Raw genomic sequence first — 57,671 nt, 5'->3', positions numbered from 1 at the left:
TTGCCTAAACGGGCTTCAAGATTAGCGATGCGTTTGCTGACTGCAGACTGACTGATATAGAGGCGACTGCCGGTTTTACCCATGGTGCCTTCCTGAGCCAGTACATACAGGGTTTCCAAGCCTTCCAGTAACATCGCTAATCCTTTTTTCTGCCGCTTATGTGATCGTAATGCCAAACCAGATAAGTCGTTGTAGGTCGGAAAAGCCGCAAGGCGCCTTCCGACAATCATCCGGTACCAGAGAAAGTGTCGGATGGCGCTTCGCTGATCCAACCTACTCAGATATCAAAAACTTATCGGGAATGGTATAACTTTTTAGGTTGTCTAAGACTCAGGCCGGGCCTTCTTTAAGCGCTTGCTTAGTGCTGGTTGAGAAATTCCCAACAAACGAGCGGCCAGGGACTGGTTATTGTCTGCCCTGCGCAGGGCTTCTTCTACTAACAGACTATCCATCATCGCCAGTGTGGGTAGTGGCGTATCAGGGTTAAACTGCACCGGAGCCTGATTTGCAGCCGATCCGCTATCTTGTGACCCTTCATCCTGAAGCAGATGACTGTTCTGATCTTGTTCCAGCAGATGACGGAAACCTTCCATCGATAACAGATGGGATTTATGGCGACTCAGCGCATCAAAAACCAAAGCTCTTAGCTCGCGGATATTGCCGGGAAAATGGTAGTTACTGAGTAGTAGCGGTAACTCAGAAGGGTAACCGGGTACGGATTTCTCCATCTCTGCAGCGGCTTGAGCGAGGAAATGATCCAGCAACAGTGGAAGATCCTCTTTGCGCTGACGCAGGGCGGGAATCTCTACCTGATGGATACACAAACGGTAGTAGAGGTCTTTACGAAAACGGCCTTCGCTTTGGCGCTGCTGCAGATCCTGATGGGTCGCAACAATCACTCTGGCCTGACTACGTTTTGGCCTGTCACTGCCCAGAGGGTAGTATTCGCCTTCTTGCAGTAAACGCAGCAGTTTAACCTGAGAGGCCATGCTGAGATCACCGATCTCATCCAGAAACAGGGTGCCACCAGCGGCCTCTTCAATTAAGCCCGGACGGGCGCGATCAGCTCCGGTAAAGGCGCCCCGTTGATGACCGAATAGGGTATCGGCAAAAACGTTATCATCTAACCCTGCAACATTAACAGTGACCAGAGCGCCTGAGCGTTGGCTTAGCTTATGGGCGGCCTGGGCGATTAGCTCTTTACCCGTGCCGCTTTCACCACAAATCAGTAGCGGTTGGCTGCTTCTGGCAACGGATTCCAGGTATTGGAAAATAGCGCGCATCTGGGGGCTGCGGGTGACGATATTATCAAAGGCTTCCGGGTGTTCCAGGCTGTTGCTCATCATACGTCGGGTTAGCGCCTGGTTTTCCAGTTGCATCTCCTGCATACGAATAGCCCGTTTGATACCTTCCAGTAGCCGCCCTTCTTCCGTGGTTTTTACAAAGTAATCAAACGCGCCGAGCTTCAGACATTCAACGGCGGATTCCACCTGGTTGAGGCCAGAGATAATAATCACTGTAATCTCAGGATGTTGCTCATTGATCATCTGTAGCAGCTGCTGCCCGGAGAGGTGGGGCATGGTCAGATCCAGCAGTACAAGGCCAATGGGGTGTTGCTCAAGTTGCTGCTGTGTCAGCAGATCCATCACCTGACGGCTATCGTCGCAGCGATGTAGGTTGTTGATACCGCCGTTACGCTCCAGCGTCATACTCAGGCTGCGTAGAAAGGAGGCTTCATCATCCACCAGTAAAACACCAAATTCAGGGAAGAGGCTCTGTTTGATCATTATGGATTATCTTATTTTTAGTGTAGTTACAGGTTTTAATGCGTTTTTAGCCGACTGTTAATGAGTTTTTAGATCGGATAGTGTACCTATGGAAATAAGCTTTAGGTTGGCAGCAGCAGAGTAACCCGTGTGCCCTCACCGGGCGTAGAAGCAAATTGCAGCAGCCCTCCATGGGCCTGAATAATACCACTGGAGACCGACAATCCCAGTCCTGTACCACCCTGTTCCCGTTTGGTGGTAAAGAAGGGGTCAATCAGACGATTGAGGTTCTCCTGCTCGATACCACAGCCCTGGTCGATCACTTCCAGACCGATTTTCTGATCTGAAGGGTCATAGAAGGTACGCACACTGACACCTTTGTCACGGTTTTCCAGAGCCTGGCAGGCATTCAGAATCAGATTGATCACCACCTGCTCAATCCGTTGGGCGTTGCCTCTTACCTGAGGCAGAGGTTTAAAGTACTCAACAGTGAAGTGATCCGTATGCTTGCGGATGGAGTTATCTACCAGACGAATAGCGATCTCTGCGACCTCATTAAGATCAAACGCGACGATCTCATCATCATGCTGCTGACGGGCAAAATCTTTCAGATCTTCGACGATACGTTTGATGCGCTGGGTACCGTCCTGCATATCCTCCAGTAGTTGAGGCAGCTCGTTACGCATACGGGAATAGGGCAGGCCCGCAAGCAGAAAACCCCCTTGCTCCTGATAATACTGCTCCAGAATCTCTTCGGCGTCCTGCCAGGCATCTTGCAACGTGGGTATATTCAGTAGCAGCAGACCGGCAGGGTTATTAATCTCATGGGCGACGCCGGATACCAGGACTCCTAATGAGGTCATTTTATCCGCCTGAATCAGTTGCTGTTGCTGGATATGCAGCTCGGCACTGCGTCGATTGACTTCCCGTCTGAGCATACGGTTCCAGATCACGGTGCCACCGAGTACCACCAGTAATAGTGCAGAGATAATAGCAGCGGCTTTACCAATATTTTGCCAATGGAAGCCTTTGTCTTGCAGTGGGCTTAGCCATTTATTGTAGATCTGTTGCTGGCGACCGGTATTTTTCAGAATAGCCAAGCCTTCACTGAATTGTGCCAATAACGCTTCCCGCCCCTTGAGAACCGCATAACCGTAGCGTTGTGCCTGAAAAGTTTGCCCTACAGGCACGATATTGGACAGCCCCAGCTCTTTACCCAGATACAGGCCTGGTAGGTTGGCTACCAAAGCATAATCGTGTTTACCTGCGGCCAGACTACGCAGGGCATCGGCATGGGTTTGTACAGTGATCAATTTGGCCCCGACATCATTATCCAGCAGATAGTCATGCATAATGCCGTTTTCCTGTACGACGACCTCTTTGCCGGTCAGCTGGTGAAGATAAGAGATCCGAGGCATGCCTTTACGGGCAAAGACTGACTGATGAATGATGGCGTGGGCCGGGGTGAAATCAAACTGCTTTTTACGCTCATCCGAGCTGATCATACCCTGAAGGGCATCAATCTTACCCTGTTCCAGTGCTTTTCTGACTTCTGACCAGGGGCCCATCTGAAAGGCCACCTTCATACCCATCACTTCAGCGATCGCTTTAGTCAGATCAACGTTATAACCGGCGGGTTCACCGTTATCGTCGATAAACTCATAGGGTGGGTAGTTATAGTCTCCGCCGATAAGGATCACGCCCTCAGAGTTTTGAGACACACTGTCACTTACTTCTATTACAGAATGCTCATTGGCCCAAACAGGAAGTGATAATGTCAGTAAAATTGACAGGAAAGGTAGTATCAGGCATGGGAAAGAGAGGAGATATCGCCTTTGGCTTTTGCTTTGAGCATCAGACCGTAATCTGGCTTCAAATGGAAAAAACAGAAACATAGCAGATAGCCACCAGCCTTGGCATAGAACAGGAATTCAGATGGAGTATCATACCCCTATCGCGACTTTAGTTGAATGCTCTCGTTGCAAGCTGTCGCGGTTAGCTTGAATGGCTTAATCTGAAAAAGTTTAAGCAACTGCAGTTCTCTCCGGTGTTCATTAAGGGGTTGTATAGCCTTGGCTCTGAATCAATTGTTTGATTTCAGGGCTTTTCACAAAGCGAAAAAACTGCTGAGCGGCAGGTTTGTCGTTCAGTAATACGGCCTGTTGCTCAATCGGTGAATACAGACTCTGGTCTGGTAGCCAGTAAGAGCCGGAATATTCTGAATATCCGCTCTTTTGCTTGAGTTGTTGCAGTTGAGAGAGTGCGATAAAACCCAGTTGTGCATTTCCGGTTTTTACATACTGATAAGCCTGGGCGATATTCTCCCCTCGTACCAATTTTCCCTGTAGTGATTGCCAAACTCCCTTGGCTTCCATCACCTGTTGCGCAGCCTGGCCATAAGGTGCCAGTTTAGGGTTTGCAATAGCCAGATAATGAAAATGATCCTGTCGTAATATGTCACTGGAGTCATCAAAGAAGCGAGCCTTGGGACTCCATAGCACCACCCGACCAATAGCATAAGTAAAACGGCTATTCGCTAAAGTGTTACCTTCCTGTTCCAGGCGCTTTGGACTTTGGCTGTCTGCAGCAAAAAAAGCATCGAAGGGCGCACCATTTCTAATTTGAGCGTAGTGCTTACCGGTAGAACCGGAAATTAAACTGATCTGATGCCCGGTTTTTTGTTCAAATCGTTGTGCTATCTGTTTTAGTGTCGGCGTAAAGTTACTGGCGACTGCAATACGTACGTTATCTGCCTGAGCAATTTGTACTATGGGGGGCAGGGCTGGTGACAGGAGTATCAGGCTTAATGACAGTAGAGAAATCTTGGGCATGCAGGGGTCTTTTGTTTTGGGTTATGCAAGTGTATCTTACATATGGCTTTTTTGCTCTAGTTCTGGCCGTGTTTGTTCCCTCTTGTGGTGCAGACTATGCACGAACGCAAAGCAATGATGCCATGAATCATCTACTGGACAAGGCTGAGCAAGAGGGCTTTTTGAGGGCTGAAGACCAAGGACTGCTTTTGCGTGCGGACACGCCAGCGAAAATGCTGGATCAAATGAACGATTTTTACGCCTTGAAACAATAGCTTCAGTTGTAATCAACCTGAATAGCCTGCTCTTTTGACGGATTGACATTAGAGTATTAGAAAGCCCCATCGGTTTTAAACAATGAGGCTTTTTGTGTTACAGCTCGGTTTGTGCAAGATGATACGGAATACAAAGACCTTGTCTTGCGTTTAGTATTCTACGCCGAAATTTTAATCACTTCCGTGACAAATTTCTCCAACGCACCCTCTCGAATCAATGTAGCTGCGGCTTCAATATCCGGTGAGAAATAGCGGTCTTTGTCGTAGAAGGCTACACGGCTGCGCAGCTCTGCTTTAGCCTGCTCCAGAATATCCGATGTCTTCAGTGGGCTGCGGAAGTCGATCCCCTGACAAGCCGCCAGCAGTTCTACCGCCAGAATACCCGTGGTGTTTTCATGCATATCCTGTAGACGGCGGGCGGCCCAGGTCGCCATGGAGACATGGTCTTCCTGGTTAGCTGAGGTTGGCAGGCTATCGACGGAGGCTGGGTGTGCCAGGCCTTTGTTCTCGCTGGCTAGGGCAGCCGAGGTCACCTGGGCGATCATAAAGCCGGAGTTAACACCGCCGTTATCCACCAGGAAGGGTGGTAGGCCGCTCAGGTTGGAGTCGATCAGCAGGGCCATACGACGCTCAGACAGAGAGCCGATTTCGGCAATAGCCAGAGCCAGATTATCCGCAGCAAAGGCGATTGGCTCGGCGTGGAAGTTACCGCCGGAGATAATATCGCCATCTTCCGGGAACACCAGTGGGTTGTCGGATACGGCGTTACACTCGGTCAGAATCACCTCACTGGCCTGACGGATCTGAGTCAAACAAGCGCCCATCACCTGAGGCTGACAACGCAGGGAGTAAGGGTCCTGCACTTTTTCACAGCTACGGTGCGAGTCTTCAATCTGAGAGTGATCCAGCAGGGCGCGATAGGCTGTTGCCATATCGATCTGGCCTTTATGACCGCGTACCTGGTGGATACGATCATCAAATGGGCGACGGGAACCAGTGGCTGCTTCCACACATAGCGCGCCAATAACCGTCGCAGACAGTAGCGCATTTTCTGCTGCGAACAGACCTTGCAGAGCGAATGCCGTAGAGGCCTGAGTACCGTTTAGCAGTGCCAGCCCTTCTTTGGGTGCCAGTTCTATTGGCTGTAAACCGGCCAGCTCCAGTGCCACTTTGGCGGAGATGGTTTCACCTTTGTAGATCGCCTGACCTTCCCCCAACAGTACCGCCGACATATGCGCCAGTGGCGCCAGATCACCGGAAGCACCCACAGAGCCTTTCTTAGGAATACACGGGTAGATCTCACGATTCAGCAGGGTAATCAGGGCTTCAATGACCGACAGGCGAATACCGGAAAAACCACGGGCCAGAGAGTTAATCTTCAGCACCATCAGCAGACGCACGGTGTTTATCGCCATCATGTCACCGATACCGGCGGCATGTGACAGTACGATACTGCGCTGCAGGGTTTCCAGCTCTTCCGGTTCGATCCGGGTATTGGCCAGCAGACCAAAACCCGTATTGATACCGTAAACGGTGCGGCCTTCGCTGATTACATTGGCGACGGTTTGGGCGGAGGCATGAATGGCGTCGTGGCAGCCTGCATCCAGAGAGAGTTTAACCGGGTTGTCGTTGATCTGACGCAGTTGTGCCAGTGTCAGTTGACCAGGAACCAGGTGTAGTTCATAAGCGTTCATTGTTGTCATCTCCGGTTGGTTCCTTATTCGCTATCCGTGTTGTTATCTGTATCGCTATTTGTATTGTTATTTGTGTCGCCTTGAGCCTGTTGACGCGCTTTGTTGATCATAGGTAGATTGAGGCCATTACGCTCAGCGCTATTACGGGCGATCTCGTAACCGGCATCGGCGTGACGCATCACACCTGTGGCGGGATCGTTCCACAACACACGACCCACACGGGCGGCAGCTTCATCTGTACCGTCACAGCAGATCACGACACCAGAGTGCTGGCTAAAGCCCATACCTACGCCACCACCATGGTGCAGACTGACCCAGGTGGCACCGCCTGCGGTGTTCAGCAGGGCATTCAGCAGCGGCCAGTCGGATACGGCATCGGAACCGTCCATCATGGCCTCGGTTTCACGGTTAGGGGAGGCTACGGAGCCGGAGTCCAGATGGTCACGACCAATGACAACCGGGGCTTTCAGCTCGCCGTTTTTAACCATCTCATTAAAGGCCTGACCCAGACGGGCACGGTCTTCCAGACCCACCCAGCAGATACGGGCAGGCAGTCCCTGGAACTGAATACGCTCGCGAGCCATATCCAACCAGTTGTGTAAGTGTGGATTATCCGGGATCAGCTCTTTCACTTTCTGATCGGTTTTGTAGATATCTTCCGGGTCACCAGACAGCGCCACCCAGCGGAAAGGGCCGATGCCTTCACAGAACAGTGGGCGGATATAAGCGGGTACAAAACCTGGGAAATCAAAGGCGTTTTCGACACCTTCTTCCAGTGCCATCTGGCGGATATTGTTACCGTAATCCAGTGTCGCTGCGCCCTGGCTTTGCAGGTCCAGCATGGCTTGAACCTGTACCGCCATGGATTGTTTCGCCGCTTTTACCACTGCGGCTTCATCTTGCTGGCGCATCGCTTTGGCGTGATCCATGGTCCAGCCCTGTGGCAGGTAACCGTTTAATGGATCGTGAGCAGAGGTTTGGTCGGTGACCACATCAGGTGTGATGCCACGTTTTACCAGCTCAGGGAAGATATCTGCTGCGTTGGCGAGTAGGCCGATAGAGGTGGGTTGGCCGCTGTCCAGAGATTCCTGCAGCATCTGCATCGCTTCATCCAGAGAGGTGGCTTTTTTATCCACATAACCGGTACGCAGACGGTAGTCGATACGGCTCTCATCGCACTCAACAGCGATCATAGAGAAGCCCGCCATAGTGCCTGCCAGTGGCTGAGCGCCGCCCATACCACCCAGACCACCGGTCAGAACCCAGCGGCCTTTGGCATCACCATTAAAGTGCTGTTTTGCGACGGCGACAAAGGTTTCGTAAGTGCCCTGAACGATACCCTGAGAGCCGATATAGATCCAGGAACCTGCTGTCATCTGGCCGTACATCATCAGGCCTTTTTTATCCAGCTCGTTAAAGTGCTCCCAGTTGGCCCAGTGCGGCACGATATTGGAGTTGGCGATCAGAACACGCGGTGCGTTTTCGTGGGTTTTAAATACGCCCACAGGCTTGCCGCTTTGTGCCAGCAGCGTCTCGTCTGTTTCCAGCTGCTTCAGGGTTTCAACAATGGTGTCGTAACACTCCCAGTCACGAGCCGCGCGACCGATACCGCCGTAAACCACCAGCTCGTGGGGGTGTTCGGCAACATCCGGGTCCAGGTTGTTCATCAACATACGCAGTGGTGCCTCTGTCAGCCAGCTTTTGGCGCTGAGTTCGGTGCCGTGTGGCGCACGGATCACGCGCGAAGTATCAAGACGCTTGTTCATAACAAAACCCTTTATCTTTCTCTGTCTGTTCGGCTTAGGCCGATTTGTTTTTATTCCGTCCCGTACCAATCCATCAAATGATGGTCAGAGCGTGGACTTTAGTTCATTTACCGGGTGTTGTTGTGACGCAGCTTATTCCAGGTTTATGCCCTGTTGTGCTCTTAAGGCAGCAGACGCCTGTCACAACGGAGTATTAAACTGAATATGCCCACCCAGTCGGTAGCGGTTTCCGGGATGAATCAGCCTTGCCAGACTGATCATGCCGTTTCGGGAGTAGGTGTGCCGGATCACCTGTAAGCAGGGTGCGGTTTCCACCATATCCAGCAGTTGAGCCTGATCATGGCTTGGCAACACCGCTTCCACCATATGGTCGGCCTCTGTCAGTGGTGCCACCTGTGATAAATAGGCATTAGGCGTTTGCTGACTGAAGTCCTGCTGTAGATAATCGGGCACCCGTTCGGCACTGACCCAGCGCTCTTCCAGCTGCAAGGGTGTACCGTTATCACAATGCACAATACGGCTGAAAAACAGCGTACTGCCTTCCTGAACACCGAAACGGGCCGCTTCATAACCACTGGCCGGGCGTGCTTCCAGATTCAGAATCCGGCTGGAGTAGCTGTGGCCCCGTTCACTGATCTCATCGGCAATATTGCGAATCTCCAGCATGGAGCCACTGGCTTTCTGATCCGCGACAAAGGTTCCCAGTCCCTGGGTGCGAATCAATACACCTTCATCCTGTAACTCCGTCAGCGCACGGCGTGCCGTCATACGGCTTACACTAAACTGATTAACCAGCGTATTTTCTGATGCGACTTTATCGCCGGGTTTTAACTCCCCGGTTTCGATCTGATGCAGCAGATGGTTTTTGATGTTGGCGTAAGCCGGTGCATTGGCTGTACTGGTTTTCAAAAGATTCGTCCCCCGAATTTGTAATCAGTCTAGCTTGTATATACTTGTCTATACAAGTAGTCTTGTGAAAAAAGTTTTCTGCCTGATGGATTACGCTCAGGCTTTAAAAGATATATTTTAAAAGCGATAATAAAGAGATGACCCCATGACAGTGTCAGATTCCTTGGTAAATCATAGCAGTACAGCACCTCATAAGTGTGATCTGTTAATAGAAAATATCTCCCTGGCGACAATGCAGGGCTATAGTGAGGGTATACCGGCTTTGCCTGAAGCAGAGGCTTATGGCCGGATTGAGCAAGGCGTGTTAGCCGTCACTGATGGTCGTATCAGTTGGCTGGGTGCAGCTGTTGATGCTCCAGCGTTTGAAGCACAGCAGTGTGTGGACGGCCAAGGCGGTTGGTTAACGCCGGGTTTGATCGATTGCCATACTCATCTGATCTATGGCGGCAGCCGTGCCCGTGAGTTTGAGTGGCGCTTGCAGGGTATCTCCTATGAGGAGATTGCTTGCAAAGGTGGCGGTATTGTCAGTACGGTCACCGCGACACGGGCCGCGTCTGAAGATGAGCTGTTTGCTTCAGGCTTAAAGCGTCTTAAGCGTTTGATGGCCGAAGGTGTCACGACGGTTGAGATCAAATCCGGTTATGGTTTGGATACCGAAACGGAACTTCGGATGCTCAAAGTTGCCGGGCGACTGGCGGAGCATACCGGGTTAACGGTAAAGCGTACTTTTCTCGGTGCCCATGCTGTTCCCGTTGAATACAAAGAGGACCCTGATGCTTATCTGGATATTGTCATCAATGAGATGCTGCCTCAGGTCGCAGAGCAAAAGCTGGCCGATGCGGTGGATGTGTTCTGTGAAGGTATCGGTTTTTCACCGGCTCAGACCCGGCGTTTATTTGAGGCAGCAGTGAAACATGGTTTACCGGTAAAAGGCCATGTGGAGCAGCTGAGTGATCTAAAAGGTGCCGTACTGGCAGCAGAGTTTAATGCGTTGTCGGTGGATCATCTTGAGTACCTGGCAGAAGAGGATCTACCGGTTTTAAAACAAGCGGGCACTGTGGCGGTGATGCTGCCGGGAGCGTTTTATTGTTTGAAAGAAACAAAGCTGCCACCCATAAAAGGGCTGTTTGAACACCAGATTCCGGTAGCGGTATCGACGGATTTAAACCCCGGTACTTCTCCGATAGCGTCTTTGTTGTTGGCGATGAATCAAAGCTGTGTGCTGTTTGGACTGACGCCGGAACAAGCGTTAGCCGGTACCACCTGCCATGGGGCTAAAGCGCTGGGGCTGGAAGATCGTAAAGGCATGCTGCAGGTGGGCTATGATGCGGATCTGTTGTTGTGGTCTATCGACCATCCCAGTGAACTCAGCTACGGTATTAATATGCACCGTCCGGCAAAAATCTGGCTGGCGGGGTGTGAAGTACAATGAATCGGAGTGAATAAATGACCTACAATCCTGCAGATATGACCCTGTGGACAGGGCGGGTGGACAGTGAAGAAGCAGGTATCAGCAGCCGCTGGCATCAGGAGGTCAGCTCTTTGCCTGCTCAGGGTGCTGAAGCAGGCAATATTGCGCTCTTAGGCTTTGCCTGCGATGAAGGTGTGCGTCGTAATAAAGGTCGTCGTGGGGCCAAATTGGGGCCTATGGCAATCCGTCAGGCGCTGGCCAATACGGCCTGGCATCTGGAGGGGGTGGTTTATGATGCCGGAGATGTCAGTTGTGATGATTCAGCCCTGGAAGTGGCGCAAAACCAATTAACAGCCAAGGTGGCTCTCTTACTGGATCAGGGATTAAAACCGATTGTGCTGGGCGGTGGGCATGAGGTTGCCTGGGGCAGCTATAAAGGCATCGCCCGCCATGTGTTTGAGCGGCAGCCTGATGCCCATGTGGGGATTATCAATCTGGATGCTCATCTGGATTTGCGCAATCCAGAACTACAATCTAGTTCCGGTACGCCGTTCCGTCAGATAGCAGAATGGTGTCAGGCGAAGCATAAGCCTTTTCATTACTACTGCCTGGGAGTGAATGAAACGGCTAACACTCAGGCACTGTTTGATTTCGCCCGAGAGCAGGGTGTGCTATGGCGTTTGGATAAGGACTGCAAGCTGACGGATCTTGAGACAATTCGTCAGGATGTGGCGGACTATCTGGCACAACTGGATTATCTTTATCTGACTATCTGTCTGGATGTATTTGCCGCTTCTGCAGCGCCCGGCGTGAGTGCGCCTTCGGTGATGGGATTGGAGCCTGTGACCGGTATGCAACTCATGTTGATTGTTCTGGAGGAGGCTCAAAAGGCTGATGTGTCTGTGGTATTGGCAGATATCGCCGAGTGTAATCCGACGCTGGATGAGGAAGGTCGCACGGCTAAGCTGGCAGCACGTTTGGTAGCGGAGCTGGCGCAACGTTTGTAATAACAGAACCGCCTTGAAATCGTTGAAATAACAGCCTCTTATCTTCTGATTTGTTAAATGAAGATAAGCGGCTGCACTGATCTCAGGCCGGTTTATAGGAGCAGCTTTGTCTTATCAGGTTTTAAACGTACTGACCCGGCTTTTCAGTTCCTGGGTTTGTTGCAGCATATGCTGACACGCATTCACGGTATCATTTGCACCTGACGCCGTATCACTCGCCGCTTGGAAGATACTGTGGATATTCCGTTCGATCTCGTTCGACACCATGGTCTGCTCTTCACTGGCAGACGCGATCTGGCTGTTAAAATCCACAATCTGTTCGATATGCTCTGAGATCAGGTTCAGGGTTTCAGATACCGCAGAGGAGTTGCTCACCGTCTGACTGGCTTTTTGGTGGCTCACCTGCATCGCCTCAACAGCGCCATTAACCCCTTCCTGCAGTTGAATGATCATATGCTCAATCTCGGATGCGGAGTTCTGGGTGCGCTGAGCCAGAGTTCTGACTTCATCGGCCACCACGGCAAATCCCCGGCCTTGTTCACCGGCACGAGCGGCTTCAATAGCTGCGTTAAGTGCCAGTAGGTTGGTTTGTTCCGCGATGCCTTTGATCACATCCAGTACCTGAGTGATATTGCTGCTATCTTGCTCCAGTTTATGGATGACATGTACGGCCTGATTAATATCCGATGACAGACGGTTAATATCTGTCAGGGTATTTTGTACCAGCGATTGTCCCTGATGACTTTTGCTACCCACTTCACGGGATTGCTGAGAAGCGGTTTGGGTCTGGTTGGCAATTTCCTGAGCACTGCGGGTCATCTGATTAAATGCACTGGCCACTCGTTCAATCTGCTTATGTTGCTCGTCCACTGAACTATGGCTTTGACTGGCGATATGGCTGACGGATTCCGCTTGTTCTGCCACCGATGCAACAGTGGTGTTCACCATGGCAAGCAGATTGCGCATACGTTCCGCCATCCGGTTAAATTCGCTGGCAAATTGTCCCAGCTCATCACGGCTATTGAGTTGTACCTGGCAGGTCAGATCTCCCTGAGCCACTTTCTCTGTTGCGGTTAAGATCTCCTGCAAACCATGGCGTACGGAAAGATTAAAGCCCAGCATCAGGTAATTAGTGATCAGGATGGTGGCAACCACACCGATCAAGACCATATAAAAATTCTGATTTTGTTCATCAAAACGCTGCTGCAGGTTTTGCTCAACAAAGGTGACTGCCTGTTCAATAAACAGATAGATCGCCTGATGAGCCCCGGATTCCTGCTCAAAATAGGTCTGCCAATCGTGATCTAATTGTTCTTCCAACAGCAGGTCATTCTCAAAGCGGTTTAATCTTTGCTCTAACTGTTCGGGAATTGCATTAACAAAACCCAATAAATGACGGCCATAATGCGCTTGATCTGATTGGATTGGCGACATAATGATAGCCAGACGATTTTGATCGGTAATTAATGCGTCCAGCAAACTGTTTAGTGCATTAGCGAGAGCCGAGTTGATAGCCCCCGCCCGTATTGCTTTTGCAGAGTAGCTACGTACCTGCCCTTGATGCTTTAAGATAGGTTCAAGCTGATCCAACGTCAGCTTCATCAGTAAAAAGTTAGCATTGTCACTATCTCTGGATAGCCCCGTCAGTTGGCTGAACTGCCTGGTGAGGCTCCAGCTGCCTTCTACTAAGCGTTGATACTTATTAAACACGACATTGATGCTGGTGCTTTGGTAGCTGCTGCGCTCCTGTAACTGCTCGCGCAGTTTCTGAATATTGCTTTGAACCTTTCCATCCTGATCCAGTCGTTGGCTGTTGTCACTGAGTCGATCCAGTAGCTGACTGAACTGCTGTTTTTGCTGCGTGATCTCTTGCGTGAGAGATTCATCATTGCCTTGAATCAGCTGCAGGTCGCGAATTTCCGCCGCGACCTCGGTTAACTTCAATGATTGACGCAGAATCTGAATACCATCCAGCTCTTTATGGGTGACATTTTGCTGCTTAGACAATTCTGCCAACTGCAGATAAGCCAGTGCGATTAAAGGCAGCACAAACAGGATATTAATCAGAAGAAATTTATAGCCATAACTCAGCCGATTCATCAGCTTAATGGCGGGATAAACTAGGTTTGCTAGCATAAAAAAGCCCTGCGTATTTTTTATCTTATTGTTAAGTGACTGGCGGGGGCTCTGAATGGACTTCAGATCATGCTCTTTGTTGTTATTATCCGCTCAATTAAGAGACGGTGAGTGAGCGGTTTATTGACGGCCAGACATTGGTTAAGGGCGCGGATTCAGCTTTATGCACTGATTTAAAGCGCACTCAAATAATCGACTTTAGTCTTGCGTACAGGGCAAATAAGGACAATTACCAATGCAGCCGCTTTATTAACATATTCGGACAAGGGGCAAAGATAGCTAAGGGTTGGGTCAATTCCATTAGATGATAAAGAATAACCTGGCATGTGGCAGGCGTGTAGAAAGAGGTCGTCAATAGTGACGATGAGCACTTCTGTCCCGAATAACTTTTGACAGCAAGCCTATACTGTCGACAACAAGCCTGTACTGTTTATGCACTGTAGTGGTGCTTAACCCTTTTGTCTGATGCACGATAAAAAGGCATCTATACCCGTGCTGACTACATTGACGTCTCCTTTCTTGCTACAAAACGACACATTTTGTTGTCTTTTCTTACAAGGCTGGCTATCTGGCATATCCCTTGCTCTATCGAAGTGTCTTGATAGATATACAAACTGAAGAAGGCACTTTTCTTAAGTGTTTCCTATCGTTTGATTGATCATCTATAGAGACAAACACTGCCCTATAACGATACTTAAAAGAAGCTCCTGACGACTGAACAATAAAAAGGAGCAGGCGCTCTATTATGGATAAACAGGAATTCAGCAATGGCACAATATGCGGAGCAAGAATATCACTCAAAAGAGATGCCCTTTCGGTTAAATCTCGCGTTAGGCTTTTTGGTCCCCCTGGCAGCTTTATTGTTATTGGGGATGGTCAGCTTATGGGGCTTAAAAGAGATTTCACGAGGACTTGAGACGGTATACGCTGATCGTGTAGTGCCCCTGGCCAAGTTAAAAACCATTGCTGATGACTATGCCGTGTTGATTATTGATGCTATCAATAAAGCGGATGCAGGTTTAACGACGGCATCCACTGCCAGGCAGGATATCGCTACTGCTCAAGACAGAATTAATCAGTATTGGCAAAATTATCTGAAGGCTCGTCTCACACCCGAAGAAGCACAACTGGCTAAAGAAGCAGAACTCTTATTTGCTGCAGCTAATCAGGATATTGCCAGAGCACAAGCGGTATTAAGTCAGGTGCCGGAGAATGCACAGGGTTTGCTAGGCAGTATTAATGGCCCTCTATATCAAACCATTGACCCAATTAGTGAAAAGGTTTCACAGCTGGTACAGCTACAGCTGGATGTGGCTGAGCAGGAGTATTTAAAAGCTCAGGACCATTACACTCAAATCTTTAACACCATGATGGCGCTTATTGCATTAGCTATTGCCGGGAGCTTGACGGCTGGGGTCTATATTGTGCTGCGCGTTTCACGACAAATTGGTGGAGAACCTGAATATGTGCGACAAACCACTGCTTTGGTTGCGAAGGGGGATTTAACAGTTCAGGTCCCTAGAGGGGTTCCGGGTGACAGTATTATGAGTGCTGTGGGTAATATGGCTGTCGCACCGGGCTCTGTTGCCAGTAGTGTTAAAGGTGCCAGTCAGGAGGTCACCGTGTTGGCGGGACAGCTGCATCAAAGAACGGATACTACCCGCGGTTTGTTGCAAACACAGAAAGATGAGATCTCACAGGTCGTTTCGGCCATGTCTGAGATGAGCAGTACCGTGCAAAATGTAGCGCAAAACAGTCTGGAAACGGTACGGGTCAATCAGGAGGTTAAAAGCGAAATGAGTCATGGGATTGCGATTGTTGATAAAAGTATCCGTAGTATCCATCAGTTGGCTGGTGAAATTAATCAATCCGCCTCTGTGATCACCCGTTTAGCCAAAGACAGCGAAGAGGTGGGCACTATCCTGGCGGTGATTGGAGAGATTGCTGAACAGACCAATCTACTGGCGTTAAACGCGGCGATTGAAGCTGCGCGGGCTGGAGAGCAGGGACGGGGTTTTGCGGTGGTTGCTGATGAGGTACGTACCCTGGCCAGCCGTACCCACGATTCTACCCATCAGATCCAGGGTATGATCCAGAAAATCCAGGCCAGTGTTTCCGAATCGGTCTCGGCCATGCGCAATAACGAGGCAGAAGCGAAGCAGGCGGTGAGCTTTGCTGAACAAACACAGCAAAACCTGGAGAAAATTGATCAAGCCGTATCTATTGTCGATGAGATGAATACGCAGATCGCCAGTGCGGCAGAACAGCAAAGTGCTGTAGCGGAAGAGATTCATCAGAACCTGGCTGCGATCAGTGAGATTACCCAAAGCAGCAGCGAGGCCTTTGAAGAGGTTTGGCAGGCGGCCAATAATCTGGAGATAGTCGCTAAGGCACTGGAAGAACAGATGGACTATTTCAAGATTAAGTCGTCAGCCGCTATCGGGATATAGCGAGATAAATAAGGGGTACTTTATAGCCCTGCTTTGCAGGGCTTCATTCAGATCGGTCCCTCGACTGAGTCTACTTCAAACCCAATACCCCGAGGTTGCTGTACCTTTTACCGATCAATGTTGCCCGACCGACGTGACTATTGGAGTAAGCACGCCATTAAGTCAGTCTGTAACGCTTTTTCATCCAGGGGGGCTGAGCTGATCAGCTCAAACCGGGAATCCCGGCGGTAGGCAATCGGGTAAAGATCGCTTTCCGTGCCGACACGGTTATAGAAACGCCACTGATCTCTGAAACGAAATACGCCTTTCAGGCGCAGCAGGTTTGGCACCTGATCTAAGAAGGCTTGCAGTTTTTTTGGATCAAACTGGTCATCTCGATGGAACAACCAACCCGTGGTGTAAAAACCATCTCCTTGGCCTGATAAACAAACCGGTTCACCGGGTTGAACCTGTTGTAAAGCTGCTGCTGCAAAATCAGGGTTATGCTTGGCATGGTGAGAGTGATTATCGTGGCTATGGGAGTGCTCATGGTCGTGGTTATGCGAGTGGGCATGGGCATGATTGTCGTGCAGATGTTGTTCACCGGGTAGATGGCTTTCTAACCAATTACCGTGATATTCGCCATTGCGGCCGTAGTCCAGCAGGCTCACATCCAGAGAGCCCTGTTTTGCACGGCACACAAACTGCTTCGGTGGGAACATAGATAATGCAGCATGTTCAAAACGGGCGGTTTGCGCTTCAGTTGCCAGATCTGTTTTATTGATTACAATAATATCTGACAGGCTAAGTTGATCCTGAAATATCTCATTTTCCAATGTACGTGGGTCTTCCAGGCTTCTTGGATCAACCAGACAGATTACGGCGCGAACATCCAGTGCCTCTGAAAAAGTGTCATTGGTTAGAGTATCCAGAATACCTGCCGGATGACCAATACCCGTGGGCTCGATGATCAGACGATCCGGTTTATGCAGGCGAATCAGTTTCACCAAAGTGGCAGAGAGCACAACCCCGAGACTACAGCAGATGCAACCACCGGGCAGCTCTTGAACCTGTATCTCACCTTCAGTCTGATTAGGTTTGTCGTAAGCGGCCTGATCAATGCCCACTTGACCAAATTCATTAACGACGATTACCCATTTTTCATCTTCCGGTTTAGTTGCCAACAGATGGCGAATCGCTGTGGTTTTGCCAACACCTAGAAAGCCGGTAATCAGATGAGTGGGGATTTTTTTAAGCGCCTGTTTTTTGGCCATGTAAGAGATCTCTTTTGACACAGGGGGTTATCACGGTAATCTTTATGCAGGAAAATATCACTGTTGTAACACTCAATACAGGCTTTTCCGGTAAAAATGTTATGTGGTAACAATTTTTTAAAATAACAGTATAAAAAGTGAACGGTTTCCCCTGAAGCACCAGCAGAGCGTCCTCTGCATAAGGCTTTTCCCTTATCGGCTTTTACATTCCTTAACGACTCAAAAACGAATTAACGGAATTAACGGAAATAGCGGTAAAGTCGGGTCAGTTGCAGCTGCGCTTCGTATAGGCTGATCGGCTCGAAGCGTACTTCTGTTTTAGGGTGACGCTGTGCCAATTGGCCCAGATCCGGTGGATAGATACAACCCAGGATAGAGCACTTCGATAATAGCTGCCGGTCAGGCATCGCAATAACAGGCTGTCCCTGATCAGAGATCTGAACGGCACCCAAAGCCAAACCCTGCTCAGTTGATTGAGATTGTTGTGGTTTAATACTGGAACCTTCCAGGACAAAAGCCTTGCGATCACAGTCCTGAGATATCTGGTAGGAGTGGCGGAAAAAGCGCTCTAATTGATCGGCGCTAAACAGCTTACGTTGATAACCCAAAACCACTCTCAGGCTTAAAGAGTGCTGATAATCCGGAATATAGCTGCTACTGACCCGTTTGCCGATCAGGCTCTGCAGTTGGTTGTTACTGCGATGTTCCTGTTCATTACAGGGCAGTAGTTCACCAAACTGAAGTCCTGTACACGGACTATCACCACTATGTTGATCCCCAAAACCTCCCAGGCCCTGCCATTGCACTGTTGCTGAACTGCCAAAATATTGTGGCAACTGAAAACCACCCTTAACCGCCAGATAAGCTCGGGTCCCACTTTTGGGGTAACCAAATTCAATACGGTCACCGGCACGAACGGCCAGTATCTCCCAATTCGGAGCCGGTTGGTCATTAATGCTCAGGCTGAGATCTGCCCCTGTGACGGCAATCAAGGTATCCACCTGACTTTGTAGTTTTAAGCCGCCAAAGCTGATTTCAATCACAGGGCTGCTTGAGGTATTTTGCAACAGATGATTGGCCCACTGAAATGCATGTTCATCCAAGGGCCCGCCGGATGTCAGCCCCTGCTGCTGGTAACCCCGACGACCACCGTCCTGAATCTGAGACATCAGTCCTGGGTGAATAACACTGAAACCTGACTGAGGAGCCTGCTCGCTCCAGCTATCATGTGCTTGCTGAATCTGCCGTTTAGCCTCAGAGGTGAGGCCTCTGCTTTCCGTAAACAATGGTGGTAGCGGGTCGTATGACACCATTTTTGTTTTTTGTTCAGAGCTTGAACCCGGGTGTGAACTACCCTGAGCTTTTGATTGTAGCAGGGCTTCCAGCTTGGCGATCAGTTGGGCTGAGTCTGTCTTTAACAGGTCAAAGCATACTAAGAGAGAGATAGGTGCGGGCACCAGATCCGTCACTTCTTCCAGTTGAGCAATCTCATGTGCCACACTGGTTATCTGCTGCTGAATATCTGCACTGGCCTGATAGGAAAAGGCCAGCATCAGGCTATTGGCAGAGGCGATTTCAATACGGATCATTCTGTTTTCTCCATGCTATCTGTCAGTCATTAAACCGGCCAGATATTCCCCCGAAATAAAATGACAAATAAGTTTAAATGGTTGGGTTCAAGCAAATATGTAGGTTTTTTATTATGACTTTGCCATACTTAACATTTGTTTTGTCGTCATCACTTATTCGCTGTAATGCTAAGCCTTAAAGGCAAAATCCACAGTAAACGCTATACAATTCACTGTAAGCATTACGCACTGCGTGAACACGACAGCTGATAATGTATTGACATAACCCATGCTATCTCTTGTTGAGCAATCGCTATTGTCTGTCATTATTTTTGTACAGTGGCGACGTAGAGGCAATGATGCTGTTGAGATAGAGAGTTAGTTATCTAATTGTAGTGCGTTACTGTTCAACAACCCTTTGATTATAAGATAAAAACACCCTATAAATCACTTTGAGAGCCAGCCATGAGTCAAACAACCGAATTGCGCGAAACCGTTACACTGCAAACGGTGACGCAAGATATCTCACTATCCCCACGTATCGCCATTATCTACACTGGCGGCACCATAGGCATGACTCAAACGGACAAAGGTTTAGCTCCCAGCGGCAATATGGCTCAGCGTCTATCACAACTGCTGAGTCAACAACCGGACGGGATCAAAAATCAGCTTACGAGCTTTGATCTTTTTACGTTGGAGCCTCTGATTGATAGCTCTAATGCTCAACCGGAACATTGGTTCCAACTGGCAGCGATGATTTGGCGCTACCGGGATCAATATCAGGGTTTTATCCTGTTACACGGTACCGATACGCTGGCTTATACCGCTTCTGCGTTGAGCTTTTTGACTCAGGGGTTAGGCAAGCCGGTTATTGTCACCGGCTCTCAATATCCTCTGGAGTTTGAGAACAGCGACGCGCCGAATAATGTGATCGCTTCTTTGGTTTATGCCCAAAATAATCAAATTCAGGAAACTCTGGTCGCTTTTGGTGGCCATTTGCTACGTGCTAACCGCAGCAGCAAGATCAGTACCTATTCCCATCAGGGGTTTGCGACACCAAATCTTGAAGCTTTAGGCCATTGGCGTGACGATCTGTTCTCTCTTGATGGCAGTAGGCTGCTACCTGCTGTCGTTACTGACAGTAACCTGTATCTCAGCCTTAGTCAGGCCGCTCAGCAGCATCAGGCCCAGGTTTGCGTACTTAAACTGCACCCTGGTTTAAGTGCGGATCTGTTAGCACCGCTGCTACGTGCACCTGTGCAAGCTGTTGTGTTGGAAACCTTTGGTAGTGGTAATGCTCCGGATCAGAACCAAAACCTGATGGCCTTGTTAAAAGCAGCCAATGATTCTGGCATCGTCATTGTCAATCGCAGTCAGTGCCCTAATGGCCCTGTTAGTCAGAGCTATGCGACAGGCTCTGCCCTGTCAGAATGCGGAGTGATTTCTGCTGTTGATATGACCTGTGAGGCGGCTTTTACCAAACTACACTGTTTACTGCAGGCAGGCCTACAGGGAGATGAGTTAAAACAGGCATTTAAACGCAATCATTGTGGGGAGTTCAGCGTATAATTCGGCATACTGCTGGTCTTTTTTGGATTCTCGGCAGACTTCTTGTCATTATGGAACTCAAAACACTATGAGCAGTGCCAGCAGTCATCGAAATTTCTACCAGGAGTTGACGGAGGTTTGTGCCTTCACCGACCTGTTAGAGCTGAATGCTTACCATCAGGTACCCGAAGATTGGTATGTGCTGGTCGCTGATATTGAAGGTTCGACCCAGGCTATTGAAAATGACCGCTATCAGGATGTTAACACTTTGGGAGCCAGCTGTATTATCGCAGTGCTCAACGCCTGTGAGCGCCTGGAAATTCCCTATATCTTTGGTGGTGATGGCGCCTCATTATGTATTCCACCGGACTGCCTGGAGCCTGCTCTGGCCGCTTTAAAGGGGACAGCGGCCATCTCTGAGCAGGCCTATAACCTAAAACTGAGAACAGGTTTTGTTCCCGTATCTTTACTCAGTGCAGATCGTATTCCTCTTTTGGTCAGCAAACTGCGTATCAGCCCTGGAGCCACTCAGGCCTCATTTACCGGCGGTGGTTTGCAAGCTGCGGAGAACTGGCTTAAACAGTGCCCTGAGCGTTACGGAATTCCAGACTATATTGTTGCGGATGCTGATTTCTCAGGCTTGCAGTGTCGTTGGGACCGTATTCCCAGCCCAAAGGACGAAACCGTATCTATATTAATTGAAGCCCGTTGCGATACTCTGGAGCAACAAACAGAAACCTACCGTCAGATGATGGATAAGATTCTGCATATCTACGGCGAACGGGAAGAACACCATCCTTTGCAGGCTGATAAGCTGAGCATGAGTTTTTCCCAGGAAAAGTTACGCAGTGAGTATCGTCTGTTTACCCGTAACCGAGGCGCCTTTTATAAGCTGTGGTACAAGATCAAGATGCGCGTAGTCGCCTTTTTTGGCGGTCTGATGATGGGGCATTCGATCTCTGTCAGTGGTTATAACTGGGGGCAATACAAGGCTGATATGATTGCCAATTCCGACCACAGAAAGTTTGATGATATGTTGCGTATGGTACTCGCAGGCAATCAGGTACAGCGTGAGCGGCTTATTCAATGTCTTGAAGAAGAGTTCCAGCAGGGTCGGTTGTATTACGGAACCAGTGTATCCTCGGCTGCATTATTAACTTGTCTGATTTTTCAAAGTGGCATAGATCATTTCCATTTTGTTGATGGTGCTGATGCTCTGGCTGCTCGACAACTCAAGCAACAGAGAAAGCAATCAGCAGAAATGATCAAAGACAATACGTGACGGTAGGAACCTGCACTATCCCTATGATATATAAGGAGTTAATAACTTTAAGAATGTCCGATCAATCATATCTGGCAAAGACTGGTGAAATGTCACACTTTTGATATTGCGCTGCAACATCTTTTTACTATAGTCTAATCAAACGATTTTCAGGAATACAGACTATGTCAGAGCAAGAGTTTGAAGCGCTACAGCAATGGAAGAGCAATGATATTTTGGAGGGTGTTCGCCTTCTACTTACTGTCACGGAAGTCAATAATCTTAGTGAACTACTAAGGTTGAATAAACTGGCTGAAACCTATCGCAGGACGTTTCCTCACAACAGCTAATGCTTTTTGATCAGCAGGATATAAAAAGACTATTCTCTGGTCTGGTACCGAAGAATAGCCTTTTATTTCAGAGTGTTAGTGCCAGATGATCTCAGTATGAAGAGTAGATTATGAAGCTGTTTTCTTTTCAGCCTCTTCTTTAACCCTCTCTGCCTTTGCCGCCAGTTTTTTCAGAATGCGCGATACCGCCACAAAAGCAAATGTACCGGTAACAACGGTAACCGCACCAAAACCACTGCGGCAATCCAGGCGTACGGATTCGCCATTATCCGGTTTCTGATGACACACGGAGCCATCTTCAGCGGGATAAACCAGTTGTTCGGTAGAATAAACCGCTTCCACACCAAAACGGCGCTTGGTGTTGGTGGGGAAATTATAGTTACGGCGCAACTGATTACGAGTCTTAGCTAACAGCGGATCCTGCTCGGTTTTACTCAGATCAGCCGTCGTAATCTGCAGTGGATCGGTCTGACCACCGGCACCGCCAATGGTGATCAGCGGGATCTTATTACGACGGCAATACGCGATCATGGCACACTTATGCTTTACCGAGTCAATCGCATCCAGCACATAATCGAACTCTTTGCTCATCAGCTCTGCGACATTTTTTTCGGTGACAAAAGCCGATACCGCATTCACCTGACATTCTGGGTTGATCAAACGAATACGCTCGGCCATCGCGTCTACCTTGGAGTGACCAATCTGGCCATCCAACGCATGAATCTGGCGGTTGATATTAGAGGTACAGATATCATCCAGATCGATCAAAGTAATCTGACCGATACCACTGCGGGCCAGGGCCTCAGCGCCCCAGGAACCGACACCACCAATACCCACTACGGCCACATGGGCCTGACGAAACGCCTGGGCCGCTACAGTGCCATACAGGCGCTCAATACCGCCAAAGCGGTAAGCGTAATCATCACTCATCTTTCTATTACTCAAATTTAACTCAGATTAGCTACAGCTTTTTCAATACAAGCTAACCTGTTCAATCAAACCAACTTGTTTAATCAAACCAAAGCCCGGCGCAAACCATATTGCCTAACGATAGCGTTCTACCCACAACTGCCAACCCAGTCGGTTCATTAAGGCCAGCATATTATCCTGAACCGGCGCTTTAATCGTCAGTTTTTCACCACTGACTGGGTGATCAAAACTGATCTCTGTTGCTGCCAGCAGTAAGCGATCACTGTCCATACACTCTTTAAAATAGCGGTTATAGCGCCCACGGCCATGTTTGGCATCACCGATAATCGGGTGGTTGATATGTTTCATATGACGGCGAATCTGATGGCGGCGTCCGGTTTCTGGTTTCACTTCCACCAAAGAAAAACGACTCTGGGGATAACGCTCAATCAATACCGACAGCTCCGCCTGAGCCAGACAGCGGTAGTGACTGACCGCCGGTTGTGGATCGGACTTGATCTTGCTGCCCGGCATCTTTTTATCCGGCTCTTCCACCAGCGCATGATCAATTGTGCCGGACTCAGGAGCATAGCCCCGTACCACCGCCAGATAGGTTTTATCTATCTGCTTAGCCGTAAACTGTTCGGTGAGCTTACGGGCGATCTCTGAGCTTAAAGCGAACACCAGCGCACCTGAAGTCGGCTTATCCAGACGATGCACGGGATAAACCCGCTGACCGATCTGGTTGCGCACTAACTGCAGGGCAAAACGGGTCTCGTGACGATCAATGGGGCTGCGATGCACCAGCAAGCCGGTTGGTTTGTTGATCACAATCAGAGCGTCATCCTGATACAAAACGGGCAGGATCTCATCCTGCCCGTTATTGTTACCAGAGTCAGTTTCCGGTAGCTCCATCATTACGCCAGCTTATCCGTTGCAACATGGTACTTAGGATCTTCGATCACATTCACTTCCACCAGATCACCGGCCTGCTTCAACAACTCCCGACACTCACCGCTCAGATGACGCAGGTGCAGGGTTTTACCCGCAGCGATATATTTCTCTGCCAGGGCATCAATCGCTTCCAGGGCCGAATGATCACTCACGCGGGAGTTACGGAAGTCCAGCACCACATCCTGAGGATCATTTTTCGGATCAAACTGCTCACGGAAATTATTGATCGAGGCAAAGAAAAGCGGACCTGTCAGCTCGTATACACGGCGCTCGTCATTGTCTTCAATAATACGCACCTGAATATGCTTGGCGTGTTCCCAGGCAAAGATCAGCGCGGAAACAATCACGCCCACGATGACTGCAATCGCCAGATCGGTCACCACGGTGACACCGGATACCAGTACGATCACAAAGGCATCGGACTTAGGAATCTTGCCCATCATGCGCAGACTGGCCCATTCAAAGGTGCCAATCACCACCATAAACATTACGCCGACCAAGGCCGCAACCGGGATCATCTCGATCAAAGAAGAGGCGAACAGGATAAACAACAGCAGGAATACCGCTGCAGTAATACCGGACAGACGACCACGACCACCAGAGTTAATGTTGATCATACTCTGACCGATCATGGCACAACCGCCCATACCGCCGAAGAAACCGGTCAGAATGTTTGCAGTACCCTGACCGACACATTCTTTATTGCCACGACCTCGGGTTTCCGTCATCTCGTCGATCAGACTCAGGGTCAGCAGGGATTCAATCAGACCTACCGCCGCCAGAATCAGAGAATACGGCAGAATAATCCACAGCGTTTCCAGTGTCAGCGGTACCATAGGAATATGGAACTCTGGGAAGCCACCTGCAATAGAGGCCAGCGGATCATTGGTCATATCTGCCAATACGTTTTGTACCGTACGGGCATCCAGATCCATAAAGATCGCCAGCAGCGTTACAGTCACAATCGCAGCCAGTGAAGAAGGAATCGCCTTGGTAAACTTCGGTAGGTAGTGAATAATCGCCATGGTTAGAATAATCAGGCCACCCATAATCATCAGGGGTTCGCCAGACATCCACACCATATCGCCGGATTCATCTTTCCACTTAAATTGACCCAACTGAGCCAGGAAGATCACGATAGCCAGACCGTTCACAAAGCCCAACATCACCGGGTGAGGCACCATGCGGATAAACTTCCCCAGACGGAAAATACCGGCAGCAATCTGAAAGATCCCCATCAGCACCACAGCGGCAAACAGATACTCAACGCCGTGCTGAGCCACAAGGGACACCATCACAACGGCCAGTGCACCGGTTGCACCAGAGATCATACCCGGACGACCACCGATACAGGCAGTGACCAGACCCACCATAAAGGCCGCATACAAACCCACTAAAGGTTCAACACCGGCCACAAAAGCAAAAGCTACAGCTTCTGGCACAAGAGCCAGAGCCACGGTTAAACCCGACAAGACATCGTTCTTCATCTGCGCGGGCGTTAAATAGCGCTTGGAATCCATCTGTTTCCTCTAAAGGGCTGTATTCTGTGTGGGGGGATAGGAAGGGGGCAAGATTTTACAGCAAGGCATTCGCTTGTGCAAAAGCCCATCTGCTTTAGAGCAGCGAAACAACCGTTTTCAGGGCAAGTAATCCCATCCTTTCTGACGCCTTGATACAGAAAATATCGAAATATTTGTCCCCCTGTGAAATGGGTCAAATTGATAATTGCAGACTAGCCAACTAGGGTTAAAGTGACGTGACACTGAAGGCTGATTTTTATTTCGTCAAAAAGTTTTCTGCGTTTGATGCAAAACAATTAAACCTCTACAAGAGCTGCGATTTAAACGATAATATTTTCAATGACTTAAGACCTTCCATTGCAAGGAGCTTTACCCATGAATAACCTTGGCCTGTTTGGCAAGATGGCCATACCGATTGTGGCTATTATTGCCCTGATCGCACTGGTACTGGCCCTCTTTATCCCCTACCAGCTTAATCGAACCGTAATGGACGGCGTGATTAATAACTCTCAAGCCACTGTTGATCAATTTAAAACCATACGTCAGTACTACACACAGAATGTGATCAAGAAGGTGGTTAAGTCTAATGATTTAAGACCTGGCAGCGACCACAAGTCAAACCCTAACAAAGTACCACTGCCAGCAACCATGATTCATGACTTGAGTGGTTTGATGAAAGAGAAGGGGCTGGAAATCAAGCTGTACAGCGCCTATCCATTCCCTAACCGTGCGGATCGCCGCCTGTCTGACTTTGAGCGCTCCGCCTGGGATAAGCTGAGTAATACCCCAGGAGCCACCATCGTCGAAGAATTCGAGGACAATGGTCGCCATCTGGTTAAGGTGGCTATTGCCGATACGATGTCAGCAGAGGCTTGCGTCGCCTGTCATAACAGTCACCCGGATACACCCAAGAATGATTGGAAAATGGGTGGTGTGCGGGGTGTACTGGAAGTGACAACCGATATCAGTCACCAGTTGGAAGCGGGACGTGCTACCAGTGCCAAAATCACGCTGCTGGTCGTTGGACTGTTGCTGCTCACTCTGGTCAGTTTGTGGTTGGTCTACCAGCGTGTAATTCAGCGTCGTCTGAATAATCTGAACAAAGCCATGGAGGAGATTGCCAAAGGCGATGGTGATCTGACCGCTCAATTAGTGGAGAAGGGCAATGATGAAATTACGCACTTGTCCCACTCGTTTAATCACTTCACAGGGCATATCCGCGATATGGTGCGTCAGATGGCGCAAACCAGTGACTCTCTGAATACCACGGCAGAGTCGATGACGCAGCAGGCATCGGATAACAGAGCACGTCTGGAGCGCCAGGCCCATGAGACCAATCAGGCCGCTACCGCGATTAACGAGATGGTCGCCACCGTAGCCGATGTGGCTAAAAATGCCGCAGAAGCTGCCCAGGCCGCCCAAACGGCTAATGCCGTAGCCGAAGATGGCCATAGAGTGGTGAACGCCACCCGCAGTGATATTGATCAGTTAGCTGACAATATCAACCAGGCGATGTCGGCGATTCGTCGTTTGGATGAAGAGTCTGAAAATATTACCGGTATGGTGAATGTGATTCGCTCTATCGCTGAACAAACCAATCTGTTGGCACTGAACGCAGCCATTGAAGCTGCCCGTGCCGGTGAGCAGGGGCGTGGTTTTGCGGTGGTAGCCGATGAGGTCAGAAGCCTGGCCAGTCGTACTCAGGAGGCCACAGAAGAGATTCAGAAGGTGATTGAGGAGCTGCAAACCGGGACAACGTCATCGGTTCAGGTGATGACCAAGAGCTGCGAGCACGCCCAGCAAACCGTTATTCAGGCGGAATCGGCCAACGAGGCGCTTAATGCAATCGCCAGTGCCGTTGCCCAGATCACGGCCATGAACGATCAAATTGCCAGCGCCAGTGAAGAACAAAGCGCTGTAGCCAATGAGATCGAACAGAATATCATGGCGATTAACAATGTGTCTGAAGAAGCGGCGACCGCTTCCGAGCAAGCCGCAGAAAACAGTGCCCGTCTGACACAGCTTTCCCATGAGCTAAAAGCACTGGTCAGTCGCTTTAAATATTAACCGATTGTCAAAGCTGAGGCCGGTTTATCACCGGGTTAGCAAAGCAGATAAAACCATTCGGGTCGGTTGGCCCGAATGGTTTATACAAAGGCTGAAATGATTGAAAACCTAAGGTGGCTTATAGCCTTAGGTTCATGCGGTAAAGATCAATAAACTGATCATCGTAGTGCAGTGCTTCGGGTTCAACACCATTGTGCTGAAAGCCTAAATGTTGATAGAGGGTAATCGCTGCTTCTGAGGATGCACTCACCTCCAGTATCAGATAACGCAAATCAGGCAAGGTACGTGCATAATCGATCAGGATCTCAAGTAAGGCTCTGCCGATACCGTAACGGCGAAACTCAGGCAGAACACATAAACTGCTAACAATCCCTCTGTGCTGCCGGACCTGACCTGCCAGACTTTCCAGCCCTATCATGCCAACCATACGATCACCATAAAACGCGCCCCAAAGCATTGAGCGTGGATTATTTTGAAAACGCTGTAACATGGAAAACATCTGAGCCTGACTGATCTGGCGCTCTTCATCCAATAACACACAGAAGCTGTGTGGATCATGGCCGATACACTGTACACGCAGCTGAATTAAAGCCTGTGCATCCCGTGGCGTGAGTTCACGAATCTGCACAGTACATGACGCATTCCCTTCAGACATATTAATAACCCTACCCTTATTATTTTTGTTCGCAAGGCGCTAATACACCTTATCACTACTGTGGGTAGGCCACTAGTGAACTAAGATAGTGCATTGATAAGAAACGCAGTGGCTATAAACCTTATGCGTGCCCAGCAATCGGGCAAAAATCTCAAGCTATGATGGCCACGAAAGAGTTTCCGGTGTACACCACTGTTCTACCGCCGCCAGGAACTGAGGTGTTAAAAACTGTCCCCCTTGTTCTGGCTGAGCACAGTAGCGATAGCTTACGCTCTTTAGTTCAAAAGCGATGACATAGGCATGGAGGTAGGTTCTGTCATAGTCACTTGCTTGTTGAGCATCGCTATAAAGCAGGTCACCACAAATAGGGGCACCCAGGCTTTTCATCGCAACTCTTAGCTGATGGGTTTTCCCTGTAAGCGGTTTAAGCAAAAAAGCCCGAATACCCGGTGTAACGGAAGTGGTAAAAAACTGGGTCACTGCCGGGTTGTGCTGACTGTTTACCAGCTTCCAGCTACTGCGTCGGGAGCGTTGCATATCGCCCTTAATCCAACCCTGTTTCTTCTTCGGTTTTTTATCGGCCAGTGCCAGATAGTACTTTTGAATGGTTTTCTCTTTAAACAGCTGTGCCAATTGAGCACAACTTTCGGAGGTTCGGGCCAGAATCAACAAACCGGAGGTCACCTTATCCAGGCGATGCACCAGGTACAGTTCCGGCAGGTTTAAAGCCTCGGCTACTTTTTCACAGATGCCCGGCTCATCGCCATCCCTGTGCACATCCACACCTGGGGCTTTATTGATGACAACAAAGTCATCCTGCAGATCGAGTACTGAAAAATCAGGGGACAGATCGAAATTATTATTTGATGGGGCCAAAATCATTCCACTTACTATTCGGGGTTATTCAGTTAAAGCTTATCCATAATATTACCAGGAGCCCGTAAGCCTCTGTTAAGCTTAGTCTTTGACCCTATGACTATATTTAGTCGCTATTGACGATGAAAAGGTTTTTACGATGAAAAAGGTTATTGTAACCCTGTCTCTGTTATTTACATCACTAACGGCCATTACATTTTCCAATATGAGCCATGCCTCCTGTGCCCTAAAACAGGATGCCTGTGAAGCCGGTTGCAAGATCCGTTACTTTAACGATAGTTTAGGAAAAATGGGCTGTATGGCTGAGTGTGTTGCTGAACGTGCGGTTTGTTCCACTAAAGAAGGGGCAGAAACGGCAGCAGAAAAAACTAAAAAGTTGCTGGAAGAATAAATCTTAGGCAGACAAAAACCGCTGTTTGATCCAAAATATCTATATCGCTCAAACTGTTAGCGACTTTGGTAAAGGAATATTGTATGCAGCGGTTAAAACGTCCTCTTTACTTGTGCGCTGGATTCCTGGCTCTGGTGCTGGGCGCTATCGGCGTCGTCCTGCCCCTGCTACCAACCACCCCTTTTGTGATACTGGCGGCATTCTTTTTCTCGAAAGGCTCTGAACGGCTGCATCAGTGGCTGTTAAACCAGAAAACCTTTGGCCCCATGATACGTGCCTGGGAGCAGCACAAGGTGATACCCCATAAAGCCAAACTGATCTCTACCGTCATGATGCTTACTATGATCAGTTATCCATTGTTTTTCCGTCCCTTTGCGCTATGGCTGAAAGTGATTGTGGTCTTTACCGTATTTTATGCCATGTGGTTTGTCTGGAGTCACCGCTCAGAACCCCTGGATATTTCTGTCGCACGCTATATGACAGAGTTGCAAAAATAAAAAAGAGCTGCAGAAATAAAAGAGCTGCAAAAGTCATTACAGATGGTGCGAGGTTCCCTCTTTGCAGCCTAAGCAATAAAAAACCAGATACCTTCACCGTGGCAAAGTTATCTGGTTTCATTCACTATCAACAGCAGCTGTTTTGGCTTTTTAACTGTAGCTTAACGGGTTTTTACAGCTTGAATAAACGCACCTGTTCATGCAGGCGGTCAGCCAAACGATTCAGCTCACCTGCCCGCTCTTTAGCCTGATCAGACTCCTGGGCCAACAGATCTGCAATTGCGCTGATGCGCTGAGTATTTTCAGATATATTGGTATTGACCAGGCTTTGCTCTTCCGTTGCTGCTGCGGTTTGCGTTGACATATCACTGATATGAGAGATGGCATCCGTGATGTAGATCAGTTTATCGTAGGCCTCACTGGCTTCTGCTACACTCATGCCTGCCTGCTCCTGGCTTTTGCTCATAATACTGACTGCATCCGCAGATGCTTTTTGCAGGCTGATAATCATCTCCTGAATCTCTTCCGTGGATTGATGGGTACGCTGTGACAGAACACGTACTTCATCCGCGACTACCGCAAAACCACGGCCTTGTTCTCCGGCCCGAGCTGCTTCAATAGCGGCGTTCAGCGCCAATAAGTTTGTCTGCTCTGCAATATCCTGAATCGTCGACAGAATAGTATTAATCTGCTGAGCATGTTCGCTAAGGCGATCAATGACATCCGCTGCGTTTTGTACTTGCCCTGCCAGATTTTCGATTGAGCTGCGACTATGGGCAACCACTGTCTGACCTTCCTTACTGGCCGCTGCACACTGCTGAGCTGCTGTGGCTGTATTTTCAGCGTTACTGGCAATTTCCTGGGTTGCTGTAGCCATCTGAGAGACCGCAGTTGCAACCATAGCGACTTCCTGCATCTGATTCTGCACATCATCACTGGTACGCTGTGCTACCTGAGCGCTGTCATTGGATGTCGTACGCAAACTCACCGATAGTTCTGAGATTTCACGAATAATTTTATTCAGGGAATCCACAAAATGATTAAAGTGACCGGCTAAAACACCGATCTCATCTTTAGTCGTCACCTTAAGGCGCTTAGTCAGATCACCTTCACCCAGGGCGATCTCTGCCAGTGCTTTACCGATCTCTCTCAATGGTTTTAGTACTCGGCTCACGACCATCATGCCAATCAGGGCAGACAGAGCAATCAATACAATTGAAACCACAATATTTTTAATCAACAACTCAGTCAGAGGAGCCATGACTGCGTCTTTTTCCAATGCGACGCCAACGTAGAAACGACTGCTTCCTACCTGCTCAAAACGGATCAGATGCTCAACACCGTTTAACTTTTGAGTCACCAGCTGTTTTTGTTGCGCCAGTTTTTGTATCAGAGCCTGATCAAGCTCCCGGCCCACCTGACTGATGGGTTGCATGCTCAGCGCTTTATCCGGGTGTGCGACTACAATGCCGCTTTCATCAACGAGCATAGCGAATCCCTGACTACTGATACTGATATTACGCACGGTATCAACCACTTCAGACAGCCCCAGGTCAGCAGCGGTTACCGCACTGAAGCGCCCGTTATGGGTTACCGGTGTAGCGACTGACAGCACCAATAGACCTGAGTTGGCATCCGCATAAGGCTCCGTCACGATAGTGCCATTCTTCTGTTTTGCGGCCATATACCAAGGTCGTACACGGGGATCAAATTTCTTCTCTTCCAGATAGGTTTGAATATCTGGCTTACTGAACAGAAAACTACCGTCTTCCCTGGCGATATAGAAAACATCAAAACGGCCTGATTTTTCTGCTTGCAGAATTAGCGGCATCAGATGTTCTTGCTGACTGGATATCTGGGCAAAAGACTCCACGATAGCAATCTTGTTATTAAACCAGGCATCAATCGTGATATTGGCATCATGTACTAAACGTTCCGTGTCTGTACCGACGGAGCCTACAATCTCTTTTTCCAGATCGGAATAGCTAATCAGTGTCAAAATCAGTGTGACTAAAAGTACCGGCAGTAAAACCACTGCCAACACTTTGTTTTTTAACGTCATCACGTAACCTCCGGGGTAATCTGTGCTTTTTTAGTTGTAGTTCGCACCCAAACAGGACTTTCTCAATATCCTCTGGTGAGTCACCGGGGAATAAGAAGATTCAGTTCGAAAAGTATTGCTTGGGGCTTATTTGAGACTTAATCGTGCACCTGTTATGGCTTATGCACCTTTCTTCTTTTGCCCATGCAATAGAACCTGCATCTGATCATTAAAGTCCGGGCAATTTCTTACAACAAAAGTCTAATATAAAAAATGCTGCTAACCCAGATGATCAACTGAGAAATGTGTAAATTTTAGAAAACATCACCGTAATACTGCCTTGATCTGGTCTATAGATACATTTTGTTACCTATATAAAAAACACCTGAATGGATACATAAAAGCCAGATAAATCATCATTTTGTTGGCCACTCATGCCTGTCACGAAGAGATCAGGTACACTTATGAAAAGTTTTGGAAAAGCATCGCGGGTCTGATAATGGCAGCAATAATGACTGCAGATCACGCATGAACTTGGATGGAAAAGCCAGATGTCACTTTCTACTTTACTGCACAAACTGCAACCAGAACTGACTAAGCACATCAGACCATTAGACAGTCCCTGGCCTACTTACACGCTGTTCTTCTCCATTAGTGACGGTGAGCAACGTGCTCAGGTGGTGAATACATCTGCTGATACCTTGGAACAAGCCTGGGAACAGGGCCATGAAGCGGTGCTGGCACTGGCCGAGCAGTTTGATATTTCCCCCTGCTGGCTCAGAGTTGATTGGGTCAATGAGGTGAAAGAGTACACCTGGCAAAACATGAAACAGTTGATTACCCAGGCTAAACGAAACTATTTTCGTTATGGCCTGGCGTTAGATGATCAACTGGAGTTTGCTTTTCTGGAACAGGAGCTGAATGCCAATGCTACTTTGTTTATGGGTAATAAAGTTCAGCATGCTCAACTGAATGAAAAGAACTTTACTGTCTACGCCAGTGGACGTTATGGCAAACAGCTGACGTTAGATTTCTCTGACGATAAAACTGTCTATCGCCTCAGTACTCAGGGCATATTCTGTGCCGAAGATAGCGATCCTTTGTTATTGCATGATCAGGGGCTGAATGCCGGTCGCCGCATTATCTACCCTCTGGGTGATGAACAAACCCGTGCTATGATCCAAAGCAGCAGTGATTATCTAGCGGGACAAGTACAGGAAACAGGGCAATTTAATTATGGCTGGCACCCCTGCTTTGGCCGCCAAATCGATGCCTACAACACCTTACGTCATATCAGCACGACCTATGCCATGCTGGAAGCCTGGGAAGTTACTCAGGACGATGCTTTAAAAGCGGCTATTGAGCGCTCCTTACACTATCTGACTTCAGAGTTAATTAAAGATGTCACCTTAGGTGATGGCACTGAAGCGGCCTTTTTAATCGAAGTAAATAATGAAATTAAGCTGGGTGGTAATGCCGTTAGTCTGTTGGTACTAACAAAATACATCGAGTTAATGGGAGACGAGCAATACCGGCCTCTACTGGAGCGCCTGGCTCTGGGCATCCAATATATGCAGGATCCAAATAACGGCGAGTTTATTCACGTGATAAGCTACCCGGAATTAACCGTTAAAGAAGGTGTTCGTATTATTTACTATGACGGCGAAGCCGCCTTCAGTTTAATGCGCTTCTATGCTTTAACCAAGGATGAACGCTGGCTAAACATAGTAGAAAAAGCCTTTGATTACCTGATTAAAACCGATCATTGGCGTGCTCGTGACCATTGGCTTAGTCACTGCATCAATGAATTAGTCCAATATCGTCCTGAGGAACGCTATTACCAGTTTGGTATTCAAAATGTTGCGGACTATCTGGATGTTATCCAACAGCGTATTACAACGTCGCCAGAGCTATTAGAGCTAATGATGGCTGCACACAAGATGGTGACACATCTGAAAGAACAGCCAGAATTCAATCATCTGCTGAAACAGCTGGATCTTGATAAGTTTTATCGAGCCTTGGAGTACCGTGCTCACTATCTGATGAACGGGCATTTCTGGCCGGAATACGCCATGTTCTTTAGAAACCCAAATACGATTGTTGGTAGCTTCTTTATTCGTCATCACGCTTTTCGGGTTCGTATTGATGATGTCGAAAACTACCTATCAGGTTATGTGGCATACCTGAACCACTATTTGAATCCGTTGCAATCTGAGGAGCAAAGCGTTTTGCCCGCTGCCTCTGACAATCAATCTGAAGTTCTGGACGGGCAGTCAGAAGTAATCCATGCACCTGAAGTGGATACACAGGAAGTCGAGTCTGAAACTATCGAAGCTCTGGAAGCTGATACACAGGAAGAGAAGTCTGAAGTTACCGATACGCCAGAGGAAGAGACTCAAGAAGTAGAGCCTGAATCATTTGAGTCTGAGGGGCAGGAAATTGAATCAGAAGCAGTCGATACACTAGAGGCTGAGACCCAAGAGGTTGAAACCCAAGAGGTTGAAACCAAAGTAATCGATACACCGGAACTTGAAACCCCAGACCTATCTGAAAATGAAGTTCAGGAAGCCCAAGGGGATACCATTGATCAGTCGGAAGTAGAAGAACTAGGGGGAGAAGCGGATACTATCATTGCACCTGAGGCTGAAATACAGGAAGAGAAACCTGATGTTACTGAACCGCCAGAAGATGGGGGTCAGGAAATTGAACCTGAAGCAATCGAGACACTAGAAACCGAAGCTCAAGATATTGAAACCGAAGTGGTTGATATACTTGAATTTGATGCAGCCCTTGAGGCTCCTGCGGCTGAAGTTGATGAAGCTGAGCCAGAGCCCTTTGACGCTACTGATGTTGAAGAAACCATCTCTGATTTTGAGAAAGCAGAGCTGGATATGGTAATGCGCGCTTTGGATGATTCAGAAGTAACCCCATCTGTTGAATCAGCCGAAACAGAATCAAACGCGCCTGCAGGCTTCACCAAAAACTATAGCGGCGGCATTAACTGGACTGCCAGCCGACTGGAAACTGCAACAGAGGGTGAGTGGTTACGAGCCCCAGGCAACGATCACTGGCGCGCGACCGGTCTTTGCCTTGATTCATCTATATTCCAGCCTGGCCAAATGGTTGTGGCTGGCTCTGAAGATCAACAAAACTATTTTTCAAAACAAGAGATAGAGAGCCTTCCTTGCACTGCCCAGGCTATCTTGACTCAAGATGATTGGCCATTGGATGCTTTTGCTGCATCTATTCCAATATTAAAAGTATTCGATCTTGATCAGGCAGTGATGTCGATGGCCGCTTATGCTCGTGCACAGCTACTGGGTAAAGCTATTGGCATTACAGGTAATGCGGGTAAAACAACGACGCTAGCGATGTTAAGCCAAGCTTTAGCGCCATACGGAAAAGTTTCTCATAGCAGACACGACGCGACCCAAACCAAAGATCTGGCAGAACATATCACTTCTATGCCTTGGGATACTGACTTTACTATTCTGGAAATACCCCTTAGAGATTTAGCTCATAGTTCAACGGTAGTAAAACCGGATATCGCGATATTGATTAATGCCAGCGAAGCACAATCAATCTTTGCGGCAATGGACCCAGGTAGCTATGCCGTCATCAATCGGGATATGCCTGAGTGGGATACGGTTTCACAAGCAGCTGAAGCTAAATCTCTGCGAGTTATCTCCTTTGGTGAACACGAAGGCAGTGATATTCGCCTGTTAGATATCGCTCCTGATACAGGGGTTGTGACGGCCAAAGTGAGCGATCAGGAAACCCGCTTTGTTCTGAATTGTGCTGGGATTCATATGGCGCTGAATGCTCTGGCCTGTTTAGGTGTCACTTATGCTCTGGGGCTACAAAGAGCACCCGCAGAAGGCATCTTTAGCCTGTTTCAACCACTTTCCAGCCGTGGAGAAGTACTACAGCTCACCATCAAAGATGATCCTTTTACCGTCATTGATGACACTTATAGTGCTAACCCTAGCTCGATGAAGGCATCGCTTCAAGCGCTTGGAAGCCAGAAAGCACGACGCAAACTGCTTATTTTGGGCGATATGCAAGATGCTTATGGTGCTTCAGACCAGGAACACGAAGCGCTGATACCCTTGATCAAAGCGGTGAATCCTCGAGTGGTCTTCTTAATCGGTGATCGCATGGAGAAAATCCAACCCATGCTGAAAGAAGCAGGCGTAAATAGCCATTTCCGTAAAAATATCACCATGATTAAACGGGCGGTGGCCAACTTCCTGAAAAAAGACGATCTTGTACTCTTCAAATCATCTCAGGGTGTGGGTTTACATGACGCGGTTGAGCATTTAGCTAACCTGAAACCAGAAGAATAAATAATACCAATCCCGATAAATATTGTAGATCGGAAAAGCCGCAAGGCGCCTTCCGACAATTGAGATAGATGTCGGATGGCGCTTCGCTTATCCGACCTACGAGCTTCATATATCAAAACTTATCGCGAAAGGTATAAAGCGGTCGGTTTCTGGCTAGAAACTGGCTGGTACTCTGCCCGTTTATCCTATTCGCCCTGTTTGTTCCAAGATCAAAATATATGCTTTAAGCACAAAAAAGGGCTGCCAATTGGCAGCCCCTTCTATTTTTACGGAGTGCTTTTACTCGCCAGGTCAGGTTAACCCGCCAGATCCAGCAGCAGGCGATTCAGACGCTGAACGTAAGCTGCAGCATCTTTTAGCTGACGACCTTCCGCCAGCATCGCCTGGTCCAATACGATACGGGCCAGCTCGCCAAAGCGATCTTCGTCTGCTTCCTGGTCCAATTTCAGAATCAGGGGGTGAGTTGGGTTCAGTTCCAGCACTGGCTTGGCTTCAGGGATCTCCTGACCCGCAGCGGCCATAATCTGACGCATCTGCTCGCCCATTTCGCCATCTTTCAGAACCACGCACGCTGGGGATTCAGTCAGGCGGTGAGTCACACGCACATCTTCAACCTGCTCTTTCAGCAGCTCTTTAACGCGCTCAACCATACCTTCTACTTTCTCTGCAGCTTCTTCCTGAGCCTTCTTGTCTTCTTCAGACTCAGTATCACCCAGATCCAGCTCGCCTTTGGCAACATCCTGGAAAGACTTGCCATCAAACTCGGTCAGGTGGCTCATCAGCCATTCGTCGATGCGATCCGCCAGCAGCAGTACTTCGATACCCTTCTTACGGAAGATCTCCAGATGTGGGCTGTTTTTCGCAGTATTGTAGTTTTCTGCTGTCAGGTAGTAGATCTTATCCTGACCTTCTTTCATACGCTCAACGTATTCAGCCAAAGCGACATTCTGTACATCGGAGTCGTTGTGAGTGGAAGCAAAGCGCAGCAACTTGGCGATCTTCTCTTTGTTGGAGAAATCTTCGCCTGGGCCTTCTTTCAGTACACTACCGAACTCGTTCCAGAAGGTCTGGTATTTCTCAGCATCATTTTTCGCCAGTTTGCTCAGCATATCCAGTACACGCTTGGTCAGTGCACTCTTCATAGACGTGATATTTGGATCCTGCTGCAAAATCTCACGGGATACGTTCAGAGACAGGTCGTTGGAGTCGACAACACCCTTGATAAAACGCAGGTACAGCGGCAGGAACTGTTCAGCGTCATCCATGATGAATACGCGCTGCACGTACAGTTTCAGGCCACGGGATGCTTCACGGTGGTATAGGTCAAACGGTGCTTTACCTGGCAGATACAGCAGGCTGGTGTATTCCAGCTTACCTTCAACCTTGTTGTGGCTCCAGGCCAGAGGATCGGCAAAGTCATGGGAAACGTGCTTGTAGAACTCCTGGTACTCTTCGTCTTTCACGTCAGTACGGGAGCGGGTCCACAGGGCTTTCGCTTCGTTAACCGCTTCAAACTCAGGTGCTTTATCTGCCGCGTCTTCATCTTCTTCCGGCGCACCAAAGCTCTGCTTTTCCATCAGTACAGGTACAGCGATATGATCGGAGTACTTACGGATCAGGTTACGCAGGCGGAAGTCTTCAGAGAACTCTTTCTCATCCGCTTTCAGTTTCAGCGTGATGCTGGTGCCACGCTCTGCTTTTTCAACGGTCTCAATGGTGAACTCGCCATCACCCTTAGAAACCCAGCGCACACCTTCTGATGTTGGAGAACCCGCTTTACGAGTCACCACCTCTACTTCATCAGCCACAATGAAAGAAGAGTAGAAACCGACACCGAACTGACCAATCAGCTGAGAATCTTTTTTCTGATCACCGGTCAGCTGGCTCAGGAATTCTGCTGTACCGGACTTAGCGATTGTACCCAGGTGGTCAATTACATCCTGACGGTTCATACCGATACCGGAATCGCTGATGGTGACGCTGTTGTTTTCACTGTCAGTCGTGATCTTAACCTGCAGTTCAGACTGACCTTCGTACAGGGCATCATTCTCCAGCGCGTTATAACGCAGTTTGTCACAAGCATCAGAGGCGTTGGAGATCAGCTCACGCAGGAAGATCTCTTTGTTGGAGTACAAAGAGTGAATCATCAGGTGTAACAGCTGTTTTACTTCTGTCTGAAAACCAAGGGTTTCTTTCTGTGCTTCTGTAGACATTCCGTCAAACTCCTAAAAAACAATCCAGATCTGGCATCGGTCAGATCATTTCTTAACTCAGAGAGTGGCTATTCAGAGCCACTACTTTTGCTAAACACCCGAACAAAGCGCCTATTTAACACGAATAGTCCTACTTTTATTCGGGGTAGTGTATGGAGTTATAAATGGGAGCGCAGATCTGTTTTTCAAGTAAAAAAATTAAAATTTGATCTGAAGATATAATTTTTGCGGGTAATTTTTTGCAGACGAATCAAAGAGATCCTCAGCTCTACCTAGTTTATAGGTCAAGAGACGAGAACTGATTCCAAAGCCGTCCTAAACAAATATTAACGCCACACACCCATAATAATTCGATGCCTTGGTCGTTGAATCCCCATACTGTGAGCCGGTGTATGAGACCAGTGCTTCACTTCTTCAATTGCCTGAGAGTGGACCGGTGCTTCCAGTTGCTTCAAAGCACGAATACGTTCCTTTGTCGCCGGATGAGAGCGAAGTAAAGAGGGTTGGGTTTGCTGATATCCGACCAAGATGCGCTGCCAGCCTTTCCGCTCCCCCATATCGATTTTGCTTAGCGCAGAGGCGAGTCCCATGGGGTCCCCAGTCAAATGAGCGGCCTGCAGATCAGCGGCAAACTCACGGGTCCTGGACAGCTTTAGCTGCAACAACCCTGAAAGCCAGGGCGTTAACACTAAAAGCATCAGGGCCAACAGGGACAGATCCACCAAGCCTAATAGCGCCATCGGCATTAATAGCAATGTCATCAAACAGGCCGTGAGGGCCAACAGATAGTTTAACCGGCTGATAATATCGGCCAGGGCCATTAAACGGGTATCATTATGAGCGATATGGCTGATCTCATGAGCCATCACGCCCACCAGTTCCCGGTGGGTCAACGTATTCAATAATCCATGGGTTAAACCCACGCCGGAGCGGGTTTCATCGCCCACAGAAAAGGCATTCAACATACGACTGGGTATCCAATACAACTCAGGCACCCGGTTAAGTCCGGCACGTTGAGACAGTATCTGAGTGACACGATACAGCTCAGGTGCCTCCTGATAGCTCAACCGACGGGCATTATAGATCTGCAACGTCCAGTGCGTGGGCAACAAGCGCAGAGTGATCACCAGAACAGTACTGACCGCCAACAGACACAACCAGAAGTTCCAGCCGAATAACAGATAGACACTGAACGCCAGCAGCAACGACATGGAGCAGACGAGCAACAGAGTGTGCAGCACATTACGTTGATGGTGTTTTTCCGCATTAAAACGATTCATCGCCAGCCTCCTCTTTATCTCACGGGTTCTGTTAGCGACCTGCCCGTTACGGTAGGGTATAAGGGCAGGCAGAGGGCAAATCAATGGTGCTGTCCGGCCAGATTGACATCAATGCCCCACTGTTTGAGCTGTTTTGCCAGCTCAGGATCTCGCGTCTTCTGCCACTGTTGATAGAGCGCAATGATATGATCCGTATCCGATACCTGCTCTTTACTGCACACTCTTGCGATCAGATCTGTCATGCTGTCGAAGGTGGCCGATAGTTCCTGAAAGATATGAGGTGCCTGGCGGTCGTTGTCAGCCAGATATTCATAGGCCCCGCCGCCCATACCGCTGAGGTAGTCTTTACCCAGGCCTTTACGGGCAAAAACTTCAGGGAACAATGCTGACATAAACAGTGACAGATCGCCTAACTGGCGCAGAATTAAGCAGCGCTGCCACATACGCTCACTGTTTAAGGCATCCTGATACAACAGCGCCAGGGGCCTGAGACCGTATTCACCATCCTGATAGGCAAACAGCTGTCGACTGTCTCCCAAACGGGCAAGCATCTCACCCAGATACCAGAGGGTATCTTCATGAGGCTGAGGTTTAAGCCTGTTACCAAAATGAATCAGCTCTTCATGAAAATAAGCACTGAGTGATGTTTTCTGGATAATGGAAGATGAAGCCATAAAGCACCTCCAAATACACATATTCCAAGCATAAACAGGTATTTCGTATTTTCGCTATACCTCTGAACCAATCGACAAATCAATACAGAAAAAGTTTATGGGTTCAGTTTAACCTGCTGTATTCCATGACTTTTATCGCCAGAAAAATTTTTTGATTTTTTTTCAGAAAAAGTCTTGAAACTCTTTTCAGTGACCCTATCTAGCGATTTTGACAGGATCTGACCCTGTTTTGTTTCTGATTAAACCTCATTATAGGAGATCTGTTTAATGTCGATTAAACCTCTCTATGACCGTGTGGTTGTGCGTCGATTAGAAGCTGAAACCACCACGGAAAGTGGCATTATCATTCCAGACGCTGCCGCTGAGCAGCCTGCTCAGGGCGAAATCGTAGCCGTCGGTGACGGCCTGTTGACAGAGCAGGGGGAACGTCGCCCTCTCGCGGTCAGTGTGGGAGATCAGGTGATTTTTGGTCAATACGCAGGCTCCAAAATTCAACTGAATGGTGAAGAATTACTGGTAATGAAAGAGTCAGACATTCTGGCCGTTGTTGAATGGTCAGTGACAGAGGAGAAAGCCGCATGAGTGCTAAAGCTGTAACCTTTTCATCTGAAGCCCGTGAGCGCATGTTAACCGGTGTCAATGTATTAGCTGATGCAGTAAAAGCCACCCTGGGTCCAAAAGGACGCAATGTCGTATTGGACAAAGGATTTGGTGCCCCTCGTATTACAAAAGACGGTGTATCCGTGGCTAAAGAGATCGAGCTGAAAGATAAGTTCGAAAACATGGGTGCCCAGATGGTTAAAGAGGTGTCGTCTAAAACCGCCGATGTTGCGGGAGATGGCACCACAACGGCCACGGTACTGGCTCAGGCTCTGGTACGGGAAGGGCACAAGTCCATCGCTGCCGGCATGAACCCTATGGATCTGAAACGCGGTATTGATGCCGTGGTCAAAGCCTCCGTTGATGAGCTGAAGCAGCTATCCAAACCTTGTGATGATTCTAATTCCATTCGTCAGGTGGCGACCGTTTCAGCCAACTGGAATACCGATATCGGTGATATTCTGGCCGAAGCGATGGAGAAAGCGGGCCGCGATGGTGTGATTACCGTTGAGGAAGGTAAATCCCTGCACAACGAACTGGATGTCGTGGAAGGGATGCAGTTTGACCGTGGTTATCTGTCTCCTTATTTCATTAATAATCAGGATAAGATGCTGACGGAGCTGGATAACCCCCTGATCCTGCTTTACGACAAGAAGATCAGCTCCATCCGGGATCTGCTGCCGGTACTGGAAACAGTGGCTAAAGAAGGCAAGCCTTTACTGTTGATTGCGGAGGATATCGAAGGGGAAGCCCTGTCCACACTGGTGGTGAATAACCTGCGCGGAGTCCTTAAAGCCGCTGCGGTTAAAGCCCCTGGCTTTGGTGATCGCCGCAAAGCGATGCTGGAAGATATTGCGGTATTAACCGGCGCAACGGTTATCAGTGAAGAAACTGGTATGAGCCTGGAAACCGCTACCCTGGAACATCTGGGACAGGCCAAACGCTGCGTGATCACTAAGGACCATACCACCCTGGTCGACGGTGCCGGTGAAGCCAGCAACATCGAGGCCCGTGTTGAGCAGATTCGCCGTGAAATCGATCAAACCAGCTCCGATTACGATAAGGAAAAACTGCAGGAACGCGTCGCGAAACTGGCGGGCGGTGTTGCCGTTGTCAAAGTGGGTGCCGCCACAGAAGTGGAAATGAAAGAGAAAAAAGACCTGGTGGATGATGCCCTGCATGCCACCCGGGCGGCTCTGGAAGAAGGTATAGTACCGGGCGGTGGCGTCAGTCTGGTGCGCATTGCCCAGAATATCCAGCTCGATAATCTGGCATTGCAAAACCGGGATCAGGAAGTCGGGGCTAAAATTGCTCTGCGTGCGATGGAAGAGCCTTTCCGTCAGATCATTACCAACGCGGGTCTGGAAACCAGTGTGGTACTGGAAAAAGTACGCAGCGCGGACTCCACCACCCACGGCTTTAACGCACAAACCGAAGTCTATGGCGATATGCTGGAGATGGGCATTATTGACCCGGCTAAAGTGACCCGCTCAGCACTGCAACACGCAGGCTCAATCGCAGGCCTGATGTTAACCACCGAAGTGATGGTGACCGATGCACCAAAAGATGAGGAGGCTTCCGCTTTACCCGCCCACAACGATTGGGGGTAGTAAAACCTTGCCTTCGCGTGTTGTAAGCGAATAGTCCTGCATTTTTTAGTCTTTACAGACCTTTACTGACAAGTCGTTTGGGGGGCTTAGCGCCCCCCTTTTTACCCTGTACGGCTGTTCGTTAAACAACCTCGTATCAAATTTTCGAGCAACGTCACTTTTCGAGCAACGTCACTTTCTGAACGACTCTATTTTCCGGACGGCTCTATTTTCCGGACCACATCATAAGTACGCCTTGATAAAAGGAATAGCCTATGTTGGAAGTTAAACAACTCTCCCGCCGTTTTGGTGCAGTGCAAGCCGTACACCAGGTCAGTTTTAACATTGGCAAAGGTGAAATTGTCGGCTTGCTGGGCCATAACGGCGCGGGTAAAACCACACTGATGAAGATGATCTGCGGTTACACCGAGCCTGATCAGGGTTGCGTCCTGCTGGACCAACAGGACCTGAACACTCAGCGGGCTCTGGTGCAGCGTAAAATCGGTTATCTGCCTGAAAATCTGCCGGTCTACCCTGAGATGCAGGTGGCCGATTACCTGGATTATGCAGCTGAGCTTAAGGGGCTGACAGGCCCGGAAAAACAACAGGCGATCCAACAGGCTGTGACCGCCACTGATCTGGCCGACCGGCTACTGACGCCCATTGCCAATCTGTCCCGGGGCTACAAACAGCGGGTGGGGGTTGCCCAGGCGATTCTGGGGCAGCCTGAGTTGTTGATCCTTGATGAACCCACCAACGGTCTGGACCCGGAACAAACTCAGTTAATGCGCCAACTGATCCGTCAGATCGCACAGCATGCGACGGTGATTCTCTCCACCCATATCATGCAGGAGGTTGAAGCCCTTTGCTCCCGGGTGCTCATTATCAACCAGGGACGTCTGGCGATGGATGCGGATCTGCCCCATCTCTACCAAAGCGCCTTTATTCAGGTGGATACCAACAGCCCGGAAACTGTGATTAACAGCCTGCGTCAACACCCGGATATTCAACATATTTCCCACCGCCAGAGTCAGCTTGCAAGTCAACCTGAACAGGCACCGAACCAGACATCACTGCGCATTGAGCTTAAACCGGGAGTCGATGTACACACGCTCTGTGCCGATATCGCGGAGCATATTATCGCGCAGGGTTATCGAATCTACCGCTTGCAACCGGAAAAACGAGACCTGGAAAGCCTGTTTCGCAGTGTAGAAGAACCAGAAATAAATCGAGAGGGGGTTAACCATGCAGCCTGATATTTCACTGCGTGCCAGCCTGAAGCGGATTACACAAAAAGAGGTCACGCTGTTTTTTGCCTCGCCGGTGGCCTGGCTGTTTCTGGCCAGCTTTGTGGCACTGGCTCTGTTTATTTTTTTCTGGGCCGAAGCTTTTTTTGCCCGTAATATCGCCGATATCCGTCCCCTCTTTGAATGGATGCCGGTATTACTGATCTTCCTGAGTGCGACCCTGACAATGCGCATCTGGAGTGACGAGCGTCGCACAGGCACGCTGGAGCATGTGCTGACTCAGGGCATACCGATCTGGCATTTTGTACTGGGTAAATTCCTGGCCTGTCTGATGTTACTGGCTACGGCTTTGCTACTGACCCTGCCTTTGCCGATCACCCTCTCTTTTCTCGCAGATCTGGACTGGGGACCTGTCGCTGCAGGCTATCTGGCAACGCTTCTGCTCGGAGCAACGTATCTGAGTATGGGGTTATTTATTTCCTCCAGAACCGATAACCCGATTGTCAGTCTGATGTTCAGCTGTCTGCTGGCCGGGGCCTTTTATCTGCTAGGCAGTCCTTTATTCACCAGCCTGTTTAGTATCGATGTGGCCGAACAGCTACGGCTATTAGGCACGGGATCACGCTTTGAGTCGATCGCCCGGGGTGTGATTGATCTGTCTGATCTGGGCTACTATCTTAGCCTGATGCTCTGCTTTCTGGCGTTAAATACACTGACTCTGGAACGTTCACGCTGGAGCGGACAAGCACATAAAAGCCATAAACACTGGTATGCCCTGACCACTTTAGTGATTGTCAATGCGCTGGCTCTGAACCTCTGGCTGGGACAGCTCAGTACGCTGCGCCTGGATATGACGCAGGGGCGCATCTATTCCATTTCAGAAGCCACGCGCCATTATCTGAACCGGTTACAGGAGCCTATGCTGATCCGGGGCTATTTCAGTGCTCAAACCCATCCATTACTGGCACCATTAGTTCCTCAACTGAAGGATCTGATTGAGGAGTATGAGATACAGGGCCAGGGACGTATCCGGGTTGAGTTTGTTGATCCGGCCACTCAGCCATCACTGGAGCAGGAAGCCAATGAACAATACGGCATTAAACCGGTTCCTTTCCAGATCTCGGATCGCTATCAATCCTCCATTGTCAGCTCCTATTTTAATGTGCTGATTGAGTACGGTAGTGAACATCAGGTACTGGGCTTCAGGGATCTGATCGAGGTACGCTCTGATAGTGAGGCCGATATCGATGTACAACTCAGAAACCCGGAACACGATCTGACCCAGGCGATCAAGAATGTTCTGCAGAACTATCAATCCTCTGGCGAACTGTTCAGCGCCGTCAGCACGCCACTGACGTTTACCGGCTATATCTCAGAAGATAACCGCTTACCTGAAGCTCTGGTGCAATTTAAATCGCAGATTGAACAGCACCTGAGTGAGCTGAGTGATCAGGCTCAGGGACGCCTTGCAGTTCAATGGCAGATCCCGGAAGCCGATGGCGGTTCTCTGGCCACCCAACTGGCACAGGATTATGGTTTTCAGCCGATGAGTGCCGGACTGTTCTCTGATCAGTCGTTTTATTTCTATCTCACGCTGAGTCAGGGGGAACAGATCGTCCAGATTCCTCTGGATGATATGACTCCGGCAAGCTTTGAGCGCAACCTGGATGCAGCAATTAAACGTTTTGCCCAGGGATTCACCCGAACGGTCGCACTGGTCACACCACAGGCCTCTCAAGGCTACAACCCCTATCAATCCAATAATCCCTATCAGCCCAGCAATCCGTATCAAGCCTATAACGGACCTCGGTTTACAGAACTGAAGCACCTGTTAGGCGAAACGATGAATGTTGCCGAGGAAGATCTGAGTGATGGCCAGATTTCCGGGGCGGCTGATATTTTGTTCCTGACAGCGCCTGAAAACCTGAATGACAAGGCGCTGTTTGCCGTTGACCAGTTTTTAATGCGTGGTGGCACAGTGATCGCAGCAACCTCGCCGTTCCAGGCTCAATGCTCCCGGCAGCAACTGACCTTAAACTCTCACGAAAGCGGTTTATCCGACTGGCTGGCCCATCATGGTCTGACACAAACGGCATCATTGGTGATGGACCCTCAGAACACCGCTTTCCCGGTTCCTGTGGAACGCAATATTGGCGGCTTCACGATTCAGGAGATGCAGCTACTGGACTACCCCTACTTTGCCGATATCCGGGGCGAACAGCTGAACCAAAAGCATCTGATCACTTCAGAACTGCCACAGGTCACTCTGCCTTGGGCCTCTCCCATTGAGGTGGATACAGAGAAAAACGCTGACCGGCGTATTACACCGCTGTTATATAGCTCAGACCGTTCCTGGTTATCGACCTCAACCCGGATCGTACCCGAGTTCAATGCAACGGGGATGGTGCCTTATCGGCCCGAAGGTGCTCAAAGTAAACAGTTATTGGCTCTGATTAATGAGGGACGCTTTGACTCATACTTCGCCAATAAGCCCTCACCATTAGCGGATCAGGGCACTGGAGATGGCGATCTGAACAAGAGCGCCAGTCCATCAGATGCCACAAGTGATCAGGAGACTCCGGCACCTTTGGTACTGAATCGGGTGATTAAACGCTCGCCTGAGTCGGCTCGCATTATTCTGATCAGCTCCAATGATGTCTTCCGGGATCAGACCCTGACCCTGCTGGCCAATACGGTTCAGAACCAGTACCTGAACGCCCTGCAACTGGCGGTTAATGCCGTGGATTGGTCACTGGAAGATGAAGCGCTGCTCAGTATCCGCGCCAGAGGACACTTCAATCGCACCCTGCCCCCGATGTCAGAGCAGGAACAGATCTTCTGGGAGTCTGTCAATTACGCTCTGGCTCTGATAGCCCTGCTACTGGTGATGTTGCTGGCAAAACACCGAAAACATCAGAAAAGTCAGCGCTATCTGGCGCAGTTTAGTACTGTCGTAAAGGAGTAGATCGATGAAAAGACATTATCAGCGACTGTTTGGCGTACTGATTCTTCAGCTTGTGCTTACTCTGGGGCTCTACGGCTATTATCGGGATCAAAGCGATACATCGCCAACATCACTGGTCAGCACAGAGCTGGCGGTGAATAAAATAGTGATCGAGAGCCATACCGGGATTAAGAATAACGCGGATGAACCGGATAACCGCTCAGCTAACCACTCAGATAGCCGTTCAGATAAAAGCGAAGCGGACGGGCAGAATAATAACCAGGGTAAACAGAAAGAGGAGATCATACTGCGCCTGGCACAAACGCAGCACCCCGACCAGGCTCATTGGCAACTGCCGCAATATCATCACCTGCCGGTTGATCAGCGTCTGATCGATCATGCTTTGCAGCAGCTACAGTCTTTAAAAGCAGGCTGGCCAGTTTCCGACAGTCACGATAGTCATCGACGTTTTGATCTGACTGACGACACATATCAGCGCCGTATTCGACTGTATCATGATGAAAAGCTTTTAGGTGACCTGTTATTGGGGACCTCCCCAGGCTATCGCCAGCTCTATCTGCGTCCTGCCGGGAGCGATCAGGTATATCGGGTAAAACTCAATCACCATGATTTCCCTGTCGATGCAGATCATTGGCTGGATAAAAAACTGTTGGCGCAGAAAGATCTGCTGGAGATCACTACGGACGGGTTCAGTTTAGAGAAACAGCAGGGCTATTGGCAGCTGACAAAAGGTCAGATCGCAGCGCTGGATGAGAAAGCGTTGCAGAATCAGGCAGAGCAGTTTGCCGAGCAGCTCTCAGGGCTCACGGTGGCAGGTTTCTCAGCCAGTCTGCCTTCAATATCACCGGCTTATACTCTGGAACTGTCAGCCGAGGGGCAAAAACCCTTGAAGCTGGCGTTATTTGAACAGGATAAGCGTTACTATCTGAAACCTGAGCAAGCGTACTATGGTTTTCAGTTATCGGAAACGAGCTATCGCCAACTGGTCAAACTGGCTCAGTGGCAGCCGGATCAGTTAACCGCGAACAGCAAAAAACGGGAACACCAAGATAGCTCCCTTGAACCGGATACCCCCTCCTGAAAGAGAAGCTGATCCGATATCGCAAGAAGCCAGGTTACCCCTGGCTTCTTTCTTGCTGAATCAATTCAACAATCCATCATCTTGATAAAAGATGATCTTTTAGCTGCAACCTTTACACAATTCTTGCCGCTGTGTTTTGCCTGGTACATGGCTTCATCCGCATGACCGATCAGGTGCTCAATAGTACTGCCTTTTTGATACTGAGCGACCCCAAAACTACAAGTAATTGGGCGGCCAATCTGGAAGTCATGTTTTGCAATGCTTATTCTGAGTTTTTCGGCAGTACCGTGAGCTTGCTCCAGATTGCTTTCCAGCGTCAAAAAGATGAACTCCTCGCCTCCCCAACGGCCAAAGCGGTCTGTTTTACGGATTTCACCTGAGACCAAAGCAGCCAGATTAATGAGTACCTTATCCCCGGCTCCATGGCCTAAGGTATCATTAATCTTTTTGAAATCATCAATGTCGAAGAATATCAGCGATAACGCCCAGTCGTGACGCTCTGCCAACGCAATAAACTCTTCCAGTTCCTGCCGGATCTTACGTCGGCTGAGTATTCCGGTGAGTTCATCCCTTTCCGCCAACTGAGTAATTCTGCGGTTGTAGCGCATCACACTCTGATAACGATACAGAGCTAACAGCGCCAGCAAAGCGATGCCCCCCAATACTTTCCATAATAGGGAGTAATCCACGACAGTATTAAAATCGACCTGGAACCAGCGCTTTGAAATCGCTTCATGCCGTTCAGGAGAGAAGGCTGCAATCGCTTTGTTGATCATACTCAGCAAGGCGACATGATCGTGGGTGACCGCGATGCTCATATCCCAGTTATCATGCAGCAGATCGCTGATCGCAACACCTGTGATCTGATGCTCTCGCTGCTGATACATTAAACTGGCTTCAGCTCCTACCAGAGCGTCTGCATCCCCATTACGTACCATATGAAAGCCCTCTTTCATTGTACGTACAGGCACCAGTTCAGCTGCAGGGAAGCGATCCTGCAGAATATCGTGGAAAGCGGACTTATCCTGTACCGCAATACGTTGGTTCTTTAAAACCATATTGCGCTTTTCCGGCAGCGTCGCGACAACGGCCGGAATACTGAGATAGGGGCGGCTAAAACGTAAATAATCACTGCGCTGTACGGTCTGCATTGCTCCGGCAACCAGGTTACACTGCCCTTGCCGGGCCAGCTTTAATGTCTCCCGCCAGCTGTTTGAAGGTAAAATCGTGTAATTCAGTCCGACATCCGCCAGGATCTGTTGCAGGTACTCTGAGATCATGCCCTGGTGCCGCCCGTTATTATAGGACTCATAGGGATACCAATCAGGGTTGATACACACATTCAGCCTATCGTCCCGGATCTGATTCAGATAATCCAGCTCGTTCTGTGTCAGGCGTAAACGATTACTGGCCGGTTTGTATATGAAATTATCAAAGTTGTAATCGCGAAAGATGCTGTTGGTAATTAGGTAAACCTGTGCCATCTGATTAAACTTATTCAAAGATAAAGTTCCAAAATCACCATTCTCGTCATAAGCCAGCTTTTTCAGTTCACGGCCTTCAAACATCAAGGCTTCCAGTGTTTTGTTCTGACTGTTATAACCGTTGAGAATCACCTCGGCGGTTTCCGGAATATGATTGAAGGCATACTCCCAGCCCCGTATGGAGGCCCTGTAGAAACGCTCGGTAAGCTCTGGATTTTTGCGGGCAAATTCCCGGGAAGTGAATAAGATATCGGAGTACATATCAAAGCCGAAATCTTTTGGATGAATGATGTTATATTTCACCCCCTGCTGCGCCATGATATAGGGTTCGTTTGAGATATAAGGCGCCATCGCATCGGTCTTACCCTCAATCAGGTCCTGCACGTTATAGCTATGCTGTTGTTGAATAAAATCTGATGAACTGATGCCCGATTGCAGTAACATGGCTAATAGCTCACCCACCCGCTTGGCATCATTGGTGATCATGATTCTTTTACCACGTAGATCCGTTGGACGCATGATACCGGACTGTTTCTTCGTCAGTAACATCAGCGGTGAGTGCTGAAATGCGGCCAGCATTGCAACGATATTGTTACCCGTTGCACTGCCTATCAACAACGATGAGCGCCCGACAGCAAACTCCACCCGCCCCGACATCACTTCGTGGGAAGGCTCAATGCCATTGGTCATCTCTATCAGTTCAACATCTAAGCCCTCATCAGCATAAAACCCTTTCTCGACCGCCATATAGTAACCGGCAAATTGAAACTGATGTTTCCATAACAGCTGCAGGCGAACAGGATCAGCAGCCTTAAGGGGGGGAGCGTAGAGCAAGGGTATTAGCAGTAGAATGCAGTTTATAAATCGATTAGGCATGAGCAACTCCACTGGACGTAGCGCTTTACTGGGCGTCCCTGGCACACCCAATCCTGAACACACTGAAACAAAGAACTTATCAAGACCGATCAATACTTTTTATTCGTTGTACTGAATAACAATACAGTGATGTGCCTGGAAAGCTTTTGCTCTGCAGCTTAGAGACTAAAACTACATTAGAAAGATTAGACCCATAGATGAATATGAACAACGAATGTTGCACATTATTTAGTTAGCCATGAGCGCAATGAGCACGACTCCAAAACACTCAAATCCGCTCTGGATCATGCCGAACAATGTCGACAGACGCCAATTGAAACAGCAGTGGTTGATCGGGGGTATCGAGGTTCAAAGCACACGGTTGATGCTGAAGTTATTTTGCCTGGCCCACGGTTGAAAAGAGACAGCCAACAAGAGAAGAACCGAAAGAGTATGCTCTGTAGGAGGCGATTGATCCCATCGTAGGGCATCTGAAACAGGATTATCGACTTTCCAGGAGCTGGCTGAAAGGTAGCGAAGGTGATGCCAATAAACCTGTTAAGTACCCGAACATAAATATTCCGATATTTTCCGGCCGAAGCGGCCGGAAAATACGGGCTTTATGTAGGGAAAAGTACTGTATGCCTACTTAACGGTAGCTTGTGCCTGGAATTTGAGGAAATGGATGAGCTTTTTCTTTTGTTTGAATACAAGGCTGGATCAGCGAAGCGCCATCCGACATTGACTCCGCTAGCGGATAGTTGTCGGAAGGCACCTTGCTGCTTTTACGACCTGTAACAATTTATCGGGCTTGGTATCACTTTACCAGTACCACTTTACTGGTGGAAATTTAACGACGTTGTTTGCCACCACGACGGCCACCGCCTTTTCCACTCTTGCCGCCTTTACCACCATGACCACCAGGTTTTTTAAATGGTGCGGGTTTTTCCGCTGGTGCATGGAACAGCAGGTAAAGATCAACCAGCAGCTCAGGAATCTGCACGACCATTCGGTTGGTGATATCCAGATCGGAGACAATATCATCCAGCTCTTCATCCGGGAACAGGCAGGAGATAGCCATAAAAGGCAGCAGGAGTTCAGCGACATCTTGCTCGTGTTCTCCAAACCAGATCTCTTCCCGCAGCATGACCGCTTCCATAAAACCAGCGCACCAAGCGCTGATTTCGCTGTCTTCCAGCTGCTCGTCTTCTTCCAGCTCAGCTTCAAACGGCAGCTCGATAGTCTGACCGCGATAAAGAACGGTGCGGGTCGCTTCCTGCATCGCTTCCAGCCAGTCCAGCATCTGTTCTTCAGGTAGCTCGTCATCAAACTTAGGCATGCCATTAAAGACCACTGGCAGCCATTCGCCGGTAGGCACCGGATCCGGGCAGATGGCCAGCGCCACCATAAAACCATGTAGGCCAATTATGTCCAGTGCTTCAGGATCAACCTGATCCGATTCCAGAAAATCATAAATCTGGTCCAGGATCTCTTCGGAAATGACGGATACCGGGATCGATTCTTCTTTCATTTTGACCTCGTTAACTTGTCCTGGTTGAGCATCAATATTCAACCTGATGACCTATTGTAACCCTTGGTTTTATTTCTAGGGAGACTTTTGTTTCTGCCTTTGCTTTGTGTGAGCAATGTGTCTCCAATTATTGAACAAGTCTTGTCTTGGCAGTGAAAAAAAGCAGATCTCAGGTAAGATGATCTGCTTGCTAAATAAAGGAGGATCTCTTGTCTCAAATCGCTACCTTATTTCAGTTAAATGACAGTCTGCCTGAATGCTCAGACCCTGCTGACCCTGTACAGGCTGAGATGGCTTTGCGTTATGCTATGCTGTTTTGGCTCGCGAAAGCTGAACAGCACTTTAATAAGAACTTTCCACAGCCGGAATTGGATCTGTCGTTGAGAGGGCGTTGTGCCGGGCAAGCGTATCTGCAAACCTGGAAAGTGCGTTTTAATCTGGGGCTGTTAAAAGAGAACTATGAGGCCTTTATGCAGGAAGTGGTGCCTCATGAGTTAGCTCATCTGATCGCCTTTCGTGAATTTGGCGGCAAAATTCGCCCCCACGGCAAAGAGTGGCGTTGGGTGATGGAGCAGGTATTGGGAGTGCCAGCCAGAACGACGCACCAGTTCGATGTGACTCAAACCGCTAAGCAAAATTACCTCTACCATTGTGCTTGTCCTGAGCGCACCCATGCTTTGACGATACGTCGCCATAATAAGATTGTTCGTGGTACCAATTACTTATGTAAAAGTTGCAATAGTATTTTGATATTTGACAGTGAACGTAACGCAAAGTGATACGGAAACTTATAAAGCAGATGTTTTTTTAGTAGAGCGAAAAGTATGACCCTAAAGTCGTATTTTTTCTTTTTTGCATTAGCGAAAGGTATGAACAAAAAATGTCTGAATGGTCATAATAATATAATCTATTTTTAACTTATTGATTTAAAAGGAAAAAATACTGCTACCAAGGTCTAATGTTTTCCATCTCTCAGGGAAAGTATAACTTTGTGCACAAATTTCGATTTTCGGGTGGGGTTATTTTTACCAACTCCACATCATAAAAATAAAACGCCCGGAATTTATTCCTCCAAGGCACAGAGGCAAGATAATGAGCGAACAACAAGTGTATCCAGTAGCTGCAGAAGTGGCTGAGAAAGCTCTGATTAACAAAGAGCAGTATCAGACCATGTACGAACAGTCTGTAAACGATCCAGATGGTTTCTGGGGTGAGCAGGGCCAACGTATCGACTGGATCAAACCTTTCAGCAAAGTTAAGAACGTAAGCTTCGATCCACATAATGTGAATATCAAGTGGTTCGAAGACGGTGTGCTGAATGCCAGTGCTAACTGTTTGGATCGTCACCTGGAAAGTCGTGGTGATCAGGTTGCGATCATCTGGGAAGGTGATAACCCAGAGCAAGATGAGAAAATTACTTACCGTGATCTGTATACCCGCGTATGTAAATTCGCTAACGCACTGAAAGGTCAGGGCGTACGCAAGGGTGATGTAGTGACCATCTACATGCCAATGATTCCAGAAGCGGCAGTGGCTATGTTGGCTTGTGCCCGTATCGGTGCGGTGCACTCTGTTGTCTTTGGTGGCTTCTCTCCAGACGCCATCGCTGGCCGTATTATGAACTCTGATTCCCGTATCGTAATTACTTCGGATCAGGGTCGCCGTGGTGGTAAAGCGGTTCCTCTGAAAGAAAATGTTGATGAAGCACTGACTAACCCAGGTGTTAAAACCGTTGAGAAAGTGGTTGTTGTGAAGTGCACCGGTGGTGATATCGCGTGGCATGAGCACCGTGATGTGTGGTACCACGATATCTTTGAGGCAGCAGCAGAAGAGTGCGCGCCAGAGCCAATGAGCGCAGAAGATCCGCTGTTTATCCTGTACACCTCTGGTTCAACCGGTGCGCCTAAAGGCCTGAAGCACACGACCGGTGGTTACATGGTTTATGCATCCATGACGCACCAGTATGTGTTTGATTATCAGGAAGGTGACGTTTACTGGTGTACTGCTGACGTAGGCTGGATTACCGGTCACAGCTATATCGTTTACGGCCCACTGGCAAACGGTGCAACGACTCTGATGTTTGAAGGTGTACCTTCTTACCCATCTCACAGCCGTTTCGGTGATGTGGTTGATAAGCACAACGTGACGATTCTGTACACAGCGCCAACGGCGGTACGTGCTCTGATGGCTCAAGGTGATGACGTAATGGGTGATACCAAGCGTACATCTCTGCGTCTGCTGGGTTCTGTTGGTGAGCCGATCAACCCTGAAGCCTGGACCTGGTACCACAAAAACATCGGTAACGGTCAGTGTCCTATTGTGGATACTTGGTGGCAGACTGAAACCGGTGGCATCCTGATTACACCTCTGCCAGGTGCCACTGACCTGAAACCGGGTTCTGCAACGTTGCCATTCTTTGGTGTTCAGCCTGCGCTGGTTGATGCAGAAGGTAAAGAACTGGAAGGTGCAGTTGAGGGTGGTCTGATCCTGAAAGACAGCTGGCCTGGTCAGGCGCGTTCCATTTGGGGTGATCACGAGCGTTTCGTTCAGACTTACTTCAGCACTTACCAGGGTACCTATTTTACTGGTGACGGTGCTCGCCGTGACGAAGACGGTTACTACTGGATCACAGGTCGCGTAGATGACGTGATCAACGTATCCGGTCACCGTATGGGTACTGCTGAGATTGAAAGCGCCATGGTGGCGCACGCCGACGTTGCGGAAGCTGCAGTAGTGGGTTACCCGCATGATATTAAAGGTCAGGGTATCTACATCTACATCACACTGAATGATGGTATTGAAGCGAGTGATGATTTACGTAAAGAGCTGGTTAAGTGGGTGCGTAAGGAGATTGGCCCTATCGCAACACCTGACCTGATTCAATTCTCTGATGGTTTGCCTAAGACTCGCTCCGGTAAGATCATGCGTCGTATTCTGCGTAAGATCGCAGCGAACGAATGTGATGGTCTGGGTGATACGTCCACTTTGGCTGATCCGTCAGTGGTGGATAGCCTGATTGATGAGCGTCTGAACCGCTAATTTAGCTTTCAGAGTCCAAAGGCTCCCATGTGGATAACACATGGGAGCTTTTTTTTGCAGGCAATAACCGCTGCAATAAGGTATTATTCATGGAAGAATAGCTAAAATTATAATACTAGCAGGGAGTTGGAGGAGATTAATGGCACTAGCCCAGAAGATCATCATTGCAGACGATCACCCTTTATTCCGAGCAGCTTTGCAGCAGGCCGTTAAACAGGTGGCCCCTGAAGCTGAAATTGTTGAAGCTGACTCGATGGAAGCTGTACAAAATGCAGCCAGTGATCATCCAGATGCCGACCTGATTCTACTAGATTTACATATGCCCGGTGCCCATGGCTTTTCCGGCCTGGTGTTCCTGCGTGGACAGTGCCCAGGTATTCCGGTTATCGTTGTATCCGGTACTGAAGAGCCTCTGGTCATTCAACGGGCCATTGATTTTGGCTCCTCAGGCTTTATTCCTAAGTCATCCAGCCTTGATACTATCGCCTCTGCCATTGAAGAAGTACTGAATGGTGAGGTTTGGCTTCCCCCTGAAATCGCAGATACTTTAAGTGAGATCAGTGAAGAGCAGGCGCGTTTTGCTGAAGCGCTGTCGACACTGACACCGCAGCAGTTCCGTGTGCTGAATATGCTGACTGAAGGTCTATTGAATAAGCAGATCGCTTATGAGCTGAATGTTTCTGAAGCAACCATTAAAGCCCATGTGACCGCTATTTTACGTAAGCTGGGTGTGCACAGTCGTACTCAAGCGGTGATTGCAGCGAAACAGCTGGAAATTGATCCGCCAAAGATTACTGAATAAGCCATAAGCTTGTTTTTAGTGAATCGAAAATGCCAACCCTTGGGTTGGCATTTTTTATGACAAAAAGAAAATTTTGAGCTGAATCAGATCGGTTATCTGCTAAGACTCTGTTTGTAGTGGTGACGATCTTTGGCTGGTCAATCGCAGGCAGACTTTTTGCACCATAGGGGCAAATGTAAATGAGATAATGCCCGCAGCAGGCCATGCGCTGATCCAGGCTTTTAGCCAGTGCTGGATAAAATCTGTTGTGAAACCCAGGTTTAGCCAGGTCACCCATGCCGTCATCAGGCAGGAAAGAATCAAAGACATCAGGGTTGCGAACAGGATGCGGTGTTTCATTTATTTACCTTTGAGCTATGTAAGCAATTCTTGGATTCAAGTAAGCAGTGATCAGAAACTGTTAAGATGAGCTTAGCAAAGGAGGTTATTTGCAAATAGTCTGATTATTAAAAAGCTATTTTGCATATTTGCAATGCTCAAGGTGGTAACTATGATGTTAGATAATTTGAAGGTGTTTGTTGCAGCCGCTCAATATGGGAGCTTGAGCCGTGCGGCTTCGCAGATGCATCTTACTGTTGCAACGGTATCCCGACGTATTAATGCGCTTGAAAGTGATTTGGGTTGCCAGTTATTACACCGTTCTCCCAGAGGTCTCACGCTGACAGCCAGTGGAGAAATGTACTTTTCTGAATGTGCTGATTTAATTCAGGCATTGGATGCCCGGCTGGAAAGTCTGGATCAGACGCTGAATAGTTTGAAAGGTACCTTAAAAGTATTGGCTCCGACGAATATGGCTTGCGGACCTTTGGATGATTTTTGGCAGGATTTTACGCAGTGCTATCCAGACATAGAGCTGACGTTGGACTTTAGCAATATACGTGAAGATATGGTTGCAAGTCAGGCAGATATTGCTATTCGTGTAGGGCCACAACCTGACTCCAGTCTGATACAGAAGAAGTTGGGCTCGACGTCGACTGTACTGGTCGCAGGAGTAGGGCAGCGTGAGGTGCCCGTGAATCTGGAACAGTTGCAGGTTTGTCCCAGTATCGCCAGTGATCTGCTTCAGCAGTGGGATTTGCAGGATATTCATGGCGAGAAGGTGAGCCTTAGCAAGCAGCACCGTCATATTAGTAATAATCTACAGATGGTTATCAATCTGGTTGTTGCTGGGGCTGGTGTAGCGATGTTGCCCCTGAGTTTGGTGCAGATCTTGATTGAGCGTGGGCAGTTGCAGCATATTTTGCCAGAGTGGCAGGGGCCTGTGCGCGATATTTTTCTTGTCTGGCCTCATAGGCGCAGTTTGTCTGCAAGAGGGGCGTTGTTTAAGCAGGAGTTGACAGCATTTTTAGCACAGCAGCCTTGGTGCAATCCGCCTTAACTGGTTAGGGGGTGTAAGCCTCTAGAGTATAAGTTTATGCTGATAGAGTGACTGGCTTATATTGACATATTTTAGTGGCTATACTTTTGAGAATTAACCTCTTGAGATTCAAGACTGTTTCTGAACAGAGCTGCTATTAACGGATAGCGCGTAATTCTCCTTCCAAAACTAACGAGCTCAGGCGAGATATTTTGGTGGGAGATGGATAGCGCGGCCAACGTCAAGTTGGCCTATCTTGATTCTCGATGTACTCTTTGAGCACTTCAACTGGTGCTCCGCCTGCAGTCAGCAGGCAGTAAGCTCGACTCCAGAGCACTGGTTTCCAATAATACTCTTTTAGGTGCTCTGAGAACTCTTTTCGAATCTTTCGGCTTGTGACCGTTTTTAGGCTGTTTACCAGCTTAGATGGCTGAATCGTCGGGTTAAGTTTAAGCAAAAGATGGATATGGTCGGATTCACCGCCAAACTCAAGC

The 57,671-nt window shown here is 48.8% G+C and carries 42 protein-coding genes (1 of these 42 running past the window's edge); 19 read left to right on the top strand and 23 right to left on the bottom strand.

Translation table 11 applies throughout. The features are described 5' to 3' along the window. From H579_RS0121850 to modA, 4 genes are all read right to left on the bottom strand, one after another. Positions 1 to 134, bottom strand: the beginning of a protein-coding gene (locus H579_RS0121850) for a LysR family transcriptional regulator (protein ID WP_028302430.1). Its footprint begins 709 nt before the window's first position; 134 of the gene's 843 nt are visible here — the first part of the coding sequence; its start codon is at positions 132 to 134; its stop codon lies beyond the left edge, outside the window. A 189-nt stretch (positions 135 to 323) separates the two neighbouring features. Then, positions 324 to 1,784 carry a sigma-54-dependent transcriptional regulator gene (locus H579_RS0121845; protein ID WP_211224783.1) on the bottom strand — a complete coding sequence of 487 codons (1,461 nt, stop codon included), beginning with the start codon at positions 1,782 to 1,784 and terminating at the stop codon, positions 324 to 326. Positions 1,785 to 1,888: 104 nt separating this feature from the next. Next, positions 1,889 to 3,487 carry a transporter substrate-binding domain-containing protein gene (locus tag H579_RS27055; RefSeq protein WP_245583341.1) on the bottom strand — a complete coding sequence of 533 codons (1,599 nt, stop codon included), beginning with the start codon at positions 3,485 to 3,487 and terminating at the stop codon, positions 1,889 to 1,891. A 333-nt stretch (positions 3,488 to 3,820) separates the two neighbouring features. Continuing rightward, positions 3,821 to 4,597, bottom strand: coding sequence for a molybdate ABC transporter substrate-binding protein (gene modA, locus H579_RS0121835; RefSeq protein ID WP_028302428.1), 777 nt, complete (start codon positions 4,595 to 4,597; stop codon positions 3,821 to 3,823). Here modA and H579_RS0121830 point away from each other — a divergent pair. After that, positions 4,573 to 4,851: a hypothetical protein gene (locus H579_RS0121830; protein WP_157834686.1), complete on the top strand. Its 279-nt coding sequence runs from the start codon at positions 4,573 to 4,575 to the stop codon at positions 4,849 to 4,851. The two genes, modA and H579_RS0121830, sit on opposite strands and share 25 nt — an antisense overlap. 158 nt (positions 4,852 to 5,009) lie before the next feature. Here the strand turns inward: H579_RS0121830 and hutH are convergent, their stop codons facing one another. The 3 genes from hutH to hutC all read right to left on the bottom strand — a co-directional run bounded on the left by hutH (position 5,010) and on the right by hutC (position 9,220). Next, complete coding sequence (gene hutH, locus H579_RS0121825) at positions 5,010 to 6,554, bottom strand: histidine ammonia-lyase (RefSeq protein ID WP_028302426.1); 1,545 nt, start codon at positions 6,552 to 6,554, stop codon at positions 5,010 to 5,012. A 14-nt stretch (positions 6,555 to 6,568) separates the two neighbouring features. Next, entirely contained in the window at positions 6,569 to 8,311 is a 1,743-nt protein-coding gene (gene hutU / locus H579_RS27050; protein ID WP_051228181.1) for a urocanate hydratase, read from the bottom strand. 180 nt (positions 8,312 to 8,491) lie between these two features. Continuing rightward, a complete protein-coding gene (hutC, locus tag H579_RS0121815) occupies positions 8,492 to 9,220 on the bottom strand; it encodes a histidine utilization transcriptional repressor HutC (protein ID WP_028302425.1) in 729 nt (242 codons plus the stop codon). A gap of 145 nt (positions 9,221 to 9,365) precedes the next feature. Here hutC and hutI point away from each other — a divergent pair, with 145 nt between their 5' ends. Both hutI and hutG read left to right on the top strand, forming a co-directional pair. Continuing rightward, on the top strand, positions 9,366 to 10,652 hold the full coding sequence (hutI, locus tag H579_RS0121810) for an imidazolonepropionase (RefSeq protein ID WP_051228179.1): 1,287 nt from the start codon (positions 9,366 to 9,368) through the stop codon (positions 10,650 to 10,652). A gap of 14 nt (positions 10,653 to 10,666) precedes the next feature. Beyond that, positions 10,667 to 11,638, top strand: a complete 972-nt coding sequence (gene hutG / locus H579_RS0121805; RefSeq protein ID WP_028302423.1) for a formimidoylglutamase — start codon at positions 10,667 to 10,669, stop codon at positions 11,636 to 11,638. A gap of 114 nt (positions 11,639 to 11,752) precedes the next feature. Here the strand turns inward: hutG and H579_RS0121800 are convergent, their stop codons facing one another. Continuing rightward, positions 11,753 to 13,774: a methyl-accepting chemotaxis protein gene (locus H579_RS0121800; RefSeq protein WP_028302422.1), complete on the bottom strand. Its 2,022-nt coding sequence runs from the start codon at positions 13,772 to 13,774 to the stop codon at positions 11,753 to 11,755. Between the two features lie 767 nt (positions 13,775 to 14,541). Between H579_RS0121800 and H579_RS0121795 the strand changes: the two genes are divergently transcribed. Continuing rightward, positions 14,542 to 16,224 carry a methyl-accepting chemotaxis protein gene (locus tag H579_RS0121795; RefSeq protein ID WP_051228177.1) on the top strand — a complete coding sequence of 561 codons (1,683 nt, stop codon included), beginning with the start codon at positions 14,542 to 14,544 and terminating at the stop codon, positions 16,222 to 16,224. A 137-nt stretch (positions 16,225 to 16,361) separates the two neighbouring features. On the opposite strand, the gene H579_RS27045 is transcribed toward H579_RS0121795, so the two are convergent. Both H579_RS27045 and H579_RS0121785 read right to left on the bottom strand, forming a co-directional pair. Then, positions 16,362 to 17,477: a CobW family GTP-binding protein gene (locus H579_RS27045; RefSeq protein WP_036567165.1), complete on the bottom strand. Its 1,116-nt coding sequence runs from the start codon at positions 17,475 to 17,477 to the stop codon at positions 16,362 to 16,364. 239 nt (positions 17,478 to 17,716) lie between these two features. Then, complete coding sequence (locus tag H579_RS0121785; protein ID WP_051228175.1) at positions 17,717 to 19,066, bottom strand: carboxyltransferase domain-containing protein; 1,350 nt, start codon at positions 19,064 to 19,066, stop codon at positions 17,717 to 17,719. A 444-nt stretch (positions 19,067 to 19,510) separates the two neighbouring features. Between H579_RS0121785 and H579_RS0121780 the strand changes: the two genes are divergently transcribed. Together H579_RS0121780 and H579_RS0121775 are read left to right on the top strand one after the other, a co-directional pair. Continuing rightward, entirely contained in the window at positions 19,511 to 20,614 is a 1,104-nt protein-coding gene (locus H579_RS0121780; protein ID WP_051228173.1) for an asparaginase, read from the top strand. 67 nt (positions 20,615 to 20,681) lie between these two features. Next, positions 20,682 to 21,875 (top strand): DUF3095 domain-containing protein, encoded by a 1,194-nt coding sequence (locus H579_RS0121775; RefSeq protein WP_028302418.1) that lies wholly within the window; start codon positions 20,682 to 20,684, stop codon positions 21,873 to 21,875. 437 nt (positions 21,876 to 22,312) lie between these two features. On the opposite strand, the gene tcdA is transcribed toward H579_RS0121775, so the two are convergent. The 3 genes from tcdA to H579_RS0121755 all read right to left on the bottom strand — a co-directional run bounded on the left by tcdA (position 22,313) and on the right by H579_RS0121755 (position 25,587). After that, positions 22,313 to 23,134, bottom strand: coding sequence for a tRNA cyclic N6-threonylcarbamoyladenosine(37) synthase TcdA (gene tcdA / locus H579_RS27040; RefSeq protein ID WP_036567162.1), 822 nt, complete (start codon positions 23,132 to 23,134; stop codon positions 22,313 to 22,315). A 114-nt stretch (positions 23,135 to 23,248) separates the two neighbouring features. Beyond that, positions 23,249 to 24,031, bottom strand: coding sequence for a tRNA pseudouridine(65) synthase TruC (locus tag H579_RS0121760; RefSeq protein WP_245583340.1), 783 nt, complete (start codon positions 24,029 to 24,031; stop codon positions 23,249 to 23,251). Continuing rightward, complete coding sequence (locus H579_RS0121755) at positions 24,031 to 25,587, bottom strand: SulP family inorganic anion transporter (RefSeq protein WP_028302416.1); 1,557 nt, start codon at positions 25,585 to 25,587, stop codon at positions 24,031 to 24,033. The genes H579_RS0121760 and H579_RS0121755 overlap by 1 nt, the downstream gene beginning before the upstream one ends. A gap of 375 nt (positions 25,588 to 25,962) precedes the next feature. On the opposite strand from H579_RS0121755, the gene H579_RS0121750 reads away from it, so the two are divergent. Next, complete coding sequence (locus tag H579_RS0121750) at positions 25,963 to 27,654, top strand: methyl-accepting chemotaxis protein (RefSeq protein WP_028302415.1); 1,692 nt, start codon at positions 25,963 to 25,965, stop codon at positions 27,652 to 27,654. A 118-nt stretch (positions 27,655 to 27,772) separates the two neighbouring features. Here H579_RS0121750 and H579_RS28250 read toward each other — a convergent pair whose 3' ends face one another. Both H579_RS28250 and H579_RS0121740 read right to left on the bottom strand, forming a co-directional pair. Next, entirely contained in the window at positions 27,773 to 28,309 is a 537-nt protein-coding gene (locus H579_RS28250; protein WP_051228171.1) for a GNAT family N-acetyltransferase, read from the bottom strand. Positions 28,310 to 28,465: 156 nt separating this feature from the next. Continuing rightward, positions 28,466 to 29,185, bottom strand: coding sequence for a TIGR01621 family pseudouridine synthase (locus tag H579_RS0121740; RefSeq protein ID WP_245583339.1), 720 nt, complete (start codon positions 29,183 to 29,185; stop codon positions 28,466 to 28,468). A 139-nt stretch (positions 29,186 to 29,324) separates the two neighbouring features. On the opposite strand from H579_RS0121740, the gene H579_RS0121735 reads away from it, so the two are divergent. Then, positions 29,325 to 29,576: a hypothetical protein gene (locus tag H579_RS0121735; protein ID WP_028302413.1), complete on the top strand. Its 252-nt coding sequence runs from the start codon at positions 29,325 to 29,327 to the stop codon at positions 29,574 to 29,576. 83 nt (positions 29,577 to 29,659) lie between these two features. Beyond that, entirely contained in the window at positions 29,660 to 30,073 is a 414-nt protein-coding gene (locus H579_RS27030; RefSeq protein ID WP_036567160.1) for a YbaN family protein, read from the top strand. Between the two features lie 172 nt (positions 30,074 to 30,245). Here the strand turns inward: H579_RS27030 and H579_RS0121725 are convergent, their stop codons facing one another. Next, positions 30,246 to 32,135, bottom strand: a complete 1,890-nt coding sequence (locus H579_RS0121725; RefSeq protein ID WP_036567157.1) for a methyl-accepting chemotaxis protein — start codon at positions 32,133 to 32,135, stop codon at positions 30,246 to 30,248. 530 nt (positions 32,136 to 32,665) lie between these two features. Here H579_RS0121725 and H579_RS28245 point away from each other — a divergent pair. After that, a complete protein-coding gene (locus tag H579_RS28245; protein WP_051228169.1) occupies positions 32,666 to 36,460 on the top strand; it encodes a Mur ligase family protein in 3,795 nt (1,264 codons plus the stop codon). Between the two features lie 296 nt (positions 36,461 to 36,756). Here H579_RS28245 and htpG read toward each other — a convergent pair whose 3' ends face one another. The 3 genes from htpG to H579_RS0121705 form a co-directional block, all read right to left on the bottom strand. After that, positions 36,757 to 38,673, bottom strand: a complete 1,917-nt coding sequence (htpG, locus tag H579_RS0121715; RefSeq protein ID WP_028302411.1) for a molecular chaperone HtpG — start codon at positions 38,671 to 38,673, stop codon at positions 36,757 to 36,759. Positions 38,674 to 38,999: 326 nt separating this feature from the next. Further along, positions 39,000 to 39,953, bottom strand: coding sequence for a zinc metalloprotease HtpX (locus H579_RS27020; protein WP_036567156.1), 954 nt, complete (start codon positions 39,951 to 39,953; stop codon positions 39,000 to 39,002). Positions 39,954 to 40,033: 80 nt separating this feature from the next. Further along, the gene (locus H579_RS0121705) at positions 40,034 to 40,627 is read right to left on the bottom strand and encodes a hypothetical protein (RefSeq protein ID WP_028302410.1); all 594 of its coding nucleotides are present in this window, start codon (positions 40,625 to 40,627) and stop codon (positions 40,034 to 40,036) included. A 267-nt stretch (positions 40,628 to 40,894) separates the two neighbouring features. Between H579_RS0121705 and H579_RS0121700 the strand changes: the two genes are divergently transcribed. From H579_RS0121700 to H579_RS0121680, 5 genes are all read left to right on the top strand, one after another. Then, positions 40,895 to 41,209, top strand: coding sequence for a co-chaperone GroES (locus H579_RS0121700; RefSeq protein WP_028302409.1), 315 nt, complete (start codon positions 40,895 to 40,897; stop codon positions 41,207 to 41,209). Then, positions 41,206 to 42,837 (top strand): chaperonin GroEL, encoded by a 1,632-nt coding sequence (gene groL / locus H579_RS0121695; protein ID WP_028302408.1) that lies wholly within the window; start codon positions 41,206 to 41,208, stop codon positions 42,835 to 42,837. The genes H579_RS0121700 and groL overlap by 4 nt, the downstream gene beginning before the upstream one ends. 254 nt (positions 42,838 to 43,091) lie before the next feature. After that, positions 43,092 to 44,072, top strand: coding sequence for an ABC transporter ATP-binding protein (locus H579_RS0121690; protein WP_028302407.1), 981 nt, complete (start codon positions 43,092 to 43,094; stop codon positions 44,070 to 44,072). Continuing rightward, positions 44,062 to 47,028 carry a Gldg family protein gene (locus tag H579_RS0121685; RefSeq protein WP_028302406.1) on the top strand — a complete coding sequence of 989 codons (2,967 nt, stop codon included), beginning with the start codon at positions 44,062 to 44,064 and terminating at the stop codon, positions 47,026 to 47,028. Before H579_RS0121690 ends, H579_RS0121685 begins: the two co-directional genes overlap by 11 nt. Positions 47,029 to 47,032: 4 nt before the next feature. Further along, positions 47,033 to 48,109 (top strand): DUF4340 domain-containing protein, encoded by a 1,077-nt coding sequence (locus tag H579_RS0121680; RefSeq protein ID WP_028302405.1) that lies wholly within the window; start codon positions 47,033 to 47,035, stop codon positions 48,107 to 48,109. 65 nt (positions 48,110 to 48,174) lie between these two features. Here H579_RS0121680 and H579_RS0121675 read toward each other — a convergent pair whose 3' ends face one another. Then, positions 48,175 to 50,469 carry a transporter substrate-binding domain-containing diguanylate cyclase gene (locus H579_RS0121675; RefSeq protein WP_084624281.1) on the bottom strand — a complete coding sequence of 765 codons (2,295 nt, stop codon included), beginning with the start codon at positions 50,467 to 50,469 and terminating at the stop codon, positions 48,175 to 48,177. Positions 50,470 to 51,298: 829 nt separating this feature from the next. Then, positions 51,299 to 51,979: a YecA/YgfB family protein gene (locus H579_RS27015; RefSeq protein ID WP_051228166.1), complete on the bottom strand. Its 681-nt coding sequence runs from the start codon at positions 51,977 to 51,979 to the stop codon at positions 51,299 to 51,301. 209 nt (positions 51,980 to 52,188) lie between these two features. Between H579_RS27015 and H579_RS27010 the strand changes: the two genes are divergently transcribed. The 3 genes from H579_RS27010 to H579_RS0121655 all read left to right on the top strand — a co-directional run bounded on the left by H579_RS27010 (position 52,189) and on the right by H579_RS0121655 (position 55,820). Further along, positions 52,189 to 52,758: a SprT family zinc-dependent metalloprotease gene (locus H579_RS27010; protein WP_211224777.1), complete on the top strand. Its 570-nt coding sequence runs from the start codon at positions 52,189 to 52,191 to the stop codon at positions 52,756 to 52,758. 313 nt (positions 52,759 to 53,071) lie between these two features. After that, a complete protein-coding gene (gene acs, locus H579_RS0121660; RefSeq protein ID WP_028302403.1) occupies positions 53,072 to 55,018 on the top strand; it encodes an acetate--CoA ligase in 1,947 nt (648 codons plus the stop codon). Positions 55,019 to 55,157: 139 nt separating this feature from the next. Continuing rightward, positions 55,158 to 55,820, top strand: a complete 663-nt coding sequence (locus H579_RS0121655; protein ID WP_028302402.1) for a LuxR C-terminal-related transcriptional regulator — start codon at positions 55,158 to 55,160, stop codon at positions 55,818 to 55,820. 99 nt (positions 55,821 to 55,919) lie between these two features. Here the strand turns inward: H579_RS0121655 and H579_RS0121650 are convergent, their stop codons facing one another. Continuing rightward, the gene (locus H579_RS0121650) at positions 55,920 to 56,159 is read right to left on the bottom strand and encodes a DUF2798 domain-containing protein (protein WP_028302401.1); all 240 of its coding nucleotides are present in this window, start codon (positions 56,157 to 56,159) and stop codon (positions 55,920 to 55,922) included. 151 nt (positions 56,160 to 56,310) lie between these two features. Here H579_RS0121650 and H579_RS0121645 point away from each other — a divergent pair, with 151 nt between their 5' ends. Continuing rightward, positions 56,311 to 57,198, top strand: a complete 888-nt coding sequence (locus tag H579_RS0121645) for a LysR family transcriptional regulator (RefSeq protein WP_245583338.1) — start codon at positions 56,311 to 56,313, stop codon at positions 57,196 to 57,198. A gap of 220 nt (positions 57,199 to 57,418) precedes the next feature. Here H579_RS0121645 and tnpA read toward each other — a convergent pair. Then, positions 57,419 to 57,671 (bottom strand): IS200/IS605 family transposase (gene tnpA, locus H579_RS0121640; RefSeq protein ID WP_028302399.1); only part of this gene is annotated, 253 nt, incomplete at its 5' end.

The sequence above is a fragment of the Oceanospirillum beijerinckii DSM 7166 genome (assembly GCF_000422425.1).
Classification (GTDB): Bacteria; Pseudomonadota; Gammaproteobacteria; order Pseudomonadales; family Halomonadaceae; genus Oceanospirillum; species Oceanospirillum beijerinckii.
This window is presented reverse-complemented; position numbering and strand designations above follow the sequence as displayed.

What these genes read in the sequence shown, in the direction of transcription:
- H579_RS0121830 (WP_157834686.1), top strand. Translation starts at nt 4,573, where the DNA reads ATGACAGTAGAGAAATCTTGGGCATGCAGGGGTCTTTTGTTTTGGGTT.
- modA (WP_028302428.1), bottom strand. Translation starts at nt 4,597, where the DNA reads ATGCCCAAGATTTCTCTACTGTCATTAAGCCTGATACTCCTGTCACCA.
- hutH (WP_028302426.1), bottom strand. Translation starts at nt 6,554, where the DNA reads ATGACAACAATGAACGCTTATGAACTACACCTGGTTCCTGGTCAACTG.
- hutU (WP_051228181.1), bottom strand. Translation starts at nt 8,311, where the DNA reads ATGAACAAGCGTCTTGATACTTCGCGCGTGATCCGTGCGCCACACGGC.
- hutI (WP_051228179.1), top strand. Translation starts at nt 9,366, where the DNA reads ATGACAGTGTCAGATTCCTTGGTAAATCATAGCAGTACAGCACCTCAT.
- hutG (WP_028302423.1), top strand. Translation starts at nt 10,667, where the DNA reads ATGACCTACAATCCTGCAGATATGACCCTGTGGACAGGGCGGGTGGAC.
- H579_RS0121800 (WP_028302422.1), bottom strand. Translation starts at nt 13,774, where the DNA reads ATGCTAGCAAACCTAGTTTATCCCGCCATTAAGCTGATGAATCGGCTG.
- H579_RS0121795 (WP_051228177.1), top strand. Translation starts at nt 14,542, where the DNA reads ATGGCACAATATGCGGAGCAAGAATATCACTCAAAAGAGATGCCCTTT.
- H579_RS27045 (WP_036567165.1), bottom strand. Translation starts at nt 17,477, where the DNA reads ATGGCCAAAAAACAGGCGCTTAAAAAAATCCCCACTCATCTGATTACC.
- H579_RS0121785 (WP_051228175.1), bottom strand. Translation starts at nt 19,066, where the DNA reads ATGATCCGTATTGAAATCGCCTCTGCCAATAGCCTGATGCTGGCCTTT.
- H579_RS0121780 (WP_051228173.1), top strand. Translation starts at nt 19,511, where the DNA reads ATGAGTCAAACAACCGAATTGCGCGAAACCGTTACACTGCAAACGGTG.
- H579_RS0121775 (WP_028302418.1), top strand. Translation starts at nt 20,682, where the DNA reads ATGAGCAGTGCCAGCAGTCATCGAAATTTCTACCAGGAGTTGACGGAG.
- tcdA (WP_036567162.1), bottom strand. Translation starts at nt 23,134, where the DNA reads ATGAGTGATGATTACGCTTACCGCTTTGGCGGTATTGAGCGCCTGTAT.
- H579_RS0121760 (WP_245583340.1), bottom strand. Translation starts at nt 24,031, where the DNA reads ATGATGGAGCTACCGGAAACTGACTCTGGTAACAATAACGGGCAGGAT.
- H579_RS0121755 (WP_028302416.1), bottom strand. Translation starts at nt 25,587, where the DNA reads ATGGATTCCAAGCGCTATTTAACGCCCGCGCAGATGAAGAACGATGTC.
- H579_RS0121750 (WP_028302415.1), top strand. Translation starts at nt 25,963, where the DNA reads ATGAATAACCTTGGCCTGTTTGGCAAGATGGCCATACCGATTGTGGCT.
- H579_RS28250 (WP_051228171.1), bottom strand. Translation starts at nt 28,309, where the DNA reads ATGTCTGAAGGGAATGCGTCATGTACTGTGCAGATTCGTGAACTCACG.
- H579_RS0121735 (WP_028302413.1), top strand. Translation starts at nt 29,325, where the DNA reads ATGAAAAAGGTTATTGTAACCCTGTCTCTGTTATTTACATCACTAACG.
- H579_RS27030 (WP_036567160.1), top strand. Translation starts at nt 29,660, where the DNA reads ATGCAGCGGTTAAAACGTCCTCTTTACTTGTGCGCTGGATTCCTGGCT.
- H579_RS0121725 (WP_036567157.1), bottom strand. Translation starts at nt 32,135, where the DNA reads ATGACGTTAAAAAACAAAGTGTTGGCAGTGGTTTTACTGCCGGTACTT.
- H579_RS28245 (WP_051228169.1), top strand. Translation starts at nt 32,666, where the DNA reads ATGTCACTTTCTACTTTACTGCACAAACTGCAACCAGAACTGACTAAG.
- htpG (WP_028302411.1), bottom strand. Translation starts at nt 38,673, where the DNA reads ATGTCTACAGAAGCACAGAAAGAAACCCTTGGTTTTCAGACAGAAGTA.
- H579_RS27020 (WP_036567156.1), bottom strand. Translation starts at nt 39,953, where the DNA reads ATGAATCGTTTTAATGCGGAAAAACACCATCAACGTAATGTGCTGCAC.
- H579_RS0121705 (WP_028302410.1), bottom strand. Translation starts at nt 40,627, where the DNA reads ATGGCTTCATCTTCCATTATCCAGAAAACATCACTCAGTGCTTATTTT.
- H579_RS0121700 (WP_028302409.1), top strand. Translation starts at nt 40,895, where the DNA reads ATGTCGATTAAACCTCTCTATGACCGTGTGGTTGTGCGTCGATTAGAA.
- groL (WP_028302408.1), top strand. Translation starts at nt 41,206, where the DNA reads ATGAGTGCTAAAGCTGTAACCTTTTCATCTGAAGCCCGTGAGCGCATG.
- H579_RS0121690 (WP_028302407.1), top strand. Translation starts at nt 43,092, where the DNA reads ATGTTGGAAGTTAAACAACTCTCCCGCCGTTTTGGTGCAGTGCAAGCC.
- H579_RS0121685 (WP_028302406.1), top strand. Translation starts at nt 44,062, where the DNA reads ATGCAGCCTGATATTTCACTGCGTGCCAGCCTGAAGCGGATTACACAA.
- H579_RS0121680 (WP_028302405.1), top strand. Translation starts at nt 47,033, where the DNA reads ATGAAAAGACATTATCAGCGACTGTTTGGCGTACTGATTCTTCAGCTT.
- H579_RS0121675 (WP_084624281.1), bottom strand. Translation starts at nt 50,469, where the DNA reads ATGCCTAATCGATTTATAAACTGCATTCTACTGCTAATACCCTTGCTC.
- H579_RS27015 (WP_051228166.1), bottom strand. Translation starts at nt 51,979, where the DNA reads ATGAAAGAAGAATCGATCCCGGTATCCGTCATTTCCGAAGAGATCCTG.
- acs (WP_028302403.1), top strand. Translation starts at nt 53,072, where the DNA reads ATGAGCGAACAACAAGTGTATCCAGTAGCTGCAGAAGTGGCTGAGAAA.
- H579_RS0121655 (WP_028302402.1), top strand. Translation starts at nt 55,158, where the DNA reads ATGGCACTAGCCCAGAAGATCATCATTGCAGACGATCACCCTTTATTC.
- H579_RS0121650 (WP_028302401.1), bottom strand. Translation starts at nt 56,159, where the DNA reads ATGAAACACCGCATCCTGTTCGCAACCCTGATGTCTTTGATTCTTTCC.
- H579_RS0121645 (WP_245583338.1), top strand. Translation starts at nt 56,311, where the DNA reads ATGATGTTAGATAATTTGAAGGTGTTTGTTGCAGCCGCTCAATATGGG.